At 54.9% G+C, this 47,285-nt stretch carries 46 protein-coding genes (1 of these 46 only partly in view); 23 read left to right on the top strand and 23 right to left on the bottom strand.

Annotated features, from left to right (window positions below; translation table 11 throughout):
- Positions 1 to 117: 117 nt before the first annotated feature.
- From ung to prfB, 3 genes are all read right to left on the bottom strand, one after another.
- Positions 118 to 831 (bottom strand): uracil-DNA glycosylase, encoded by a 714-nt coding sequence (gene ung, locus CLV44_RS12605; RefSeq protein WP_106592465.1) that lies wholly within the window; start codon positions 829 to 831, stop codon positions 118 to 120.
- Between the two features lie 69 nt (positions 832 to 900).
- Positions 901 to 2,403: a lysine--tRNA ligase gene (lysS, locus tag CLV44_RS12600; protein WP_106592464.1), complete on the bottom strand. Its 1,503-nt coding sequence runs from the start codon at positions 2,401 to 2,403 to the stop codon at positions 901 to 903.
- Positions 2,404 to 2,440: 37 nt separating this feature from the next.
- Positions 2,441 to 3,535 (bottom strand): peptide chain release factor 2, encoded by a 1,095-nt coding sequence (gene prfB, locus CLV44_RS12595; protein WP_106592463.1) that lies wholly within the window; start codon positions 3,533 to 3,535, stop codon positions 2,441 to 2,443.
- 154 nt (positions 3,536 to 3,689) lie between these two features.
- Between prfB and nhaD the strand changes: the two genes are divergently transcribed.
- Positions 3,690 to 5,138, top strand: a complete 1,449-nt coding sequence (gene nhaD / locus CLV44_RS12590) for a sodium:proton antiporter NhaD (protein ID WP_106592462.1) — start codon at positions 3,690 to 3,692, stop codon at positions 5,136 to 5,138.
- Position 5,139: 1 nt separating this feature from the next.
- Positions 5,140 to 5,817, top strand: a complete 678-nt coding sequence (locus CLV44_RS12585; protein ID WP_106592461.1) for a cytochrome b/b6 domain-containing protein — start codon at positions 5,140 to 5,142, stop codon at positions 5,815 to 5,817.
- A 78-nt stretch (positions 5,818 to 5,895) separates the two neighbouring features.
- On the opposite strand, the gene CLV44_RS12580 is transcribed toward CLV44_RS12585, so the two are convergent.
- Complete coding sequence (locus tag CLV44_RS12580) at positions 5,896 to 6,339, bottom strand: c-type cytochrome (protein WP_106592460.1); 444 nt, start codon at positions 6,337 to 6,339, stop codon at positions 5,896 to 5,898.
- 160 nt (positions 6,340 to 6,499) lie between these two features.
- Between CLV44_RS12580 and CLV44_RS12575 the strand changes: the two genes are divergently transcribed.
- Entirely contained in the window at positions 6,500 to 7,729 is a 1,230-nt protein-coding gene (locus CLV44_RS12575) for an MFS transporter (RefSeq protein ID WP_106592459.1), read from the top strand.
- On the opposite strand, the gene fldB is transcribed toward CLV44_RS12575, so the two are convergent.
- A complete protein-coding gene (fldB, locus tag CLV44_RS12570; RefSeq protein WP_106592477.1) occupies positions 7,702 to 8,217 on the bottom strand; it encodes a flavodoxin FldB in 516 nt (171 codons plus the stop codon). The two genes, CLV44_RS12575 and fldB, sit on opposite strands and share 28 nt — an antisense overlap.
- 71 nt (positions 8,218 to 8,288) lie before the next feature.
- Positions 8,289 to 8,618 carry a phasin family protein gene (locus CLV44_RS12565; RefSeq protein WP_106592458.1) on the bottom strand — a complete coding sequence of 110 codons (330 nt, stop codon included), beginning with the start codon at positions 8,616 to 8,618 and terminating at the stop codon, positions 8,289 to 8,291.
- A gap of 125 nt (positions 8,619 to 8,743) precedes the next feature.
- On the opposite strand from CLV44_RS12565, the gene gloA reads away from it, so the two are divergent.
- On the top strand, positions 8,744 to 9,142 hold the full coding sequence (gloA, locus tag CLV44_RS12560) for a lactoylglutathione lyase (protein WP_106592457.1): 399 nt from the start codon (positions 8,744 to 8,746) through the stop codon (positions 9,140 to 9,142).
- A 17-nt stretch (positions 9,143 to 9,159) separates the two neighbouring features.
- On the opposite strand, the gene CLV44_RS12555 is transcribed toward gloA, so the two are convergent.
- Positions 9,160 to 10,788 (bottom strand): methyl-accepting chemotaxis protein, encoded by a 1,629-nt coding sequence (locus tag CLV44_RS12555; protein ID WP_106592456.1) that lies wholly within the window; start codon positions 10,786 to 10,788, stop codon positions 9,160 to 9,162.
- A gap of 247 nt (positions 10,789 to 11,035) precedes the next feature.
- Here CLV44_RS12555 and CLV44_RS12550 point away from each other — a divergent pair, with 247 nt between their 5' ends.
- From CLV44_RS12550 to CLV44_RS12540, 3 genes are all read left to right on the top strand, one after another.
- Positions 11,036 to 11,842, top strand: a complete 807-nt coding sequence (locus CLV44_RS12550; protein ID WP_106592476.1) for a tetratricopeptide repeat protein — start codon at positions 11,036 to 11,038, stop codon at positions 11,840 to 11,842.
- A 135-nt stretch (positions 11,843 to 11,977) separates the two neighbouring features.
- A complete protein-coding gene (locus CLV44_RS12545; RefSeq protein WP_106592455.1) occupies positions 11,978 to 13,198 on the top strand; it encodes a YeeE/YedE family protein in 1,221 nt (406 codons plus the stop codon).
- A gap of 87 nt (positions 13,199 to 13,285) precedes the next feature.
- A complete protein-coding gene (locus tag CLV44_RS12540; RefSeq protein ID WP_106592454.1) occupies positions 13,286 to 13,771 on the top strand; it encodes an RDD family protein in 486 nt (161 codons plus the stop codon).
- Here CLV44_RS12540 and lptG read toward each other — a convergent pair.
- Together lptG and lptF are read right to left on the bottom strand one after the other, a co-directional pair.
- Complete coding sequence (gene lptG / locus CLV44_RS12535) at positions 13,768 to 14,829, bottom strand: LPS export ABC transporter permease LptG (RefSeq protein ID WP_106592453.1); 1,062 nt, start codon at positions 14,827 to 14,829, stop codon at positions 13,768 to 13,770. The two genes, CLV44_RS12540 and lptG, sit on opposite strands and share 4 nt — an antisense overlap.
- On the bottom strand, positions 14,829 to 15,941 hold the full coding sequence (gene lptF, locus CLV44_RS12530) for an LPS export ABC transporter permease LptF (RefSeq protein WP_106592452.1): 1,113 nt from the start codon (positions 15,939 to 15,941) through the stop codon (positions 14,829 to 14,831). Before lptF ends, lptG begins: the two co-directional genes overlap by 1 nt.
- A 179-nt stretch (positions 15,942 to 16,120) precedes the next feature.
- Here lptF and CLV44_RS12525 point away from each other — a divergent pair, with 179 nt between their 5' ends.
- The 6 genes from CLV44_RS12525 to CLV44_RS12500 all read left to right on the top strand — a co-directional run bounded on the left by CLV44_RS12525 (position 16,121) and on the right by CLV44_RS12500 (position 22,352).
- Entirely contained in the window at positions 16,121 to 17,647 is a 1,527-nt protein-coding gene (locus CLV44_RS12525) for a leucyl aminopeptidase (protein ID WP_106592451.1), read from the top strand.
- A 3-nt stretch (positions 17,648 to 17,650) separates the two neighbouring features.
- Complete coding sequence (locus tag CLV44_RS12520) at positions 17,651 to 18,082, top strand: DNA polymerase III subunit chi (protein WP_106592450.1); 432 nt, start codon at positions 17,651 to 17,653, stop codon at positions 18,080 to 18,082.
- 66 nt (positions 18,083 to 18,148) lie between these two features.
- Complete coding sequence (locus CLV44_RS12515; protein ID WP_106592449.1) at positions 18,149 to 19,282, top strand: efflux RND transporter periplasmic adaptor subunit; 1,134 nt, start codon at positions 18,149 to 18,151, stop codon at positions 19,280 to 19,282.
- On the top strand, positions 19,279 to 19,962 hold the full coding sequence (locus CLV44_RS12510) for an ABC transporter ATP-binding protein (RefSeq protein ID WP_106592448.1): 684 nt from the start codon (positions 19,279 to 19,281) through the stop codon (positions 19,960 to 19,962). The genes CLV44_RS12515 and CLV44_RS12510 overlap by 4 nt, the downstream gene beginning before the upstream one ends.
- Positions 19,949 to 21,169, top strand: a complete 1,221-nt coding sequence (locus CLV44_RS12505; RefSeq protein WP_106592447.1) for an ABC transporter permease — start codon at positions 19,949 to 19,951, stop codon at positions 21,167 to 21,169. Before CLV44_RS12510 ends, CLV44_RS12505 begins: the two co-directional genes overlap by 14 nt.
- Positions 21,156 to 22,352, top strand: a complete 1,197-nt coding sequence (locus CLV44_RS12500) for an ABC transporter permease (RefSeq protein ID WP_106592446.1) — start codon at positions 21,156 to 21,158, stop codon at positions 22,350 to 22,352. Before CLV44_RS12505 ends, CLV44_RS12500 begins: the two co-directional genes overlap by 14 nt.
- Before the next feature lie 43 nt (positions 22,353 to 22,395).
- Here the strand turns inward: CLV44_RS12500 and CLV44_RS12495 are convergent, their stop codons facing one another.
- Both CLV44_RS12495 and CLV44_RS12490 read right to left on the bottom strand, forming a co-directional pair.
- Positions 22,396 to 22,824: a hypothetical protein gene (locus CLV44_RS12495; protein WP_106592445.1), complete on the bottom strand. Its 429-nt coding sequence runs from the start codon at positions 22,822 to 22,824 to the stop codon at positions 22,396 to 22,398.
- 156 nt (positions 22,825 to 22,980) lie between these two features.
- A complete protein-coding gene (locus tag CLV44_RS12490) occupies positions 22,981 to 23,781 on the bottom strand; it encodes a sulfite exporter TauE/SafE family protein (protein ID WP_106592444.1) in 801 nt (266 codons plus the stop codon).
- Positions 23,782 to 24,145: 364 nt separating this feature from the next.
- On the opposite strand from CLV44_RS12490, the gene CLV44_RS12485 reads away from it, so the two are divergent.
- Both CLV44_RS12485 and CLV44_RS12480 read left to right on the top strand, forming a co-directional pair.
- A complete protein-coding gene (locus CLV44_RS12485) occupies positions 24,146 to 25,123 on the top strand; it encodes a DUF1852 domain-containing protein (RefSeq protein ID WP_106592443.1) in 978 nt (325 codons plus the stop codon).
- A gap of 28 nt (positions 25,124 to 25,151) precedes the next feature.
- The gene (locus tag CLV44_RS12480) at positions 25,152 to 26,180 is read left to right on the top strand and encodes a methionine synthase (protein ID WP_106592442.1); all 1,029 of its coding nucleotides are present in this window, start codon (positions 25,152 to 25,154) and stop codon (positions 26,178 to 26,180) included.
- A 179-nt stretch (positions 26,181 to 26,359) separates the two neighbouring features.
- Here the strand turns inward: CLV44_RS12480 and CLV44_RS12475 are convergent, their stop codons facing one another.
- The 4 genes from CLV44_RS12475 to CLV44_RS17430 all read right to left on the bottom strand — a co-directional run bounded on the left by CLV44_RS12475 (position 26,360) and on the right by CLV44_RS17430 (position 29,726).
- Positions 26,360 to 26,833: a hypothetical protein gene (locus CLV44_RS12475; protein WP_106592441.1), complete on the bottom strand. Its 474-nt coding sequence runs from the start codon at positions 26,831 to 26,833 to the stop codon at positions 26,360 to 26,362.
- 646 nt (positions 26,834 to 27,479) lie between these two features.
- Positions 27,480 to 27,923 carry a hypothetical protein gene (locus tag CLV44_RS12465; RefSeq protein WP_106592475.1) on the bottom strand — a complete coding sequence of 148 codons (444 nt, stop codon included), beginning with the start codon at positions 27,921 to 27,923 and terminating at the stop codon, positions 27,480 to 27,482.
- A 70-nt stretch (positions 27,924 to 27,993) separates the two neighbouring features.
- Entirely contained in the window at positions 27,994 to 29,052 is a 1,059-nt protein-coding gene (locus CLV44_RS17435) for an AIPR family protein (RefSeq protein WP_211298140.1), read from the bottom strand.
- A 143-nt stretch (positions 29,053 to 29,195) separates the two neighbouring features.
- Positions 29,196 to 29,726, bottom strand: coding sequence for a hypothetical protein (locus CLV44_RS17430; protein WP_211298139.1), 531 nt, complete (start codon positions 29,724 to 29,726; stop codon positions 29,196 to 29,198).
- A gap of 422 nt (positions 29,727 to 30,148) precedes the next feature.
- On the opposite strand from CLV44_RS17430, the gene CLV44_RS12455 reads away from it, so the two are divergent.
- Entirely contained in the window at positions 30,149 to 30,682 is a 534-nt protein-coding gene (locus CLV44_RS12455) for a DUF3750 domain-containing protein (RefSeq protein ID WP_211298138.1), read from the top strand.
- A gap of 59 nt (positions 30,683 to 30,741) precedes the next feature.
- On the opposite strand, the gene CLV44_RS12450 is transcribed toward CLV44_RS12455, so the two are convergent.
- Genes CLV44_RS12450 through CLV44_RS12430 form a run of 5 tightly spaced genes read right to left on the bottom strand, consistent with a single transcriptional unit; the run spans position 30,742 to position 35,108 of the window.
- Positions 30,742 to 31,608 carry a bifunctional methionine sulfoxide reductase B/A protein gene (locus tag CLV44_RS12450; RefSeq protein ID WP_106592439.1) on the bottom strand — a complete coding sequence of 289 codons (867 nt, stop codon included), beginning with the start codon at positions 31,606 to 31,608 and terminating at the stop codon, positions 30,742 to 30,744.
- Between the two features lie 46 nt (positions 31,609 to 31,654).
- Positions 31,655 to 32,278: an ABC-type transport auxiliary lipoprotein family protein gene (locus tag CLV44_RS12445; protein WP_106592438.1), complete on the bottom strand. Its 624-nt coding sequence runs from the start codon at positions 32,276 to 32,278 to the stop codon at positions 31,655 to 31,657.
- A gap of 10 nt (positions 32,279 to 32,288) precedes the next feature.
- Entirely contained in the window at positions 32,289 to 33,206 is a 918-nt protein-coding gene (locus CLV44_RS12440) for an MlaD family protein (RefSeq protein ID WP_170069341.1), read from the bottom strand.
- A 1-nt stretch (position 33,207) separates the two neighbouring features.
- The gene (locus CLV44_RS12435) at positions 33,208 to 33,987 is read right to left on the bottom strand and encodes an ABC transporter ATP-binding protein (RefSeq protein ID WP_245912687.1); all 780 of its coding nucleotides are present in this window, start codon (positions 33,985 to 33,987) and stop codon (positions 33,208 to 33,210) included.
- A complete protein-coding gene (locus tag CLV44_RS12430) occupies positions 33,984 to 35,108 on the bottom strand; it encodes an MlaE family ABC transporter permease (protein WP_106592472.1) in 1,125 nt (374 codons plus the stop codon). Before CLV44_RS12430 ends, CLV44_RS12435 begins: the two co-directional genes overlap by 4 nt.
- Before the next feature lie 221 nt (positions 35,109 to 35,329).
- On the opposite strand from CLV44_RS12430, the gene CLV44_RS12425 reads away from it, so the two are divergent.
- The 4 genes from CLV44_RS12425 to CLV44_RS12410 all read left to right on the top strand — a co-directional run bounded on the left by CLV44_RS12425 (position 35,330) and on the right by CLV44_RS12410 (position 42,160).
- Positions 35,330 to 35,755 carry a hypothetical protein gene (locus CLV44_RS12425; RefSeq protein WP_106592436.1) on the top strand — a complete coding sequence of 142 codons (426 nt, stop codon included), beginning with the start codon at positions 35,330 to 35,332 and terminating at the stop codon, positions 35,753 to 35,755.
- 66 nt (positions 35,756 to 35,821) lie between these two features.
- The gene (locus tag CLV44_RS12420) at positions 35,822 to 38,452 is read left to right on the top strand and encodes a DUF4132 domain-containing protein (RefSeq protein WP_106592435.1); all 2,631 of its coding nucleotides are present in this window, start codon (positions 35,822 to 35,824) and stop codon (positions 38,450 to 38,452) included.
- Positions 38,453 to 38,708: 256 nt separating this feature from the next.
- The gene (locus tag CLV44_RS12415; protein ID WP_106592434.1) at positions 38,709 to 41,591 is read left to right on the top strand and encodes a valine--tRNA ligase; all 2,883 of its coding nucleotides are present in this window, start codon (positions 38,709 to 38,711) and stop codon (positions 41,589 to 41,591) included.
- A gap of 134 nt (positions 41,592 to 41,725) precedes the next feature.
- Entirely contained in the window at positions 41,726 to 42,160 is a 435-nt protein-coding gene (locus CLV44_RS12410) for a host attachment protein (protein WP_106592433.1), read from the top strand.
- 38 nt (positions 42,161 to 42,198) lie between these two features.
- On the opposite strand, the gene CLV44_RS12405 is transcribed toward CLV44_RS12410, so the two are convergent.
- Entirely contained in the window at positions 42,199 to 42,582 is a 384-nt protein-coding gene (locus CLV44_RS12405; protein ID WP_106592432.1) for a group II truncated hemoglobin, read from the bottom strand.
- A gap of 208 nt (positions 42,583 to 42,790) precedes the next feature.
- On the opposite strand from CLV44_RS12405, the gene fabG reads away from it, so the two are divergent.
- A complete protein-coding gene (gene fabG, locus CLV44_RS12400; RefSeq protein ID WP_106592431.1) occupies positions 42,791 to 43,546 on the top strand; it encodes a 3-oxoacyl-ACP reductase FabG in 756 nt (251 codons plus the stop codon).
- A gap of 50 nt (positions 43,547 to 43,596) precedes the next feature.
- Here fabG and CLV44_RS12395 read toward each other — a convergent pair whose 3' ends face one another.
- Positions 43,597 to 43,911, bottom strand: a complete 315-nt coding sequence (locus tag CLV44_RS12395; RefSeq protein ID WP_106592430.1) for a DMT family transporter — start codon at positions 43,909 to 43,911, stop codon at positions 43,597 to 43,599.
- A gap of 73 nt (positions 43,912 to 43,984) precedes the next feature.
- On the opposite strand from CLV44_RS12395, the gene CLV44_RS12390 reads away from it, so the two are divergent.
- The gene (locus CLV44_RS12390; protein WP_106592429.1) at positions 43,985 to 44,479 is read left to right on the top strand and encodes a MarR family winged helix-turn-helix transcriptional regulator; all 495 of its coding nucleotides are present in this window, start codon (positions 43,985 to 43,987) and stop codon (positions 44,477 to 44,479) included.
- On the opposite strand, the gene CLV44_RS12385 is transcribed toward CLV44_RS12390, so the two are convergent.
- Positions 44,476 to 45,351 carry a LysR family transcriptional regulator gene (locus tag CLV44_RS12385; RefSeq protein WP_106592428.1) on the bottom strand — a complete coding sequence of 292 codons (876 nt, stop codon included), beginning with the start codon at positions 45,349 to 45,351 and terminating at the stop codon, positions 44,476 to 44,478. The two genes, CLV44_RS12390 and CLV44_RS12385, sit on opposite strands and share 4 nt — an antisense overlap.
- A gap of 177 nt (positions 45,352 to 45,528) precedes the next feature.
- On the opposite strand from CLV44_RS12385, the gene CLV44_RS12380 reads away from it, so the two are divergent.
- Positions 45,529 to 47,285, top strand: the 5' portion of a protein-coding gene (locus CLV44_RS12380) for a penicillin acylase family protein (RefSeq protein WP_106592427.1). It continues 748 nt past the right edge of the window; only the first 1,757 of its 2,505 coding nucleotides appear in the window; its start codon is at positions 45,529 to 45,531; the stop codon falls past the right edge of the window.

The raw sequence follows: 47,285 nt of genomic DNA, 5'->3' as shown, positions 1-47,285 counted from the left end.
GCTGAAATGGGGCGTTTTTCATAGCGGCCACCCTTAAAGCTTATGGCTAATACTTTAAGAATGGCAGATCTTCAACAGTTTACTCAGACATAGCCTTTTTTATGCCCTCGACATACCTCACGATGCGGACGGTACATTCGTCTCCATCTCTGGCACCGTAGGCAGCTGCCAGTCGATCGGCGTTCGCCCCTGCTCTGTCAGCCATTGATTGGCGTGGCTGAAGTGACGACACCCAAAGAAGCCCCGGTACGCCGCCAACGGTGACGGATGCGGTGCTTTCAAGACCAGATGCTTGTGCTGATCAATACCTGCGCCCTTCTTCTGCGCATGACTGCCCCAGAGCATGAATACCACATGGTCACACTGTTCATTGACCAGCTGAATTACTCGATCAGTGAACCTTTCCCAGCCCTGCCCCTGGTGCGCACCGGCATTGCCCTGCTCTACCGTCAATACCGTATTGAGCAACAGCACGCCCTGCCGAGCCCAGCTTTCCAGAAACCCATGAGCGACCGGCGTCACATCCAGATCCGTAGCCAGCTCCTTGTAGATATTGACCAGCGAAGGCGGGACCTTGACCCCGGGCTGCACTGAAAAGCAAAGGCCATGGGCTTGCCCCGGCTGATGGTAGGGGTCTTGACCAAGAATCACCACTTTGACCTGATCCAGCGGCGTCGCTTCCAGCGCATGAAACCAGTGGGACGAATGCGGATAGATCGTCTTGTGTGCCGCTTTTTCCGCCTGCAGGAACTGTTTCAGCGCCTGCATGTAAGGCTGATCGAACTCCGGCTGCAGCCCGGGCTGCCAGCTGGGTGCCTTGTCCAGTGCCATTGGCCTACTCCTGTTAACAAAAAGGCCACGCAATGTGGCCCTTGTGGATAACTTTCACGCGTGGGTCTATCAGCCTCGCGGACGCATCGCCGGGAACAGCAGTACGTCACGGATCGACGGTGAGTCAGTGAACAGCATCACCAGACGGTCGATACCGATACCTTCACCGGCAGTCGGCGGCAGGCCATATTCCAGCGCGTTGATGTAGTCGGCATCGTAATGCATCGCTTCATCATCACCGGCGTCTTTCTCTTCCACCTGTGCGCGGAAACGCTCAGCCTGATCTTCAGCATCGTTCAACTCGGAGAAGCCGTTGGCCAGTTCACGACCGGCAACAAAGAACTCGAAACGATCGGTGACGTGCGGGTTGTTGTCGCTGCGACGGGCCAGCGGGCTGACTTCCGTCGGGTATTCGGTGATGAAAGTCGGCTGCTGCAGGCGATGCTCAACCGTCTTCTCGAAGATTTCGATCTGCACTTTGCCCAGACCCCAACCATCTTTCACATCGATATCCATATGCTGGGCGATCTGGCGTGCAGCCGTCTCGTCAGCCAAGGCTTCGGCGGTGAGTTCCGGATTGTATTGCAGGATAGAGTCGAACACGCTGATGCGGGTGAACGGCTTGCCCATATCGTATTCGAAGGTTTCCAGCACTTCGCCTTCGTCATTGCGTACGGTGTTGACCACGGTAGTCGTGCCCAGTACATCCTGCGCCACGGTACGCAGCATGTCTTCAGTCAGGTCCATCAGATCGTTGTAATCAGCGTAAGCCTGATAGAACTCGATCATGGTGAACTCCGGGTTATGACGGGTGGAAAGCCCTTCATTACGGAAGTTGCGGTTGATCTCGAAGACGCGCTCGAAGCCACCGACTACCAGACGCTTCAGATACAGTTCCGGCGCGATACGCAGGTACATCTGCAGATCCAGTGCATTATGGTGAGTTTCGAACGGACGCGCGGTAGCACCACCGGGAATCGGGTGCAGCATCGGCGTTTCCGCCTCGATGAAACGACGCTCGATCAGGTACTTGCGGATACCGGCCACGATCTGCGAGCGCATCTCGAACACCTTGCGCGACTGCTCGTTGACGATCAGATCGACATAGCGCTGACGGTAGCGCATCTCCATGTCCTGCAAGCCCTTGAACTTGTCCGGCAGCGGACGCAGGCTCTTGGTCAGCAGTTGGAATTCTTCCATATCAACATAGAGGTCACCCTTGCCGGACTTGTGCAGCACACCGCTGACGCCGATGATGTCGCCCAGGTCGACCGACTTGGCAAACGGACGGGCCGGCTTGTTCACATACAGCTGAATACGGCCGCTCATGTCCTGCAGCACCATGAAAGCGCCGCGATTGAGCATCACACGACCGGCCACGGATACACGAATGGCAGAGGCTTCCAGTTCTTCCTTGCTCTTGTCGCCATGTGCCTGCTGCAGATCCTCAGCGTAGCTGTCACGGCGGAAAGTATTGGGGAAGGCGTTACCGCTTTCACGCAGGGCGGCGAGTTTTTCACGGCGCTCGGCGATCAGGCGGTTTTCATCTTGCTGCACAGTGTTGTCTGACATCGGGTGGCTACCTTAAAAACGGATCTGAGTAACGATATTAAAGGCCGGCTTTGAGGCTGGCTACGATAAACTGGTCGAGATCACCGTCGAGGACGCGATCACAATTGGAGGTCTGCACACCGGTCCGCAGATCCTTGATACGCTGGTCATCCAGCACGTAGGAACGGATCTGACTGCCCCAACCGATATCGGCCTTGGTGTCTTCCACTTCCTGTGCGGCCTCACGACGCTTCATCATCTCCATTTCGTACAGCTTGGCACGCAACTGCTTCATACAGGTATCACGGTTCTGATGCTGTGAACGTGCGGACTGGCTCTGGACGACGATACCGGACGGCTCGTGGGTAATACGCACGGCGGATTCGGTTCGGTTAACGTGCTGACCACCGGCACCGGAGGCGCGGTAAACATCGACACGCAGGTCGGACGGGTTGATCTCGATGTCGACATTGTCATCAATCTCGGGCGACACGAACACCGACGAAAACGAGGTATGACGGCGGCCACCTGAGTCGAACGGCGACTTGCGTACCAGACGGTGTACACCGGTTTCAGTGCGCAACCAGCCATATGCATACTCGCCTTCAAAACGAATGGTCGCCGATTTGATACCGGCGACTTCACCGCCGGAGACTTCAACCAGCTCAGTCTTGAAGCCCTTGCTCTCGCCCCAGCGCAGATACATGCGCAGCAGCATGTCGGCCCAGTCCTGCGCTTCGGTACCACCGGAGCCAGCCTGGACATCAAGGAAGGCGTTATTGGCGTCGGCATCGCCAGAGAACATGCGACGGAACTCCAGCTGCTCCAGCATCGCGCCCAAACGCTGAACATCGGCTTCCACTTCAGCTACCGTGTCTTCATCATCTTCTTCGACCGCCATATCCAGCAATTCGCCGGTATCGGCAATGCCGCTGGTCAGATCGTCGATGGTCTTGACCACGTTCTCCAGCCCGGCACGCTCACGGCCCAGCTGCTGTGCATTCTCCGGATCATTCCAAACATTAGGGTCTTCCAGCTCGCGCTCAACCTCTTCCAGGCGTTCGCGCTTGCCGTCGTAATCAAGGTAGGTGCGCAGCGCCTTGGTACGCTCGCTGAACTCTTTCAGACTGTTGAGGATCGGGTTGATTTCCATCGTGCTACTGGATACTCGCTGCTTGGAAAAAAGGGGGATATTCTAACTGATACTCGGCCTTGTTTGAATGATTGTGCAGCAGGAAGCGTGCTGACTCGACTTGTTCATGCCACTAGGCGAAAATGGGCGTCACGACTGACGACAGGCCTTTGCAATGAAATGGATTCCAGCCCTCGCTGTCGGTTTGCTGTGTTCCGGCACGGAAGCCGTCTGGGCCATGACCGATACCGCTACAACCCCGCTGAACCTGACTGCCAGCGTATATGGCTACCTCGCGCTGCTGATTTTCACTCTCAGCTATGTCTTCGTTGTCCTTGAAGAACGGCTGGCCCTGCGCAAATCCAAACCGGTGATTGTCGCGGCCGGTCTGATCTGGGTCGTGGTTGCCCTGGCCTACCAACAGCACGGCGATCAGCATACCGCCGGCATCGCCCTCAGGCACTATATTCTAGACTATGCCGAGCTGTTCCTGTTCCTGCTGGCGGCGATGACCTTCGTCAATATGATGGAGGAACGGCGCGTCTTCGCCGCGCTGCGCACCTGGCTGGTGTCACGGGACTACTCGCTGCGCACCATTTACTGGGTTACAGGTGGCCTGACATTCATCATTTCCCCTATTGCCGACAATCTTTCGACCGCGCTACTGATGGGCGCTGTCGTACTCGCCGTCGGTGAACACAACTACCGTTTCATTTCGGTCGGCTGTATCAATGTGGTAGTCGCCGCCAACGCCGGTGGCGCTTTCAGCCCCTTTGGTGACATTACTACCCTGATGGTCTGGCAGCAGGGTCTGGTCGAATTTGTCGATTTTTTCCGCCTGCTGCTGCCCTCACTGATCAACTGGCTGGTTCCGGCGCTGTTGATGAGTCTGACCGTGGAACACTGCCGTCCAGGTAGCGGGCAGCGTCATCAGCGTATGAAAACCGGCGGTGTCACGGTAATACTGATGTTTCTGGCCACCATTGCATTTTCTGTACTTGTCCACAGCCTGCTGCATCTGCCGCCGGTACTGGGCATGATGACCGGCCTGGGAGCACTCAAGATCTATGGCTATTATCTCAGCCTGCATGATCCGATTTTCCGTGAACATGGGCACATCACCCACCATCATGCGGAAAACACTGCACGTCACAACATTATGCATGGCGACCACACGGGAGTGGTCCGGCGCTTCGATATTTTCAAGGTCGTCGAACGCGAATCCTGGGATACGCTGATGTTTTTCTACGGAGTGGTACTCTGCGTTGGCGGCCTGGCCACATTGGGTTACCTCGCCAACCTGTCAACGTTACTGTATGGCAACCTCGGCCCCGACCTGGCCAATGCCTTGATCGGCATGCTTTCGGCACTGGTAGACAATATTCCGATCATGTTTGCCGTACTGGCCATGGACCCCGGCATGGACCTTGACCAGTGGCTGTTGGCCACTCTGGCCGTGGGTACCGGCGGTTCACTACTGTCGATCGGCTCCGCTGCCGGTGTTGCACTGATGGGCCAGGCGCAGGGAACCTATACCTTCATCAGCCATCTCAAGTGGAGCTGGGCGATCCTCCTGGGCTATATCGCCGGCCTTATCTGTCACCTTTGGTTAAGTGGAACCTGATATGACCCAACACTCTGTAAGCATTGAACCAACCCCCGTCTGGGATGTGTTTGTGCGCTTGTTTCACTGGTCGCTTGCTGCCAGCATCCTGTTTGCCTGGTGGAGTGGCGAACAGGGCGGCAACTGGATGCAGTGGCACATGTATGCCGGCTATACCGTTTTGGGGCTGGTACTGTTCCGCCTGCTCTGGGGCTTTGCCGGCAGCCATTATGCCCGTTTCAGCGAGTTTGTACGCTCACCGGTACATACTCTGCGTTACGGTGCCCAACTGGCCAAACAGAAAGAGCCGCACCATATCGGCCATAACCCGCTGGGCGGGTGGATGGTGCTGGCACTGCTGCTGCTCAGTGCCGCGCAGGCCGGTACAGGCTTGTTTGCCAACGACGAGATTTTCACCGAGGGGCCACTGGTTCATCTGGTCAGCTATGACCTCAGCGTGGAAATCACCCGCTGGCACAAACTGATTTTCGATGGCCTGCTGATCGCTATCGGCCTGCACCTGATCGGCGTGATCGTCCATCAGGTATTCAAGGGCGAAAAACTGGTGCAAGCGATGCTGCATGGACGCAAACCGGTAGCAGAACAGACACCGCACCGGCCTTTCGTTCCCTTTGTACGTGGAGTCGGTTTGGCCGGCCTGTCAGCCGCTGCCATCTGGAGCCTGCTCAACCTGCTCTAAGTACTTCAACAGCAGCAACGAAAAAGGGCGCTGACAGCGCCCTTTTCTCAATCATTCCCTGTACATATATGGAAATGATCAGTCCTTGAAGTTATCGTGGCAACCCTTGCAGGTTTTGCCCACTTCACCAAATGCCGGCTTGATCTGGTCCATATCACCGGACTTGGCTACTTCCGCTAGTACCGCCGTGTTCTCAATCAGCGTATTCATGCCGCCTTCAAACTTGTCCCATTCCTGCTCAATGGCTGGCAGGGCATCAGTCTCACCGGTGTAGCTGCCCGGAATAAAGCCTTCCATCGGCAGTTTACTCAGCTGCGCGACGATTTCGGCACGACGGCTGAAATCCTCTGCATCATAGTCCATCTTTCCCTTCACCATCGCACCCATGGTGCCGAAGTGCCATGCCATGGCGCTGAAGGCACCCTGACGATAGTTGATCGCATCTTCCGGTTCAACCGCGATCGCAGCCGTGCTGGCCGCTGTCAGAATACCCGCCAGTCCCAGTGCAGCAATTTTTTTCATGGTGTTTTCCCTTTCTTGATAAGTCAGACGTAAGACATATTAGAACATACTGAATCTAGGATTCAATCCCGGTTTCGAAATGCTCATAGCCTGTCCCAAACTGGTAAAATCCGGTCTAATGTAGGCTTTCACTCTGGCTCTGACAAGGAAGCAAAGTTCCATGCCATTGATCGTGCGCCTGCTAATACCCTTTGCGCTGGGCTACTGGCTCTCCTATGTCTTCCGTGTCATCAATGCGGTGGTGGCACCCGATATCATGCGCGAACTGTCATTGGACAGTTCGACTCTGGGGCTGATTTCCAGCGCCTACTTTCTGACATTTGCCGCATGCCAGATCCCGCTCGGAATCCTGCTCGACCGCTATCAAACCCGTACGGTAGCCGCATCGCTGTTACTGTTTGCAGCTATTGGCAGCCTGATATTCGCCTTGGCGGAGAGCAGCCTGATGCTTTGGGCAGGGCGCGGGCTGATTGGCATCGGCGTGTCCGCGTGCCTGATGGCCGCCTTCAAGTGTTACGCCAACTGGTTGAAGACCGAACAACTGCCGCTGATCAACGGCCTGCAACTGACCAGTGGCGGACTGGGGGCTCTGACCGCAACCGCGCCTGTCGAATGGCTGCTACAGTTCACTGATTGGCGCGGCCTGTTTCTGGCCCTGGCCGTGTTGAGCGTGCTGATTGCATTGCTGGTGTTCAGCATGGTCCCGCGCCGCCAAACGCCGCCACACATACACAGCGTCGGTACCCAGCTGCGCCAGACACTGACCGTGGTGCGCACGCCCGCCTTCTATCAACTGGCACCCGCCAGCATGCTGTCACAATCGGTGTTTATCGCCACCCAGTCACTTTGGGCGGGGTTGTGGCTGCAACAAGTCAATCACCTTTCCGGACAGGCTGCCGCCGACCTGCTGTTCATTTCGGCAGCCAGCATGGTAGCCGGCTTTTTGGGGCTCGGCCTGATTGCCGGCTGGCTAAATCGATTCGGGATCAGCACCCAGAGCGTCAGCTTCAGTGGCATGCTGTGCTTCCTGCTGTCATTGTTGTGGATTCAGTGGCACCCCGAACATGCCAGCCCCATTGCCTGGGCTGCATTCGGCTTCTTCGGCACCTCCGGTACACTGATGTTTGCCGGCCTGGCACAGCAGTTCCCGGTCAGCATCAGTGCTCGCGTCAGCACCAGCCTCAATCTGGGGATTTTTCTGGGGGCCTTTCTGGTGCAGTGGGGAATGGGGGTGATTATCGGCTTCTGGCCATCCGGCAGCAGCAACGACTATCCGCCTGAGGCTTACCGGCTCGCGCTGGGATGCGCGACCGCACTTCAGGCGGCCAGCCTGATCTGGTATCTGGGGTGTCGAATCCGTACTCAGGCGTCGAAGGCGGTGACCACTTGAGGCAGCCAGGTTTGCAAACGCTCTTCGGTTTCACCGTGCTGGCCATCTTCATCCAGTGCCAGCCCGACAAAATGGCGACCGTCTTCAGCCAATGCCCGTGAGGCTTCAAACTGATATCCCTCAACCGGCCACGTCACTACAACTTCGGCACCGCTCGTCTGCAGCTGCTGATACAGCAGCCCCATTGCATCCTGGAACCACTCACCATACCCCAGCTGGTCTCCCAGCCCGAACAACGCGACCCGCTTGCCGCCAAGATCCTGCGCCGCCAAGGCATCCCAGTGCTCATCCCAGTCTTCCTGCAACTCACCAAAATCCCAGGTCGGGATGCCCATGATTAAACAGCTGTACTGCGACATGGCAGCAACGCCCTCCACCGCAATGTCATGCAAACTGATACGCGCGGGCAGCATCGCCGCAATCTGATCAGCGATCTGCTCTGTGTTTCCGGTCGTGCTGGCATAAAACAAACCAATTTTGGCGGCCATGGATTCCTTCTCATCAAATAAACAAAAAGCAGCCACACGGGCTGCTTCGAGTACCTGCTTGAGGTGCAACTTTACTTCTTGGCGCTAAAGGCCTCAAGCGAACCTTGGGCCAGTTGTTGCATCGCCTTCTGTGCTTCGGTCAGCGCTTTCAAATTCTGCTCGTTAGCCGCCTTGAGCGTAGCTTCCAGCTCTTTGGCATAGGCCTGCTGCAGCTCGATCAAATCATTGGGGCTTTTGCACTTCTGCAATTCGCTGGACTGCTGCATCGTCGCATCCAGACAGGCTTTGGTGCATTCCATCTGCTGACGGGTCAGCTCCTCCAGCATTTTGGTCTGAATATTAACCAACTCGCGGAATGGAGCCATCGATTCATTGAACTGCTTGGTCATATCCTGAAACATGGGTGTGCCCCCTTGGCTATTGTTATTAATACTTCCAATTAATCATTGTAGACTGAAAGCCGCAAGCAGATTCTGCAAGAGCTGCGATGCACATCATGTTTTGACATTATTGACGAGGTATTTCCATGCGCATGTTGCACACCATGTACCGGGTATCAGACCTGGACAAATCCCTGGCGTTTTACACTGACGTGTTGGGTATGCGCCTGCTGCGGCGCAAGGATTATCCGGAAGGCAAGTTTACGCTCGCATTTGTCGGCTATGGCGACGAAGCCGAGAACACCGTACTGGAACTGACCCACAACTGGGAAACGGATGCCTACGAGCTGGGCACCGGCTACGGCCACATCGCCATTGAAGTTGACGATGTCTATGCCGCGTGTGATCAGATAAAAGCCCGTGGCGGCCTGGTCGTTCGTGAAGCCGGACCGATGAAAAACAGCAATTCCGGCACCATCCTCGCGTTCGTCAAGGACCCGGATGGCTACATGATCGAGCTGCTCAGCCCGCAGCGCAAGGACTGAGCAACACCGACGCCAGGCTAAACGCGGAAACGCGCTGCAACATCCTGCAGCTCTACCGCCAGCCGTGACAACTCATGGCTGGCACTTTCCGTCTGTGATGCACCGGCCGAAGATTCCTGGGCACTATCACTGATCGCTACCAGCGAACGGTTGATCTCCTCCGCCACGCTACTCTGCTCCTCTGACGCGCTGGCGATCTGGGCATTCAGGTCCGTGATCCGCCCTACTGCTGAAGAGATGCGGCGCAATACATCACCCGCCTCGCCCGCCTGCTCACCCGTTAAGGCTGCACGTTCCTGACTCACATTCATCGCCTCTACTGCATTGCGGGTGCCCTGCTGCAAACGCTCGATCACGGTTTGAATCTGCGCGGTTGACTGCTGCGTACGCTGCGCCAACGAACGTACTTCGTCGGCGACTACGGCAAAGCCACGTCCCTGATCACCGGCCCGTGCCGCTTCTATCGCCGCATTCAGCGCCAACAGGTTAGTCTGTTCGGCAATGCTGCGAATAACATCCACGACCGTACCGATACTGTCACTGTCCTGTTCGACAACGGCAATCTGCTCGGCAACACGTGCCACCTGCTGTACCAGCTCGGCTGTTGAAGCGGATGCACGTGCCACGACCTGATCCCCCGCTTGCGACTCATCCAGAGTCACGCGGGCTTCCTGATCGGCGTGTTCAGCACTGCTGGCCACTTCCTGCACCGTGGATACCATCTCATTCATGGCTGCAGCCACCTGTTCCACTTCGGCCCGCTGGGCATTGATCGTCTGGCTCGAATGGCTGCTGATGCTGCTCATCTCTTCGGCGGCAGCTGCCAGTTGCGAGGTGGCGCTGACAATGCGCCCCACCAAGTCCTGTACCTGCACCAGCATGTGGTTGAAGCTGGCCGCCATCTGGCCCAGCTCATTATCGCCGCTCACTTCTGCCCGCACCCGCAGGTCGGAACTGTTGGCCACCTGGTCCATAATACCCTGCAAATGCTCCAGCGGCTGACGGATGGAGCGGTAGTTGTACCAGCCAATCAGCGCCAGCAGTGCCACTACCAACACGGCCAGACCGATCTGCAGGCGCTGTTGCTGTATGTATTTCATCTGCATTTGCTGGCGCATCCGGTCCGCTTCTGTCAACTGCAACGTCACCAGGTTGGCGACCTGTTCACTGACCGGATCGATCACTGCATACAGGCTGCCATTGAAATCTGTCAGCTGACCACGGCTGATGCCGCGCATGCCTTGCAGTTTCATTTCCAGCTGGTTGATCGCGGCGTCCGCCGGGCGGAACAGCTGCTCAACCTTTTCGACTATTTGCTGTTCTTTCAGCGTCAGGTCAGTGTTGCGGTATGCACGCCAATAGGTGGCAACCTCACGTTCCGCCTGCAAGACATTCCGATAAGCGTCTTCGGCCGAAATCAGGCCATTATCGACTTTGTTGACGGTATCAATCACGTTCACTGCATACAGGTCTGCCACGTTTTTCAACTGTTCCAGCGGAACAATACGATCGCTATACAGGCTATCAACATTGAGATTGGCCTGTTTCAGCTCGGCTAGAGATGTCATCACAATCACCAACAGACCGATAATCGGTAAAATGGCGGCAATGATCAGCTTGGTGCGGATGGAGATATTTGCCAGCATACATGCATTCCTTGACGGCACAGGAGATCATTGCGACGGGTGCCGCGCTGCATACTTTTCCTGTACAATAGCATATTAGAATCGCCTTATTGACATAGGGCGTCGCTTGCGGGGGACATAATTTACATTATGACGGCAGCAGTCCCCTCGCGACAACCATTACTGTTCTGGCTTTAACACTTTTCGGCGGAAGCCGTCGTGAACGACTTCCTGAATGCATCAACATGATGACTAAGGCATGGCTTACATGAACAAATCTGCATTGCTTGCGGCCGCCGGGCTGCTGTTCACCCTGCACATTACTCCTGCCACAGCGGCCAGTATCGATACAGCCAAACGCGCTTTTGATGCCGGCGATTACAGCAAGGCACAGGCCGAACTGGAAACATTGGTCAAAAACCAGGATCCGGATGCGCTGAACCTGCAAGGCCAAATGTATGAAAACGGCTGGGGTGTCGAACAAGATGCTGAACAGGCACGACGCCTTTATGAGCAGGGCGCCCGTCAGGGTCACCTGGAAAGCGTCAACAGCCTGCGTGCGCTGAAGAACAAGGCATACAAAGTCGAATTCGACCGCCTGTTGCCACTGGCCGAGCAGAACGATGGCAGCGCGCAAAACCGCATCGGTGAAATGTACGAATTCGGCTACGGCGTTACCCGTAATAATGATGCGGCCATCGAGTGGTATCGCAAAGCCGCCGAACAGAATATCGTCGCAGCTTGGCATAACCTCGGCCGCTGCTACAACTTTGGCACCGGCGTCACTCAGGATTACGCAGAGGCAGAAAGCTGGTATCGCAAAGCTGCCGAGCAGGGTTATCAGGACTCGATGTTCTTCCTCGGCACACTTTATTCCAACGCCCATGGCCAGGACCAGAGTGTCGATACCGACATCGCTGCCTACGCCTGGATGCACAATGCCGCAGCGCTGGGCAACAGCACCGCCGCTACCATCGAAACCCGCCTGCTGCTGAAACTGAATGAGACCGAATTGCAGGAAGCCAAGACACTGGCCGAAAGCTACAAGGCGCAATACGTTACACCGTTCCAGTAACCCGCCTTTTATATACCGGAGTGTGCAAGCACTCCGGTATATAACCAAAAGACATAAACAAAACGATTATATTCTTAGAACTATTCTTTAGCTGACGCTAAACTGCTCATCTTTTAATCAGACACCGGTTGAACGATGACCTCCCTGCAACACGTTTCCACAATTTCAGCGCCACTGCCTGCGCCCAGCCGTCAACCTTTCGCACTGGCACTCTCAATCCTGCTGACCGCTGGCCTGACCGGCTATCTGTTCAATGCTCAGGACAGCCACGCCAGTCTGGTGCTGCTGCTCGGTGCCGCGTTGGGGATCACCCTGTACCACGCATCTTTCGGCTTTACGACGGCCTGGCGCACCTTTATCACCACCGGTCGTGGCAAGGCTATCCGCGCACAGATGCTGATGCTGGCAGTTGCTGTCTGCCTGTTTTTCCCCGCGCTGTCTGCCGGTGAACTGTTCGGCCAGCCGGTAAACGGTTTCGTCCGCCCGTTGAGTGTATCGGTACTGTTTGGCGCCTTCATCTTCGGCATCGGCATGCAGATCGGTAACGGCTGTGCCTCAGGCAATCTGTATCACGCCGGCGGTGGCCAGCTGCGCGCCATCCCGAGCATGATTGGCTTTGCCGCAGGTGCGCTCTGGGCCACCCGTGATTACGAATGGTGGACAACACAACCATCGCTGGCACCGGTAGGCCTGATCGACATGATGGGTGTTGTACCTGCCATCATATTGAATTTGCTGGTATTTGCCGCCATTGCCGGACTGACTCGCCACCTCGAGAAACGCCGTCACGGTGAACTGGAACGTGATGATAACGGCAGCGATCAACCCTGGTCTCGACGCCTGCTGTCCGGTCCCTGGCCCTTCATCTGGGGAGCGGTTGCCCTTGCCGTGCTCAACTTCGCTACTCTGGCGCTGATCGGTCGTCCCTGGGCCGTTGCATTGGGTTACCCACTTTGGGGTGCCAAGGCTGCGGAAGCGATGAACCTCGGGCTGGATGTCGATTTCTGGGGCTACTGGCTAATGCCCGGGCGTGACACCGCATTGATGGGCGGCATTCTGGAAGACAGCGCCAGCCTGATGAATATTGGCGTTATCCTCGGTGCATTGATGGCCGCAACCCTCGCCGGGCGCTTCTCTCTGAGCTGGAAAATGCCCGTATTGCAGTGGCTGGCGGCCATCATCGGCGGCCTGATGCTGGGGTACGGTGCCACCATCGCATTCGGCTGCAACATTGGTGCCTACTTTGGCGGTATCGCGTCCGGCAGTCTGCACGGCTGGCTCTGGCTGGTCGCGGCATTTGCCGGCAGCTTTGTCGGTACCTGGCTGCGCCCCCTGTTCGGTTTCTCCCGTACCTGAACAGCGCACACGGAGGCGGGTTTAGCCCGCCTCTGCTTCCGGTGCTACAATCCGGCCCATCATCAGCCGGATTCAGGAATCGATACCATGCACCGCCCGTTCAAACAGGAATTCGCCAACATCACTCCCGCCCCGTTCATCAAGCGCTTGATGGCGATGGTCTACGACACCCTATTGATTGCTGCCATGTGGATGGTGATTGCAGCCATCAGCGTGGCCCTGAACGATGGTGAAGCGATCAGTATCGCCAGCAGTTCACACATGAAAGTAGCCTTGTTCAACTCGGTCCTGTTCTGCGCCACCTTCCTGTTCTTCGGCTTTTTCTGGACCCGTAACGGTCAAACACTGGGGATGCTGGCGTGGCATTTGCGGGTACAAACACTGGCTGGGGGACGAATCAGCTGGGGTCAGGCGATGGTTCGTTTCATGCTGGCAATCCCGTCGCTGGGACTGTTCGGGGTGGGGTTCATCTGGATGTTGCTCACCAACGAGCGGCTGGCGCTGCATGACCGTTGGTCGGGCAGCTGCGTGGTACAGCTGCCCAAAGCCGAGAAAGCGCCTAAAAAGCCTTAACCGGCACGCCGCATCAGCCATACTCCAGCGCCGGTACACAGCAGTATCGGCGTCACTACCGCAACCAACGGCGGGAAGCCAAACACGGTACTGGCCGGACCCAGCAGATCCTGGGCAAACTTGAAAATGAGACCGAAAATCACCCCGGCTATCACTCGCTGGCCGACGGTCACGCTGCGCAGCGGACCGAAGATGAAGGATACGCCGATCAACACCAGCGCAAGGATCGCCAGCGGCTGCAGCAGTTTGCCCCAGAACGCCAACAGGTAAGTATCAGCACTCACCCCCTGTTCTTCAAGGTAGCGCGAGTAGGACCAGAGGCCGCTGATCGGCAGGTCCACAGGGTCCACTACAATCACCGAGAGCAGTTCCGGGGTCAAGCCGCTCTGCCAGCGCTCCTTCGGGTTGTGCTCAACCTGCGTACCCTGTTCGGTAAACCAGGTACTGCGCACCTGCTCCAACTGCCACTCGCCGGCTTGGTAACGGCCAATACGGGCATAGCTGGCCTGCTCCAGCTGGCGGTCTTCACCGAGACGGTAACGGGTCACACCGTGAATCACGCCACCACCTTCAACCGCATTGATATGGATGAACAGCGGGCCTTCACGGTGCCAGACGCCATAGCGCGAACTCATCGTACCGTCACCGGACTCTTCTAGCGCCCGGAAGCTCTGTGCTTTTTGTTCAGTAAAAGGTGCAACAAACTGCCCCATAAAAACGGTAATCAACGCCAACAGCATCACCGGCTTCAAGACAGAGACCAGAATACGAGCAGTACCAAAACCGGCAGCGCGCATCACTGTTAATTCACTATTACTGGCTAAAACCCCTAAGCCAATTAAACAACCAACCAGGCTGCTTAAAGGAATAAACTCATATATGCGCTTTGGCACTGTCATGAGTAGATAAATCAGCAGATCACCAAAGTCATACTGCTCCGTAAGGTCATCTAACTGGTCCAGCAATGCCGACACCAGATCCAGCCCGACCACCACTAACAAGACCGCCAGAATTGCGCCCATAACATGACGGGCGATATACCATTCAAGGCGCAGCATCAGGCACTCCTCCGGCGCAGTTTCGGCAACGACGGCACACGGTGCCACAGGCGTCCCCAGAAGCGTTCGGCCAGAATCAGGTTAGCCGCCAACACCAGGAACAATGCATGGATCACCCACAGCAGCCACACCGACTGCTCACCATCTTCCACTGCCGAACGGGTACTGGTCAGCAGCGACAGATACAGCAGGTAGACCACGATGGACGGAATCAGCTTGGCGAAACGCCCCTGACGCGGGTTGGTCCGGCTCATCGGCACCGCAATCAAGGTCACAATAAAAGCCAGTACCGGTAACGACAGTCGCCAGTGCAGGCGGGCCTGCTGCGCCTGATCATCACTGCTCAGCAGCTGCAATGTCGGCAGGGCATCCAGCTCGGTGACCTCACGGGCCAGCTCCGCCTCCGGCAGACTGATGCCATAGCCCGCATACTGGGTACGGCTATACGCGGCCTGCCCCGGTACACCGTCATAGCGATAGCCATCCTGCAGCACCAGGAAGCGGCCAGCATATTCCGGCACCATCTGGCGCTCGGCATAAGCCGCCGTCAGTACAATCGGTTCGCCGTTCTCGTTGCGCTGGGCGATGAATACCTCCAGCAGCTGATCACTGTCGGCATCATAGGATTCAGCGTACGTGACCTGACGCCCATTGGTCTGCGACTGGAAGCGCCCCGGCGTCAGCAGCTCCAACTCGCTGCGCGATTCCTGAATACGGAAAATTTCCTCCGACTTGGCTGCACCCAAAGGTGCCAGCCAGAGCGTCATCACCGCCACCAGCCCCGCAACCAGTGCGGCCGGTCCAAGCGCATACATCGCCAACCGTTTCTGGCTGATGCCGCACGCGCGCAGCACCACCATTTCACTGTCGAGATACAGGCGGCCAAACGCCAGCAGGATGCCCAGAAATAGGCCCAGCGGCAGCAGCAGTTCAAGAAAGCCGGGGATACGCCAAAGCAGTACCCAGAAGACGAAACCCGCTTCCAGTTTGCCGGTCGCGGCATCCGCGAGGTATTTGATCAAACGAGCGCTGGTAATGATCAGCAGCAGTACAGAGGTGACTGCCGCGGTAGAGATCAATGCCTCGCGGGCCAGATATCGGAAGATAATCAAAACAGATTCCCTTTCACCGCCATGGTTTCCAATCGGAGAAATGGTTTATAGTGCGCGTTACATCTAAAGCTATCAGTAGCGCAAAGTCGGGCAGCCCGGTACGGACAGGTTCCGTGCCCTGGGCCACAAGTCCGCGCATTATCGCGCAATCAGTCTGCAATGTCTTGTACGGAGTCGTCATGGATTTTGAGATTATCAACGGCAGTGTCGAAGCACTGGAAACCGAATGTATCGTGGTTGCCCTGGACGCCGAAGGCACACTCTGCCCGTCGGCAGCCGCCATCGATCAGGCATCCGGAGGCTACCTGACCGACCTGGTTGGCAGCGGCGACATTTCCGGCAAGGCAGGTGAGCAACTGCTGCTGTTCAAGGTACCCGGCATCAAAGCTCGCCGCGTACTGCTGGTGGGCCTGGGCACGGCCAAAGAGCGCAAAGACCATCACTACCGCAAACTGGTCAAAGGCATCACCGCTACCCTGAAAAAATCCGGCATCAGCGGTGTCATCTTCGCCTTCGACGGCTGCGCCAGCTACCGCGACGACGTCTACCGCGCGACTCGTCAGTTGGTCGAGTGGGTCTCCGCCGATTTCTATCAGTACGACGAAACCAAGAGCAAGAAAGCCAGCCCGGTCAAACTGGAAAACATCCAGATTCTGCTCAGTGAAGACGATACCGAACTGGGTGAAGGCGCACTGTTGGACGGTGTCGCCATCGCCAACGGCGTCAGCAGCGCACGTGAACTGGGTAACCTGCCCGGCAATATCTGCACCCCGGTTTATCTGGCCGAGCGCGCTGAAGCCCTGGGTGAAGAGTTCACCGATCTCGATATCAAGATCCTCGACGAAGACGCCATGGCCGAACTGGGCATGAACTGTCTGCTGTCGGTCGGCAAGGGCAGCGCCCAGCCGTCACGCCTGATCGTGATCGAATACAACGGTGGTGAAAGCGACGAGAAGCCGCATGTACTGGTCGGCAAGGGCATCACCTTTGATACCGGTGGCATCAGCCTCAAGCCGGGTGCCGGCATGGACGAAATGAAGTACGACATGTGCGGTGCCGCCAGCGTCTTCGGTGCCATGGAAGCCGTCGCCGAAATGCAGCTGCCGCTGAACGTGGTCGGCATCATTGCTGCCGCCGAGAACATGCCGGGCAGCCAGGCCACCAAACCGGGTGATGTCGTCACCACCATGTCCGGCCAGACGGTCGAAATCCTCAACACCGATGCCGAAGGCCGTCTGGTCCTGTGCGACGCACTGACCTACGCGGGCCGCTACGAGCCGGAATCCGTGATCGATATCGCCACCCTGACCGGTGCCTGCATCATCGCTCTGGGCCACCATGCCACCGGCATTCTGGCCAACGATGAAGACCTGGCCGGCGCGCTGCTGGATGCCGGTGTCTACTCGGCAGACCGTGGCTGGCCGTTGCCGCTGTGGGACGAGTTCCAGGAACAGCTGGACTCCAACTTCGCCGATATCGCCAACATTGGCGGACGTCCGGCCGGCACCATCACCGCGGCCTGCTTCCTGTCCCGCTTCACCAAGGAATACCGTTGGGCACATCTGGATATCGCGGGTGTCGCCTGGAACAGTAACGGCAAGGAAAAAGGCGCGACCGGTCGTTGCGTACCGCTGCTGAGCCAGTACCTGCTGGACCTGTCCGAGCAGGTTGAAGGCGACGAGCACAGCCACACACACGAGGGCTAAGGCTTGTCCCGCGCAGACTACTACATTCTGCCGGACAGCGATGCCGACAGCCGGGCGGCCTTTCTGTGCCGCTTGTGTGACAAGATCCTGGGGCTCGGCCTCAGGGTCTTCATCAGCACCGAGCATGAAAGTGCCGCCCGCCAACTGGACCAGCAGCTGTGGAGCGCAAAAGCGGACAGCTTTGTGCCCCATGTCATGCTGGGCCAGGCCCCGGAGTCACCGATCGAAATCGGCTGGGGCGACCAGCTGCCCGACCACCGCCAGGTGTTCGTCAACCTGTCCGCCCGCCTCCCCGATGCCGCTTTCGACTTCGAACGCATCGTTGAAATCGTCGTCCAGACCCCCGAGGTACTGGCGGCGACCCGCGACAATTACGCCCGCTGCCGCGACCGTGGCATCGAGCTGCACCGTACCGACATGCGCCAGCGCGGTTGACCCTGATCAGCCGCCCTTGGCATAAGCTCACCTATACTGCATCCGTTAAGCAAGGAGCGAGACCGGATGAAGAAGCTGTTGGTGAGCTGTACATTGCTGGGCCTGCTGGCCTTTGCCCTCTATTGGTTTAACCGCCCTGCACCGATTGATGTCCGCCTGACCGAGGTGCAACCGGGTCTGGTTGAACAGATCGCGGCCAACAGCCGTGCCGGAACCATCCGCGCCTGCCGCCGCTCGCGCCTGTCGATGCCACGGGGCGGACGGGTGGAACGCCTGCTGGTCAGCGAAGGTGAGCATGTGGAACAGGGCCAGCCGCTGCTGGAATTGTGGCATGCCGACCTCAGCGCCCGTGTCGAAGAAGTCGCTGCCACTCTCAAGGCCCGCACCATTCAAACCTCCGCCATATGCATGAACGCCGACTTGGCTCGGCGTGAAGCGCGCCGCACGGAATCACTGGCCCAGCAACAGCTGGCATCGGAAGAGTTGCTCGACCAGCGACGCACCGAAGCGCGTCGTACCGCCTTGGCTTGTGACGAGGCCCGCGCACTCACCGAGCAGGCGCAGGCGACGCTCAAACTGAATCAGGTACTGCTCGACGATACCGTACTCAAAGCCCCCTTTGCCGGCATTGTGGCCGAGATCAATGGCGAACTCGGCGAGTACGTCACCCCCTCTCCGCCCGGCGTTGCCACCCCACCGGCCGTGGACCTGATTGATGACCACTGCCTCTATGTACGTGCCCCGATCGACGAGGTTGAAGCCGCACGTCTCGCACTCGGACAACCCGTCCGCATCACCCTTGATGCCTTTCGTGGCCGCGACTTTGCCGGTGAACTCCAACGTATCGCCCCTTTCGTGTCCGAGCTGGAAAAGCAGGCCCGCACCGTGGATGTCGATGTACGTTTCATGCCACCACCCGCAGATGCCCATTTGCTGGTTGGCTACAGCGCCGACATCGAAGTGATCATCGAACAGCGCAACGACGTGCTGCGCATCCCCACCGAAACCCTGCTGCAGGGCAACCGCGTACTGCGCTATGACGACACCAGCGGCACCCTGAACGCGGTCGACGTGACCACCGGGCTCGGCAACTGGACCTGGACCGAGATTCGCAGCGGCCTCAAGGCCGGTGATCGCATTCTGCAGTCACTGGATGCGCCGGGCGCCGAAGCCGGTGCGGCCGTGGTACCGACACCGTGATCAGGCTGCAGCAGCTGTGCAAGTGCTATCAGCTCGGCGATGAGCCGGTACAGGCATTGGACCATGTCGACCTGGAGATCGGTGCCGGTGAATACCTCTCGGTGATGGGACCGTCCGGCTCGGGCAAATCCACCCTGCTCAACATGCTGGGGCTGCTCGACACACCCGACAGTGGCCGCTACTGGCTCGACGACATCGAGGTAAGCGCACTGGGGGAAGAGGCCCGCGCTGCCGAACGCAGCCGCCGTATCGGCTTCGTGTTTCAGGCCTACCATCTGATTGAACGGCTCAGTGCCCGCGAGAATATCGAGTTACCCCTGGTACTCACGGGCAACGCACCGGACGAGCGCCGGGCACGGGTCGACGAACTGCTGCAACGGCTGGGACTGGACCGCCACGCCGATCATCTGCCCAATCAGCTCTCCGGCGGCCAGCGCCAGCGTGTCGCCATCGCCCGCGCCGTAATCCGCAAACCCGCCCTGCTGCTGGCGGATGAACCCACCGGCAACCTGGACAGCCACTCGGGACAGGGCGTGATCGAACTGTTGGAAGAGCTCAACGGCGAAGGCATCACCCTGGTGATGGTGACCCACGACCCCGCCATGGGTAAGCGGGCACGGCGACGCCTGTGGATGCAGGACGGCAAGCTGATAAAGGATGAACAGGATGCGCACGCCTGATCTGTTCAGATTCAACCTGCGCCTGCTCACCGGGCAGTGGTTCCGCACCCTGATGACCCTGTTGGCCACCGCCGTAGGGGTGGCCGCCGTACTCCTGCTGACTGGCATGGGCGAAGGCGCACGCCGGTTTGTACTCGACGAGTTCAACCTGCTGGGCAATGATGTCCTGATCATCCTCCCCGGCCGCAAGGAAACCACCGGAGGGCTGCCACCGCTGACCGGCGAAGGCACCCGCGACCTGACTCTGGACGATGCCGAAGCCCTGCTCAGGTTACCGGGAGTCCGCACCGTCGCCCCGCTGGTGGTCGGTTTGACCGAGGTCGAAGCCAACGGGCGCAACCGTGAGTTGGTGGTCGTCGGCACCAGTATTGAACTCTTTCGCATGCGCCAACTGAACGCCGCTCAGGGACAACTGCTGCCGGTGTTGCCGTTGGAGCGCGCCGAACCGGTCTGCGTCATCGGTGCCGAGGTCCGGCGCAGCCTGTTTGCTCAACAGCCGGTACTGGGGCGCTGGCTCAGAACCGGTGACCGCCGCTGCCGGGTCATCGGCGTACTCGAAGACCGTGGCGTGTCCCTCGGTACCGACATGAGTGAAGCTGTCATCATTCCGGTCGCCAGCGCACAGCAACTGTTCAACACCCAGGGACTGTTCCGGCTGTTTGTTCAGGTGCAGCATCTGGATCTGATCGAACCGCTCAAACCGTCAATTCTGGACTTGATCCAGAGCCGCCATCAGGGCGAGCGCGATATCACCCTGATTACCCAGGACAGCCTGCTCGGGGTGTTCGACGACGTTCTCCAGCTGCTCACACTGGCCGTGGGAGCCATCGCCGCGATCAGTCTGGTGGTCGCCGGTATCCTGATCATGAACATCACCCTGATCAGCGTCAGCCAGCGCACCTCGGAGATCGGCCTGCTCAAGGCCCTGGGTGCCAGTGAGCGCCAGGTCCACCGCTTATTCCTCAGTGAAGCCCTGATGATGACCCTGATCGGTGCAACACTGGGCGTACTGACCGGTTACGCTCTGCTTTGGGGCGGGCACTGGCTTTGGCCGCAGTTTCCAGTATCGGTCCCCCTGTGGGCACTGCTCGGCGCGGTGTTACTCGCCATCGGCGTCGCCCTTGTATTCGCCTGGTTGCCCGCGCGCAAGGCCGCCCGCCTGCCACCGGTACTGGCACTGAAAGGAATGACCGATGCGCAGCACTGACTACCTCCGCCTGACTCTGACCAGCCTGAAATCCAGCCGCCTGCGTGCCAGCCTGACCATTCTCGGCATCGCCATCGGTATCTGCGCCGTGGTGCTGCTGACCACCCTGGGCGAGGGGCTGCGCCTGTATGTATTGGAAAACTTCTCCCAGTTCGGCAGCCGCATCATCGCCATCAATCCGGGCAAATCACAAACTGGCGGCACCGGTGGCCTGCTGGCCAGCACCCGCCCCTTACTGGTGGAAGATGCCTGGAGCCTGCGCCAGCTGCCCTATGCCGAATATGTGGTACCGGTAGTACAGGGCAGCGGAGCCATCGAGTTCGGCCGCCGTGTACGCTACACCGATATCATCGGCACCGGCGGTGATATGGCAGCGGCCTGGCGCTTCGACGTCGCCCGTGGTCGCTTTCTGGCCGACAGCCGAGGCGGTTATCCACAGCCCTGGGCAGTGTTGGGACACAAGGTCAAACAGGAACTGTTCGCCGAACAAAACGCACTCGGCCAGTTTATCCGCGTAGGCGGTGAACGCTACCGGGTGGTCGGTATCATGGCCGAGAAGGGGCAAATGCTGGGGTTTGATCTGGACGACATCGTCTACATCCCGGTGGAACGTGCCTTGAGCCTGTTCAACCGCAGCGGGTTGATGGAGATCGATGTCACTTACCGCGCCGGTACCACGGCAGAAGCGATGGCCGAGCGCGTACGCCAGCGGCTGATTGCACGCCACGGGGTAGAGGATTTTTCACTAATCACCCAGGATGAGATGATGCGCAGCCTGGATCGGATTCTGGCCATTCTGACCGTGGCGATCGGCGGATTGGGGGGCATTTCACTGGTGGTGGGCGCGATCGGCATCATTACCATCATGGTTACCACCGTACATGAACGCCGTGCGGAGATTGGGCTGCTGCGTGCCATCGGAGCCACCCAACGGCAGATAATGTGGCTGTTTCTGGGTGAAGCCGTGCTGCTTGCGCTGATTGGCGGTGTGGTCGGCATTCTGTTCAGCGGCCTGACCCTGGGCCTGCTGACGCTGGCCATGCCTACCCTGCCGATTCAATTGAGCAGTTTTTACCTGCTGCTGGCACTGCTGCTGTCGGCACTGGTGGGGTTAATATCCGGGGTACTGCCCGCCCGTCGCGCCGCCGGACTGAATCCGGTACTGGCGTTGCAGAGTGAGTAGATAACGTCGTTCTTCCCCCGATAAATCCGACAACATGCGCTTTTTAAGCATAGCTGACTTTGACAAGACCTAAGCGCTCCCTTGCTTTAAAAATATCTTTGCCTACAACAAAAACCCTGTAACGTGGGTCATTAGCAGTTTTATAGGCAGGAATATTATTTCTTATTGGTTTGATACCTATTGAAACAAGATTATTTTCTAATTCAACGGCTTCAGACTCATGTTTAAAGAAGCCAACTATATGCCAATGTTGCTGCTTGATTACATAGTTAAAGAAATACTCGCAAGCTACTTCTTCGTGTTTAGTAGTAAAGACGGGTTCAGAATCACAACCTCTATCAGAATAGAAAACCACCCATTTACTGCCTTTCTTATCCAAGCAGAAAGCGTCACTACCTCTTCCAAATACAGAAAAATTATTTGGGTTGCACCCTTCAGCTATTAATTTTTCTTGTAGCTCTGATGCTTTCATGATGATACTGCCTGATTCCCACGAATATCTGCCTGTCTGCAATGTGCGCAAGAGGCTAACTTACAGGTTGGCCTGGCCAAGAGTTGTCAGGCACACCAGCCCATACCAGTGTACCTGAAGCAGTGTCAGTTCAGGTTCATGCACCCAGGTGCAGGTTTAACCCAGATTGGAAAAAATGAAACGTCCAGCAACCACGACCAGAAATACGGCAAAGACCTTTTTCAGCATTGGCTGCGACAGCCGGTGAGCCAGCCGCGCCCCAATCGGGGCGGTGAGTGAGCTGGCCAGCACAATACCGGCAAAGGCCGGCAGGTAGACATATCCCAGACTCCATTGCGGCAAATCGGATTCACCCCAGCCTATCCAGATATTGGTCAACGCTCCCATAACGGCGATGGGTAAGCCGCAAGCCGCCGAGGTGGCTACCGCCTGCTGCATCACCACCCGGCGCCAGCTCAGATAAGGCACGCTAAGGGTACCGCCGCCGATACCAAAAATGGACGATGCCCAACCGATGAACCCACCTGCAACTCCCAGCTCAACGTTTGACGCAACCTGATCACCCGCGCCCGGCTTTAGGCTAAGTGCCATCTGGATAGCCACCATCAGGGCAAACACCCCCAATGCAATCTGTAGCACCTCGCCCGGCAGCTGCACAGCCGTATTCACGCCCAGCAAGGCACCCAGCAGAATGCCCAGTGCCAGTGGCTTGAACAGCTCCCAGCGCACAGCGCCATGCTTGTGGTGCGCCCGCACCGAACTGATTGAAGTCACCACGATGGTCGCCAGCGAGGTGGCCACCGCCATGTGGGTCAGCACTTCGGGCGATACGCCCTGAAGTTCGAAAGAAATAACCAATACCGGCACGATCAACAACCCGCCACCGATGCCGAAGAGACCCGCCACGACGCCCGCAAACGCGCCCAATACTACATAGAGAAGCAGAGTTGTTAGCATGTTCTATCCATCCACATTGGAAAGCGGATCATCTTAGAGCTTCAATCTGAGAAATCAAACCTGAAGTTCCTGGCCAGTGCTGACTGTGCAGTTCCCTGTCAGCTTCAGCACAACTCATGAGCCATATTCATATATCAATAAGATTAAATCAATATTATTCATACTGTGGTTCAGGTAAAAATACACTCTCTGCTCTTAACGCAAGGCAACATTACAGTTGTTTTATAACCAGGCCATTAAATAAAAATATAAAGAGACTGTAAGGACTACTGACTGGGAAGCTAAGAATATGAAATAACTTATCCCGGTAAGGGCATGGAATACATTTAAGCTTAATCTCAAATATTATAATGCAAGGTTAACGATGAACACAGAGTTTGAATTTACCATTAAGAGCATTTGTTTCGATAAGAACTATCAACCATCGGACAATACGCGTATCACGACCAATTTTGCAAACTTGGCCCGAGGAAGCAGACGCCAAGACAATCTTATTGACACACTGGAAATGATCCATAATCGTTTCAATACCTTAGCACATTGGGATAACCCCAATGGAGATCGTTATTCTATCCACCTTGAAATAATTTCCGTTAATATTGATGTTGAAAGTAATGGCTGTACCTTTCCAACCATTGAAATATTGAAAACAAATATTTTTGATCACAAAACCAACAAAAATATTGAAGGAATTGTCGGTAATAATTTTTCTTCTTATGTGCGCGATTATGACTTTAGCGTACTGCTATTAAATCATAATAAGGATAAAACCGAGTTTAGCGTCCCCGATAATTTTGGTGATCTACATGGGAAAATATTCAAGTGCTTCGTAAAATCGAATCATTATAAGGATAATTTCACCAAGCTTCCTGTTATTTGCCTGAGCGTATCGGATAATAAAGTCTATCGCCGGACTGAAAACCAGCATCCTGTACTAGGCTTCGAATACCAGCCAAACAAATCCTCGTTGACTGAAAATTATTTCAGGAAAATGGGGTTGCAGGTTCGCTATTTCATGCCTCCTGGCAGTTCTGCGCCTTTGGCCTTTTATTTCTTCGGTGATTTGCTGAACGATTACACGAATCTTGAACTTGCCAGTACCATTAGTACGATGGAGACATTTCAAAAAATTTACCGGCCTGAGATATATAACGCTAATACTGTAGCAGGCGAGCATTATCAACCAAGTTTGAATCATCAAGACTATTCCCTAACTCCCGTTGATTATGATCGAGAAGAGCGCAACCATTTAGCGGCTAAACAGGGTGAATTTGCTGAAGAAAACTTCATCAAGCCATATCGAAAGCTGCTTGATCAATGGTCTGCCAATTACACATTTTAATCACCCCAGAGATACAAGATTACTCATCATGAAAAAATTATTGCCCACATCAACTGCAGGTAGTCTACCTAAACCCTCCTGGCTTGCAGAACCTGAGACACTATGGTCACCCTGGAAGTTGCAAGATGAAGCACTGATTGAGGGCAAACAAGATGCGTTACGTGTGTCATTGCAAGAGCAACAGCTAGCAGGTATTGATATTGTTAGCGATGGTGAGCAAACGCGCCAACACTTTGTCACGACCTTTATTGAGCACCTCAACGGTGTTGATTTTGAAAACCGTAAAACGGTTAGAATTCGTAATCGTTATGATGCGAATGTACCGACAGTCACTGGTGATGTAAGTCGCCAAAATTCGGTATTTGTTGAAGATGCCAAGTTTTTACGTCAACAAACCAAACAACCCATTAAATGGGCTCTTCCTGGCCCTATGACGATGATCGACACGCTTTATGATGATCATTATAGAAGTCGTGAGAAGTTGGCATGGGAATTCGCCAAAATACTCAATCAAGAAGCTAAGGAATTGGAAGCAGCGGGTGTTGATATCATTCAATTTGATGAACCTGCATTTAACGTGTTTTTTGATGAAGTCAATGATTGGGGTATTGCCACGTTAGAACGTGCAATAGAAGGGCTTAAGTGTGAAACGGCTGTGCACATCTGCTATGGCTATGGTATTAAAGCCAATACAGATTGGAAGAAAACATTAGGTACCGAGTGGCGCCAATATGAAGAAATTTTTCCCAAGCTGCAAAAGTCCAATATCGATATTATATCACTGGAGTGTCATAACTCCCGTGTTCCTATCGAGCTGCTTGGACTCCTTCGAGGCAAAAAAGTAATGGTGGGTGCTATTGATGTGGCAACCAATACCATCGAAACCCCTGAAGAAGTCGCCGACACTCTGCGAAAAGCGCTCCAATTTGTCGATGCCGACAAGCTTTATCCTTGTACCAACTGTGGCATGACCCCTTTACCTCGTGCAGTCGCAAGAGCCAAACTACATGCCTTGAGTGCGGGCACAGACATAGTCCGAAAAGAACTTTCGGTCTAATAATCAATGATGAACTGATGGGTGATCGGGTTACTTTTTGGTTTGATTCGACATCAACTATCAAACCGGTAACCCACTAACCCAACACCGCAAAACCCAATTGAAGTGATCGTGGGTAACTTGGATCGCTAGCGCGGAACACACCGGCGCACTTTAATGCGTCCGAGTAACGTAAATTGTTATACATTTTCTCGGACAAACCGCTCAACGCTGAGGTGCCGTCCCTTGCTTTGGTAGTGCCCATCTAAGGCATAGGCCATCTTTTCTAGCGGAGCGTTGTCATACCCAAAATCTTGAATTTCTCGAATGTAGCGCTCGATGAATCCTTGAGGGCCGAGCTCTCGCCATTGCAGCACATGAACCAATTCATGGAAGTGAAGCCTAAGCTCGTTTGCGACCTCTTTCTTTACGTAATACGTATCGTTGTAGGTGATACCTCCAACGTTCATGTCGATGAAATCGCCTAGACCTGCTTCCCGGAGCTCTGGAAAATCAGGCTTCGGAATTTCGTCGGTAACAACGAAAAACGCTGTTTTGAGAAAGTCAGGCGAGTAAAAACCATTGAAATGTTCTGCAAGGACAGAGCAAGGCCGACGCACTTCTTTATGCAAGGAGTTCACCTGATGTATCCATTCTCCGATCTCTTCGATCATTACTCCTCCTATTTATAACGCCAGCAATAAACGGCGACCCGAAAGGGGCGTCCGGTGGAAACCGCAGGCCTGAACGAATTTGATTGCCTTGTTGAGCAAGTACTAGGCATCAGGACGACGGCGTCGAATTTGATCGGCGTAACTATGCATCCCCAACCTCTCAAGTTCTTGGACAAACACATTCCAAGGTGGAATAGGCAAATAGCAAGGTGTCGGTCCTGTCGACAAACCGCCACCCGAACCAGTAGACAAGCCGCCGCCGGGGCCGGTTGACAATCCGCCTCCTGGGCCAGTTGAAAGGCCGCCTCCGGGACCCGTAGATAATCCACCACTTGGACCAGTTGAGAGCCCCCCGCCTGGGCCAGTAGATAAGCCCCCACCAGGACCTGTTGACATTCCGCCGCCGGGACCGATGGAAGCTCCGCCACCAGGGCCCGTTGACAGCCCTCCTCCAGGGCCTGTCGACTGCCCACCATTTGGACCTGTACTTAAATTCCGAGGCCATCCCTTTTCAGCCATGATCACCTCATGTTCAAACTTTGCTTAACGCCCGATTAAGCCGCCGGAACGGAGTTGTTTATTTTGTGCGAGCGTAGCGGTAAAGCACAAAACGAGCAACGCAGTAGAGGTCGGTTTGAGCCGTTTGTTAAGCTTTGATAAATTCAATGTTCGTTTCAAATTTAAAAATCTCGTTTTTTGCTACACCTTCATTTTCGAATTCGATAAAAACTTCTCCAACCACACTAAAGCTAGCATCATAATTTTTAGATATAACTAGTCTTTTAACATCGCACCAATTATGAGCAGAACCAACATATACAGAACCTTCTGCATCAGGATATGACGCGTGTTTTAAATTCAAGCCATCTAAATCATCTGGATATGAAAGATCCAACTTATACCAATCCAAAAAAATCTCAGTTTCCACTGACTGCTTTTCATAATCTAAGCTCGAATCAAAAGCAGCTAAAGGAATGCTTATCCGATGAAACAACGTTTTTTCTAAACCAATATTTTCATTTTCAAACCAGTATGCTTCCACACTCCCCTTAAGTGCTTTAGTTTTACTCTGTAATTGAATATTGTCCATAACTCTCCGAGAAAAAGCAGCGGTGCGAAGCATCCGCTGCCTTTGTTTGTTAGGAGTTTTTTCACATATTTTAATGCAGTAATTCTTCTGCTTTAGCACGAAGGTCCGCTGTGAATTTTCCGCGTTTTAAGGCATCGTCGCTGGGATGACCAACTGCTTCGATTATTTCTTGGCAACGCTCAAAATTCTTCACATAACTGCGATCGTCAGAAAGCAATGATTCTATAATCGCGTCTGTATATTTTGACGCTTTTCCAGAATTTGGATATATATCCTCAACTTTTCCACGAGCTACCCACTTAAATAGATATATAATATGCCATCTAAGCTTATTGTACCCAGGTGCTCCAATTTTCCTTCCGTTAATTAGAGTGTTGTATTTATACATTGCGAGGGCCGAGCAATAGTAAAGAGATTCATGATCATCCTCTCGGAAAAGTTTAATATCTGGTGATGAAAAAATAGTTTTCACATACCTAGCTGCATTATGAGGCTGATTGAGAAACATAGCCGCAAAAGCCCTTGATGATTCCCGAATATCAAAAACCCTAGTGGATTGATGACCATGATCTCGGTACTCATTTTCACGACGTTCAAAATAAACGCGACCATCCTGTAACGCATCTTTATTTTTAGCTTCAAAATATTTCTGAACGAGCTTCGCTTTTTTGTGAAGACCGTAAAAGGCCTCTTTCGAAACTTGGGACTGGCTGTTGGTCGCAGAAATAATATCTGTAGAAACATCGCTGTTCGGCGATTCGATAAACTTAACTATCACATTTACGGTGTCGTCTAATTCTTCTTGGCATAAAAACAAAGCATTACTTGTTTGACAGCCATTGATTATCTGATAGTTGGTTAAATCGATTTCTTTTGAGTTTGGAGTAAGAGTTAACTCCGGAGCAACTATGGTTATCCCGTTGTTTAAAACAGAAAATATTTTCTTTTTATTTTCACTGCGAAGTGTTTCCTCTATTCCTGAGTTAACATCATTATCCGATCCTAGAAACGCTCTTACGTTTTCTTCAAATATACTATTGTTTAAAAGGCCATCCTCTCCGGTTAGTAATTGGTTAATAAACTCTTTTGCATTAACAACAGCAATATATGATTGTGGAATTTCGGGCATGGGTGGCATTCCGAAGTAATCAACAACCTTTAGCTTGGCTTCATTTTTTTCTGATATATCTGTCCAGTAGGATAATAGTTCGCTACGGCCTAGAGGGTGAACATCTACTCCAGAGAATAAATCCGTTTCTTCGACACTCCTCTTTACAATTTTAAATGCAGCTTCGATTTCATCTTCGGCCTTGTAAGTTCCGCTGGTGCAGTAATAGACAGAAGCGTGAGGCCTTCTATTTCGGATTTTTTCAAGTTATTCAAAACAACTTTGAAAATATTCAATGAATCTGTATTTAGCTTCCCGTTCGGAAGATGCGGTTCGAGACTGAGAAAGTCAGTTAATCCCATGGAAAAATTTGCAATTTCTTCCTTCTTAAAACTTTCGCCACTTTTAGCTTGGACAAAAACGATTTCTACAACTAGGTTAGATTTATGCGTCGAAAAAATTTGCTCCGCATCATCTGAGGTGACGATAAGCTCTCCATCAACAATTATTGCAATGCCATCAATTGCTGCATCATCAGCATCAGTTGTAATGTCTTTTGGGTTAAATCGACCCAAATACTTCTTTGATATCGAGCAAAAATTACAAAAAAATTCAAATTTTTTGCTGTCGGAATACTCTTCTAGCTCATAATCTGAAATCAATTCATCAACGTTTTTCTGGAGAATTATGTGCATAAGTCCTTATCCATATCCCTATAAAATAATTGCAAAAGATGTGTTTTTGACCAACTTGCCTAACATTATGATATTGCACATGCGCATTTAATCGCACCGTAAAAAATGCAACACTCATGTAAGCAACTGAAGAGAAAGGATTATTTAGACATCACAGCTATTCTCTTCCGATGAAAAAAAGCGTGCGCGTTATTCTGCTTTGCCGTGCGCAGTATCACGCAACGGCCATTCCATAATGCCTTGATATTGTACCAATCTCCCATGCGTTACCAGCAGAAAATGAGCATAATCCGGTAACAAAACGAGCATATATATCAACCGGCACCTAATACACTGTATAAAAGCACATAAAGCTGGTGCACTTTATCCACAAGTTCGAGGTGACAGCTGATGTGCGTATCTGTGATAAGGAGGACCCATCCATGATGAAACCGAAACACCTGCTGCTGCTCATGCTGCTGCCGCTGCTAACGGCCTGTGCCAACAATGATTGGAGAACAGCCAGTCGGGCCAGTGCTGGCATCGCTCCTGATCCGCAGACGACACCGGAGCCGGTGATACAGGTTTATGCCGCTGATGCCTGGGGCTGGCGAGGTATCTTCGCTGTGCATACCTGGATTGCGCTTAAACCACACAATGCTGACCAATACACTGTGTACGAAGTCATTGGCTGGCGTGAAGGAAGTGGCCTGCCGGTGCTACGCATCGAACAGGACACTCCTGATCGCCTCTGGTTCGGCGCCGAGCCTGAACTCATTCTGGACCGCCGTGGTGAAGGCGTGGATGAACTGATCAGCCAGATAGCGTCTGCCGCCGAGGATTACCCCTGGAAGCACGAATACCGTATTTTCCCAGGTCCCAACAGCAATACATTCCCAGCCTGGATCGCACAAAAAGTGCCAGGCCTGCAATTGAAACTGCCGTTCAGAGCCATAGGTTCAGGTTGGGCTGACTGAGGTCGAGTCAGGGGCTGCTGCTGTCGCAGATCAGCCCCCAATCTCAGAAGGCACTATTGTTAGAAACGTTTCTGGTAGCGGTGGCAATAGGGTGTCTTGCCGGTACGCACGTAATAGTCCTGATGAAACTCTTCAGCGCGCCAGAACGGGACCATCGGCAATACCTGTGTGACCACGTCGTAACCCTTGTTTTCCAGCTCGGCGATCAGCTGCTCGCTGATGCCACGCTCCGTGTCATCATGCACGAAGATGGCAGAACCGTACTGCGGCCCGATATCCGGTCCCTGACCATTGTCCTGCGTGGGGTCGTGGATTTCGAAGAACAGTTTGGCCAGCGTTTCAAAGCTGATGATGGCCGGGTCATACAACACTTCAACGGTTTCCAGATGGCCCGTGTGCTTGCCGCAGACCTGTTCATAACTCGGGTTATCCACATGGCCACCCATGTAACCGGACACCACCGACACCACACCCGGCTGCTGTTGCAGCAGGTGTTCTACGCCCCAGAAACAGCCACCGGCGAAGTAGGCAGTTTTCAAATTGCCGCCCTGCTGCTGCGCCAACGCTTCGGCACTGACAAAATCCATGGAGATGGAGTTGACGCAATGGCGCGTATTCTTGCGTGTCAGCATCTCGCCTTCGAATACATGCCCCAGATGGCCATCGCAGTTGGCACAGAGAATTTCGGTACGGCGGCCATCCGCATCCACTTCACGGCGAACAGCGCCTTCGATTTCGTCATCAAAACTGGGCCAGCCACAGTGCGACGGGAACTTGTCTTCCGAACGGTACAGCGGCGCACCACACTGCTTGCAGGTATAGACGCCGGTCTCGAAGAAGTCATCGTATTGTCCGGTAAACGGACGCTCGGTTCCCTTCTGCAGAATGACGTACTGCTCTTCCGGGGTTAGCTTCTTGTAACTCATCACTGCACCTTTAATCCTGATTATCTGGGTTGGCTGGAGTGCCCGTTCAACGCGCGGCCTCAACCGCCTGCGTACCCGCCGCCAACAGCCAGTCCCGCACTTCTTCGGCAGACTGTGCCATCAGCGCAGAGAACGCTTCAACCACCGCCGATACCTCTGCACTGTCCGCGGGACGGCTCAGTTCCAGTGCGCGTTCGGCAATGATGGCGCGGCTGCTGGCATCCACCAATTGCAGATACCCACGGATCACTACCACCGGCTGCCCCTCCGGGTACTCGGTCTGAAACCGGTCCAGCCGACTGACCAGTTCGTAACGTGCGGCGACCCGTATTTCATCACTGCTGATGCGGGCAAAACGGCTGTCGCGTTGCAGGGCATCGACCAGATGGTCGCGCCACAGGTTGGGTATCGGCGCACTCCAGCGTGCATTCTTGTATACGCTGACGGGACGTCCCTGGGGCACCACCAGCATATGATTGCCGTTAAGCAGATCCTGCGCCTGTGGGCGTAGTACACGCAGGTCGCTCAATTGCACGGCCGTGTCCGTCGTGACCGGCGCAGGTGCCGGCGTCCAGCTCTGTACCGGATCAGACGCGGGCAGCAAGCTGCAGGCAGTTGTAGTCAGGGCCAGCAGCGACAACAGGACCAGTCGTTGTATCGGTTGCAACATCGTCTACCTCTCAGGGGGTGAATTCATGGGCCGGTGGCTTGCCGATCAGGTAACCGGCTGGATCTTCTTCCAACCGTGACAGTATACGGTTCAACGTGCCCAGGCTGCGCTGCAGTTCCTGCATCACCGGGCCGATCTCGGCCATGCCCTGCAGGCCGCTGTCCAGCGCACCCGTGTTGCGGTTCAGCAATTGCTCCAGCTGCTGACCGCTCTGCGCCAGTGCCTGCATCGCCTTCTGGCCATCGGCCAGCATCGGTTCGCCACGCTCGGCCAGCAAAGTACGCGCTTCCCGCATCACCGCCTGCGCCTCTCCAGCGACAGCGGTCAGTGCATTCAGGGTTTCACCCACACCGGCACGGGACTCCACCAGCTCGTCGGATACCTGTTCAAGATTGTGGATAATCTGGCTGATACGGCCGATGTTCTCCGGCGACAGCAACTGGGTGCCTTGCGCCACCAGCTCGTTCACACCGGTCAGCAGGGCTTCGCCGTTACCCAGCAGCGCCCCGATCGGCGACGGTTCGGCCACCAGCAACGGCGGCTCGTCCCCGTTGCGCGCCAGCGGCGGTGCCTGCGGGTTGTCGGTACTGAGCAGAATATTGGCGGCACCGGTAATGTTGGCAATGGCCAGACGGGCACGGGTACCCTGATTGATCGGCGTGGCAGCACTCACGTCCATATCCGCCAGCACACGACGCGGATCGGCCGGGTCCAGTTGCAACTGACGCACCTCACCCACTCGCAGGCCGTTGTACTGCACCAGACTGCCGACGGTCAGACCGGTCACTGCTTCTTCGAATACCACCCGATAACTTTTGGTTTCCTGCTGCTGCCCCGACTTAACCAGCCAGACGCCAAAGCCCAGCGCCAACAGCAGCCCCAACAGGGTAAACAACCCGATGATTACATGATGTGCACGTGTTTCCATATCAACTCCCATTGACCGCACGGTAGGCGGCGCGGCCACGTGGGCCGTTGAAATAGTTCTGAATCCAGGGATTGTCGTAATCCGCGACCCGTTCCGGCGTATCCGCCACCAGCACCCGCTTCTGCGATAGCACCGCGATGCGGTCACAGGCGGTCCACAGCGAGTCAAGATCGTGGGTGACCATAAACACGGTCAGCCCCAGGGCATTGCGCAGGGTCAGCAACAGCTGGTCGAAATCCGCAGCGCCGATGGGGTCAAGGCCCGCCGTCGGCTCATCCAGAAAGACCACATCCGGGTCCAGCGCCAGCGCACGGGCCAGCGAGGCACGTTTGACCATGCCGCCGGACAAGGATGCCGGATACAGATCACCGGCATGTGCCGCCAATCCCGACAGCGCCAGCTTCACTTCGGCCAGTTCCTCGGCGTCCTTGCGCGACAGCCCGGCATGCTCAATCAGCGGTAGCGCCACGTTTTCGCGCACGGTCAGGGAGCTGAACAGCGCCCCACCCTGAAACAGCACACCCATGCGCTGCTCCAGCCGGGAACGTTCAGCAGCCGGCAGCGTCAGCAGGTTCTGGCCAAACAGCCGTACCTCGCCTTCACTGGGCCTGATCAAACCAACAATGGAGCGCAGCAGCACCGATTTGCCGGTACCCGAGCCACCCACTACGCCGAGAATTTCACCTCGATACAGGTCCAGGTCGAGATTTTCATGTACCGAGTTGCGGCCGAAACGGTTACACAGGCCACGAACTTCAATCAATGTCTGTCGTTCGCTCACCAGCCCATCTCCATGCAAAACAGTGCGGCGACCGCATCCAGCAGAATCACCATGAAGATCGACTGTACCACGCTGGAGGTGGTATGACGGCCCACCGACTCGGCACTGCCGCTGACCTTGAAGCCTTCCATACAGCCGATCACCGCCACCACGAAGGCAAAGATCGGGGCCTTGGCCAGGCCGACTATATAATGCTTCAGCGGTACGTCCGCCAGAATGCCCAGATACTGCCCCAACGGGATATCCAGCGCCACCAGCGACACCAGTGCGCCACCCGCCAAGCCGGACATCACCGCCACGAAGGTCAACAGCGGCAAGGTGATCAGCAGCGCCAACACCCTCGGGATCACCAATAGCTCAATCGGGTTCAAACCCAAGGTGCGCAGGGCATCCAGCTCTTCGTTGGCTTTCATCGAACCGATCTGTGCGGTGAAAGCACTGGCGGTACGACCGGCCAGCAGGATCGCGGCCAGCAGCACACCGAATTCACGCAGGAAGGAATACGCCACCAGATTCACGGTGTAGATCTCGGCACCAAACTCACCCAGTACCGTCGCCCCGAGAAAGGCGACCACCGCACCGACCAGAAAGGTGAGCAGGGCCACGATAGGCACGGCGTTAAGACCGGTTTGATGCACCTGGTTGACCCAGGCGGTCATGCGCCAGCGTCCGGGGCGGAACAGAATGCCCATAAGGCTCTGCAGCACCAGACCGATAAAGCCGCTGAGCTGCCAAAAATGGCGCGCCAGCTGTTCGGTTTGCTGACCCAGCAGCGTCAGCGCCTGCACCAGCGGCGATACCGTTTCTGCCACCGGCGCTGGCTCACGGCGCAAGGCCTTGACCAACGTCTCCAGCAAAGCCCTGCGCTCAGGCTGCAGCGCGGAGTCGGCAGCGATGGCCTGCTCCAACCGATCAACGCCCAGCCACTGCGCCAACAGAGTTGCACCCGCCGTATCCAGCCCTTCAATCCCGCCAAGGCTGATCGCGCCTGAAGGTACGGGCGTAGCCGCAAGTAACTGCTTTAGCATGCCGTGTTGCGCCAGTGTCCAATGGCCACTGAGCCGCAATTGCTCTCCAGCTCTGTCCAGAGCCGGTGGAGTCGAATCCACCTGTAGTGTCATACCATCATCCATTGCTTATATGACACCATTGTCGCTGCCCCCTGCTGTAGCTGCAACCTAATACACCGGCTAACACAAACACAAAAATCCTGTGTTAATGTCCTCAACAACACAATTTCAGAAAATTACTCCCCCGTATCTGAACAGCATTACAAGCTGTTAAAATTGGTCCGCGAGTCGCACTTATTGTTTGAATCCAGCTTATCAGGGAGATATCAAAAATGCTGGCAACTCATGTGTTGCATATTCGAGACGAGAACGCTTTTGGCACCGTCGCCAATGAGCTGAAAATCAATTTTGACCGGATTCGAATTTCGGTGAGTGATATTATCACTGAACGCGTGACTCAAGAGGTGGTGCAGTACAACCACAAAGCGACTGAGTACGGTACTCATGATACCCGGCACTATCTGGTACAGCCTACGGATCTGGAAAAGCAGCTAAACAATGCCACTCAGGCTAAAAGTTCAGGCCGAAAATTGGTAGATCTGGAAAAGCAGATCGATGTGGCACTCAAGGCCTTTCAAAGTAATGGTTTTTTTATTTTGATCGATGATATTCAGGTAGAAGAACTGACACAAGAAATTGATATTAAAGCTGATACTCTAGTTTCTTTTATCAAACTAACACCATTGGTGGGTGGATAAAAAGGATTGAGGCTCCGAGTGTAAAAATTGACACCAGAGTTCTCTCATAATAAGGAACATGATCAAATGAATGCCATTGTTGAACGATTCAAGTGTTTTACTTATCAGCTCCCCGTTAAAATTATCGATCCAGAAAGTCCTGAATTCCGGCAGATAGAAGAATCTTTGCTCCGTATTGAAGAGCATATTATGGCAGACATAACCTACATTTACTCTTCTACTCGGCTACCCTTTAAAGAATGCCCTGACTATGAGCGCATTAAAAAAGCACCCTCTGATGAAAAGTTGGCGTTTATATGTTACATAATCAGCAAGGCTAACAGTTACAAACCGCCGCATGAGTATCACTTCAGTTCCCAGGAGCTCAAGCGCTATTACGTGCTCATACATCTGCTTGATTCTTTGATGCGAACTAGAATAGATTTTCCATCGGGTTTCTCTTTCAATTATTTTTTCCATTACCTCTATCACTTTGATGACGTGGCAAAAGAAAAATTCAGTATAACTGATCGCCCGTTTGTTGCTTTGGTGATGCTGATCGAAAAACACATTAAGCGCTGTGGTCTTGATGCCAAAGAGGCACAGGATCTTATGATGATTATTCAACATGAAGATATTCGTCGTGAGATTGGAGGGAGTGATGCACACTCTCAGGGCGAGGCTGTAGGTAAGGCGGCGAAAAAGCTTCAGCGTTTAATCATGGATAGCGAAGGCAATGATAGTGCCGAAATACTACCTTATGAATTTGGCTCTGGCGTGGCGGGCCGTATTTTTGCAGATGAACTGGACACGTTACCGGAAGAACAGCGTAACCTCTGGTATCTGTACTTTCATCATATTGCGACTGCCAGCGGAGGTAAGCCTGCACAGAAATTTCTTACCTCCGCCAACACGCTGATTGATAATATCAGTATCACCGAGTTTAAACGCCGTACTAACACATGGCTGTCAGCGCTTGCCCAGCTCAAGGTCGAAGAGAAAAACACTGTATTTAAGCTAGCGAACGGTAAGGACTACAGCTACAGAACCTACGAATTTATTGAGAGCCATAGCTTTAATTTGCTGAAAGGCATGCTGTGGAGTCTGAGTCGATTCCACGATAACCAAACGCTGAAAAATATCGCGTTACTGACCGAAAAATGCTTCCAGAAAGTTCCTGAACAGGGTCCAGCTGCCGCCAGTGTCGGTAATGCCGGGATCTATACCCTGGCGCAATCTAAAGGGCTGGAAGGTATCAGCCATCTTTCACGTCTGAAGTTGCGTATTCGTCAAAACAATACACAAAAATTGATCCAGAAATATATCGAGGAGCAAGCCGCAAAACAAGGTATTACCCCAGCCCAGATCGAAGAGATCGCCGCCCCGGATTTTGCGCTGGTCAATGGCGAGCGCACCGAGATGTTTGACGATTACCGCTTGGTGCTGCGTCATACTGGCGTGGGTGCGGCCGAGCTACAGTGGTATAAGCCGGATGATAACCCGCAAAAGTCAGTCCCCGCTTTTGTTAAAAACAGCGCTAAACACAGTGCCAAACTGAAGAAACTGCGCGACCTGGTCAAGCAGGTCAAGCAGGCATCAACTTCTCAGCGGGACCGGATCGATCGGCTGTATCTGGAGCAGATGAGCTGGACACCGGAAAGCTTCTCCAAACACTATCTCAATCATGGCCTGGTTAGCCTGATCGCCCGTAAACTGATCTGGAATCTGGATGGCCAGCCCGCGCTATATAATAACGACCAGTGGCAAGACGTGCATGGTAAGCCGGTGGCATTGGATACGGTCGAGACCATCACTTTCTGGCACCCATTGGATTCAAACGCCGATCAGGTACTGGCGTGGCGTGATCGTCTGGATCAGCTGGAAATACGTCAACCGATCAAACAGGCATATCGTGAGATCTATATCCTGACCGATGCCGAGATCAACACCCGGGTTTACTCTAACCGGATGGCAGCACACATTCTGAAACAGCACCAGTTTAACTCCTTGGCGGCTTTGCGTGGCTGGAAATACTCCTTATTAGGTGCATACGACGACGGCCGTGATGGCGAGATCGCCCGCAAACAACTACCGGCCTATAACATGCAAGCGCAGTTCTGGATTAACGAGATTCTGGATGACAACGACAGCTTTAATGATGTCGGTATCTGGTATTACGTTGCCACCGATCAGCTGCGTTTTGTGGATGCTAATGATGAACCGATTGCCATGGTCGATATTCCGCCACTGGTTTTGTCGGAGGTGATGCGGGATCTGGACCTGTTTGTGGGTGTTGCCAGTGTCGGTAACGATCCTGAATGGCAGGATGGCGGCCCGGATGCTCGTCCGGCGTATCGCGACTACTGGCACAGTTACTCCTTTGGTGACCTGACAGAAGTGGCGAAGACCCGTAAAACGGTACTGGAGCGTCTGCTGCCACGGCTTAAGATTCGCGATAAAGCCGTTATCGAGGGCAAGTTCCTGTTCGTGACCGGCACGCGTCATACCTACAAAATCCATATCGGCAGTGGCAATATTCTGATCGCTCCAAACGATCGCTATCTGTGTATCGTTCCGGGTCGTGGTAAGGATAAAAAAGTTGAACAAGTTTTCCTGCCATTTGAAGGGGATCATGGCCTGTCCATCGTTCTTTCCAAGGCCTTTATGCTGGCCGAGGACAACAAGATCACCGACGAAACCATTCTGAGTCAGCTTTGATCGGGCAGACAATTAATACACCGGGCACTTGCGATATCCTGGCGCCCTGAAGAAGCGGCCCCTGCGGCCGCTTTTGAGCACACGCCTCAGACGAAAAGCACACGCCTGCTCAACGTGCTGCAACCCTGTAATCACCCTCTTTCAGCCTGTATAATGGCGGGTTTCGACCGAGCTGCCGACGCCCCGTGCCCACCCGCACGCCGAGAGCGCTTCCGGCAATCATCCGAGCGGCCAACGATCAGAGACACAGACCCCAATGGACAAGACCTACCAGCCACACGAGATCGAGAAATCCTGGTACCAGACCTGGGAAGAGAAGGGTTACTTCGCCCCCTCCGGTGAAGGCGATGCCTACAGCATCATGATTCCGCCGCCCAACGTCACCGGCAGCCTGCACATGGGCCATGCGTTCCAGCACACCATCATGGATGCGCTGACCCGCTACCGCCGCATGCAGGGCCGCAATACACTGTGGCAAGTGGGTACCGACCACGCCGGTATCGCCACCCAGATGGTGGTGGAGCGCAAGCTGGCCGCTGAGCAGGAACTGACCCGCCACGATCTGGGCCGTGACGCCTTCATCGAAAAAATCTGGGAATGGAAGGAAGAGTCCGGCGATACCATCACCCGTCAGATGCGTCGCCTGGGCAACTCGGTGGACTGGCCGACCGAACGTTTCACCATGGATTCCGGTTTCTACCACGCGGTGCAGGAAGTGTTTATCCGCCTGTACGACGACAAGCTGATCTACCGTGGCAAGCGTCTGGTCAACTGGGACCCGAAACTGCACACCGCGATCTCTGATCTGGAAGTCGAGAACCGCGAAGTCAAAGGCAAGATGTGGTACCTGCGCTACCCGCTGGCCGACGGCATGAAAACTGCCGCCGGTGAAGATCACATCGTGGTCGGCACCACCCGCCCGGAAACCCTGCTAGGTGATACCGGTGTGGCGGTCAATGCTGAGGACGAGCGTTACCAGAACCTGATCGGTAAATTTGTCGAGCTGCCGCTGGTCGGCCGTCGTATTCCGATCGTGGCCGACGAACACGCCGATATGGAAAAAGGCACCGGTTGCGTGAAGATTACCCCGGCGCACGATTTCAACGATAACGAAGTCGGCAAACGCTGCGGCCTGCCGATGATCAACGTGCTGACCCTCGACGGCCACATCCGCAAGGAAGCCCAGGTGTTCAACACCGACGGCAGCGACAATCGCGAAATCGACCCAAGCCTGCCGGAAGCCTATCAGGGACTGGAACGCTTTGCTGCGCGCAAGGCGGTGGTGGCCGATATGGAAGCCGCTGGTCTGCTGGTGAAGATCGAAGAAAACAACATGACCATCCCCTACGGCGACCGTGGCGGTGTGGTGATCGAGCCGATGCTGACCGACCAGTGGTTCTGCGATGCCAAGACCCTGGCCAAGCCTGCCATTGAAGCGGTCGAGAACGGCGACATCAAGTTCGTGCCCAAGCAATACGAGAACATGTACTTCGCCTGGATGCGTGACATTCAGGACTGGTGTATCTCCCGTCAGCTGTGGTGGGGTCACCGCATCCCGGCGTTCTACGACAACGAAGGCAACGTCTACGTCGCCGCCGACAAGGACGCTGCACGCGAGAAATACAATCTGGACCTGGAGCTGGAACTGCGTCAGGACGACGACGTACTCGATACCTGGTTCAGCTCTGCACTCTGGACCTTCGGTACGCTGGGCTGGCCAGAACAGACCGAGCGTCTGAAAACCTTCCACCCGACCGACACCCTGGTCACCGGCTTCGACATCATCTTCTTCTGGGTGGCGCGCATGATCATGATGACCATGCACTTCATGAAAGACAAAGACGGCAAACCGCAGGTCCCGTTCAAGAACGTTTACGTGACCGGCCTGATCCGCGACGACAGCGGCGACAAGATGTCCAAATCCAAGGGCAACGTACTCGACCCGCTGGACATGATCGACGGCATCAGCCTGCCCGATCTGATGGAGAAACGTACCGGCAACATGATGCAGCCGCAGCTGGCCGAAAAGATCGGCAAGCGCACCGAGAAGCAGTTCCCGGAAGGCATCGCACCGCACGGTACCGACGCCCTGCGCTTCACCCTGACAGCGCTGGCCTCTACCGGCCGCGACATCAACTGGGACATGAAGCGTCTGGAAGGCTACCGCAACTTCTGCAACAAGATCTGGAACGCTGCCCGCTACGTGCTCAGCAACACCGAAGGTCAGGACTGCGCCCAGAACAACGAAGAAGTGCTGCTGACCCTGGCCGATCGCTGGATCATCAGCAGCCTGCAGCGCACCGAAGAGACCGTGATCAAGCACCTGGACGAGTACCGCTTCGACCTGGCCGCACAGACTCTGTACGACTTCATCTGGAACCAGTACTGCGACTGGTACCTGGAGCTGTCCAAGCCGGTGCTGTGGGACGAGTCCGAAGGCGAGAATGACGAAGAGAAGGAGCGCCTGGCCGCCCTGCGTCGCGGTACCCGTGGCACGCTGGTACGCGTACTGGAAGCGATCCTGCGTCTGGCTCACCCGATCATGCCGTTCATCACCGAAGAGATCTGGCAGCAGATCAAAGGCCTGGCCGGCAAGGACGGCGACACCATCATGCTGCAGAGCTACCCGAAACCGGTTGCCGAGCTGATTGATGAAGCCGCCGAAGCCGACATCGAATGGCTGAAAGAGGTCATCGTCAGCGTGCGCAACATCCGTGGCGAAATGAACATCGGCCCGGGCAAAGAGCTGGAAGTACTGCTGCACAACGGCAGTGACGAAGACTTCCGCCGCGTACAGGAAAACTACGTTGCCCTGACCAAACTGGCCAAGCTGAGCGCCGTCAAATGGCTGGAAGCGGACGAAGAAGCACCGATGTCCGTGACCAAACTGGTCGGCAAGATGGAAGTGCTGGTACCGATGGCTGGCTTGATCGACAAGGACGCCGAACTGACGCGCCTGCAGAAAGAGCTGGATCGCCTGACCGGCGAGATCAAGCGTGTTGAAGGCAAGCTCTCCAACGAGAAGTTCGTTGCCAATGCACCGGAAGCCGTGGTGATCAAGGAACGCGAAAAGATCGCCGACGCCGAAGCCGCATTTGCCAAGCTGCAGGAACAGTACGCCAAGATCGAGGCGCTCTGATCCCCTCGAGGCCGACACCCGTCGGCCTCGTTTCTCCCCTCACGCTGTCTTATCCCCAAATTTGAACAATACTGAAGGTATGCAGACGCCTGCTGGCACCTGCTCCATCTGAATCAAATGACGGGGGAACTGATATGGCCACTTGGATTGTCGTTGCCGATGCCGCGAAAGCGCGCATCTTCCAGCAGGACAGCGCCAAAGACCCGGCGGAAGAAGTCCACACACTGGTACACTCGGAAGCACGTACACGCAGTGCCGCGTTGACCAGTGACAGCCCCGGCGCCCAGTCAAATGGAGGCTCCGGCACCCACGGCATGACAGAAAAGGTGTCACCCCGTGAAGCAGAAGACCAACGTTTCGCCCGTGACGTGATCCATCAGGTTCGCCATGCGCTGAATGAAAACAGGATCCGCCAGTTCTACATGGCCGCTCCGCCCCACTTTCTCGGTCTACTGCGCGGTGCCATGGATGAGCGCGTGTCCAAGGCCCTCGCCGGTGACCTCGACAAAAATCTATCAAGAGCCTCTGCCGACGAAGCCTGCGCGGCCTTTAAGCCCAGGCTGAGCTAACACCGCACTGACGAATGGGAGGCAATCGAACCTCCCATTCAGTCGCGGTTGCGTACCATGTCGGCCACGGCAAACAGCGGCTGCTTCAGCATCTGCTTGAGCGCATCATCCGCGCCGATCTGCTCCAGTGCCTTATCCATGCACAGCAACCACTGATCCCGTTCAGCAGAACCAATCGCATAAGGCTTGTGCGGTGTGGTCATGCACATCGATCCGTACTTTTCGGCATAGGTCTGGGGCCCGCCCATCCAGCTGATCAGGTACTCGGCCAAGCGTTCCTTCATCGGCTCCAGATCCTTGCCATGCATGGCCCGAAGATCGGCCACTTGCGCAGCGCTGTCCATATAATCGTAAAACGCTGCAGTAAGCGCCCGAATGCCCTCTTCGCCCAGTGCTTCAAACGGCGTGTTGTATCCACTCATCAGTATATCCTCAAGCTGTTGTTGTTATTGCCCGACAACATAAAACAGACGTCTCTGTCAGAAAAGCACTGGGCGGCATAACGGCGGCACTTTTCGCCACGCAAGGCACTTGTCTGACCCAACTCAGCCAATACACATTTGTACTTGACGCAGACAGCGCCAATCGTTTCCATGCAGTGAGGTAGTACTCATGACAAGGAGATAGGCAATGTTTGAACTGACAGGACAGACCGCACTGGTCACCGGGGGTGCCAAGGGGATTGGTAAAGGTATCGCAACCGCGCTGGCCAAAGCCGGTGCCCGGGTGGTGATCGCCGATATCGATGCGGCACAGGGCGAAATAATCGCCCGTGAGTTACACGGACATTTCGTGCACTGTGATGTCACGTCTCAGGCCGATTGCAAAGCAGCAGTCGCTGCGGCGGTCAAACTCGGTGGCACACTGGAGATCCTGTGTTCCAACACCGGCATCTTCCCGCAGGCACGCCTGGACAGCATGACCGAAGCGGACTGGGACCAGATGCACTCGGTCAATCTCAAGGGCATGTTCTTTATGGTACAGGCAGCGCTGGAGCCGATGCGCCAGCAACACTATGGCCGTGTTGTCATCACCTCATCCATTACCGGGCCGGTTACCGGCTTCCCGGGCTGGAGCCACTATGGTGCCTCCAAGGCAGGTCAACTCGGGTTCATGCGCAGTGCCGCGCTGGAGGTTGCGAATCTGGGTATCACCCTCAACGCGGTCATGCCAGGTAATATCCTGACTGAAGGGCTCGCAGACCAAGGTGAAACCTACCTCAATCAGATGCGTGCGGCCATCCCGACCCACACTCTGGGCGAGCCGGAAGATATTGGCCATGCCGCCTGCTTCCTTGCCTCACCGGAAGCCCGTTTCATAACCGGCCAGCAGATTATTGTCGACGGTGGACAGATTCTGCCTGAGTCAGCCGACGCGATCGAATAACTTCACCCGACCGGGCGGTGACAGCAATAGCGTCACCGCCCGGTCTATCATCAGGACACCAGCTTCAGCCCCACCAACGAGCACAACAACATACCGAGGAAGAACAGTCGCAAGCCGCTGGCCGGATCACCGAACCAGATAATCCCCACCAGCACCGTGCCGATGGCCCCGATACCGGTCCAGGTCGCATACGCGGTCCCCAGCGGAATGCTGGACATCGCCTTGGTCAGCAGCAGGAAACTTGCCGTGCCAAGCACCACAAAGGTCACCGAAGGCCACAGTTTGCTCAGCCCTTCCGACTGTTTCAACGCCACCGCAAAGCCCACCTCAAACAGGCCGGCCAACATCAAATAGATCCACGCCATGATATTTATCTTCCCAGCAAGATAATTTGGCGTGATAGTATCTTCCGAGAAAGACAAATACAAGAGGTCGATGATGAGCCGTTCCCGTGTCAGTTTTACCCAGCTGTTTGATCAAAACCGAGAGTATTGGCCCGAAACCACCGCTGGTGTCAGCCTTATCGCCCCGGCGATCTACCGCCTGCACGAGCATCTGAGCCAGCTCGCCAATGCCCTGTTCACGGCGTACGGCCTGCAAAGCGCAGAATTCGAGGCATTATGTGCTCTGCGTACCAGCCCGCCACCGCACCAGATGACGCCAACCGAGCTGTATCGCAAACTGCTGGTCAGCTCCGGCGGCATGACCAAGATACTGGTTCGGCTGGAAGACAAGGGCCTGATCGAGCGTCCGATCAATCCGGAAGATGCGCGCAGTAAACGGGTAGCGCTGACAGCTTCGGGCAAGGCATTGATTGAGGAGGTCACCGACAAGCTGTTGCAGCAGGAAGCCAAACTGCTGGCCCGGATCGAGCAGCCCGACGCGTTACAACAAAGCCTGATGCAGTGGTTGCAACAGATTGAGCACAGTTAGAGCTGCATTCCCTCCAACAAGTGTCTTAAGGCGGGATTTTCATTCGCACGCTGCCACACCGCATTAACGGCAACCTCATCGTTAAAGTCGATCAAGGGTCGCCAACGAATACCTTCCCGTTGCATGGATGCATTACCGACGGGAAACAGGCTCAAAAATTCACCGGCCGCCACCAGCCCCATCACACTGGCCACATCATCAGCTTCCAGCTCGACTCGGATATCCAGCCCTTGCTGGCTACAGCTGTCCAAGAAATGATCATATACGCTAACCCATTTATCACGTTTTCCCAAAACAAAACCAAACGGCTCCAGATCAGCCAAATGTATTACATCCACCTCAGCCAGTGGGTGACCAACAGCCATAATCAGTAACAAAGGTTCGCGATAGCAGGGTTGGCAGCGCAATTCACTGTTACGAGTACCACCACAGAAAAAACCGATATCCAACTCTCCTTCCATAAGGGCCGCTTCCTGTGCCGTAATCGGCAGCAGGTTAAGGTCGATATGGACACCGGGGAATTGCGCTTTGAAACGGGTCACGAGGCCTGGCAAAAACGTTTCTACCGCTATCCCTCCATATCCCAACTTCAGACTCCCAGCGACACCCAATCCGATTTCTCGTCCTACCCGCATAGCATTTTTCTGCTGACGCAGTAGCTGCTCGGATTCATCTAGGAAAGCTTGTCCGGCTACCGTCAGTAATACCGAACGCGTAGTTCGTACAAACAGTCGGGTCCCCACATTATCTTCGACTCGGCTAATGATTCGGCTCAGGGTCGCCGACGATATATTCAGCCGATCAGCTGTCTCCTGAAAATGCAGTCTATGTGCCAGCTCTACAAAAGCTTCGAAATCGCGCAGGTTCAGCATTGTTTCACCTGATACAAGAATTCATGAAATATTCATCATTAATTATCACAAAGTGCATTGTTAAGGTGGGGGCGTTACTCAGAGTGACACGCGCATATAACAACAAAAAACTACCGAGGCGCAATCATGCTGTACTACGCAGAAAAACCCTCTGCGCCTCGGACAAGAGGTGCACAGATGTACAAGAAGCTAAAGCGTACTGCTTTATCCACCGCTATCCTGGCGGCACTGCCCATGATCGTTGAAGCGGGCGAAGTCACCATCAAGCGTGATACCTGGGGTGTCCCTCATGTCTATGCCGAGACCACCCACGACTTGTTCTATGGCTACGGCTATTCCGTCGCTCAGGACCGTCTGTACCAGATGGAAATCGCTAAACGTTCCACACAGGGCCGCATGGCTGAAGTACTGGGGGCGGGCTATGTCGAGTACGACAAAAAGATTCGCACCAATTACGATCCCACCTCCATTCAGCGTCAGATTGATGCCCTGAATACCGATGACCGCGCCATCCTGGATGGCTACGCCGCCGGTATGAACGCCTGGATTGAACAGACACTGGACAAACGCAACAGCCTGCTGCCCAAGCAGTTCCACGACAATGACTTCCTCCCGGAAGCATGGACAGCTTTTGATGTGGCGATGATTTTTGTCGGTTCTATGGGTAACCGCTTTGGCGATTACAATACCGAAATCCAGAATCAACAACTGCTTGATGCGTTAATCAAAGAACACGGTGAAACCGACGGCTGGGCCATATTCAACCAGCTCAACCCGCTCAACGACCCCAGTGCGCCAACCACTATTCCAAAGGGTGATTGGGAAGGAACCTTCGACGCCCGCCATGTCGAATTGGTTTCACGCCCACCAGTATCCGCCAAAACCGAACGGGATATCGCTCGGCTGGCTGTCGGTCAGGATGGCGGTGTGCTGAACCTGTCTCTGGCCGATGCTCATCGCTATAACGCCAAGCAGTTCCACGACTACGGGCTTACTGGCGTTGCCGGTTATCCTCAAACCTCAAACATGATTGTTGTAGGTAAGAAAAAAGCCGAAGGCGCTAACAGCATTCTGCTCAACGGCCCACAATTCGGCTGGTATAACCCCGCCTATACCTATTCTATCGGCCTCCACGGTGCAGGCTTCGACTTGGTCGGTAACACCCCCTTCGCCTACCCAGGCATCCTTTTTGGCAACAACAACGACATTGCCTGGGGTAGCACGTGGGGCGCTGGCGATGTGGTGGATATCTACCGTGAAACATTGAACCCGGATAACCCGAACGAATATCTGTTCGAGGGCCAATACCGCCCCATGGAACGGCGCACAGAAACAATCAAGATAAAGGGCGCTGCATCTGTACAAATAGATATCCACAAAACCAGTCATGGTTTACTGGTCAGCCGGGATAACGAGCAGAACCTTGCCTACGCCAAGAAGCGAGCCTGGCAGGGACGGGAAGTTGAAACATTAATGGCCTGGACACGTCAGGGCCAAGCCGACAACCATAAAGACTGGCTGCAGCAAGCCTCACGCAGCGCCTTCAATATCAATTTCTATTATGCCGACCAGCAAGGCAACATCGGTTACGCCTTTACCGGGAAGTATCCAGAACGAAAACCAAACCATGACAACCGACTGCCAGCCTCTGGCGAGGGTGGTCAAGAATGGCTAGGCATCAAACCTTTCGCACGTAACCCGCAGGTGTACAACCCCAGCTCTGGCTACATAGCCAACTGGAACAACAAGCCAGCAGACGACTTTATTGCTCCAGACATGTTCTGGTATTCATGGAGCGAAGCCGACCGTGTCGACACCATGAAAGCAATCATGGATGCACAAGAAAAATTCACAGCCGAGGACGTCAAGCAAATGATGGAGGATGTCTCCTATGCCGACGTCAACGCCCGCTATTTCGTGCCTTTCCTTGATGC

Source organism: Marinobacterium halophilum, from assembly GCF_003014615.1.
GTDB lineage: Bacteria > Pseudomonadota > Gammaproteobacteria > Pseudomonadales > Balneatricaceae > Marinobacterium > Marinobacterium halophilum.
Note: the sequence above shows the minus strand (reverse complement) of the source record. Positions and strands in the feature narration are given on the sequence as shown.

Excerpts from the sequence above, each read along its gene's own strand:
- CLV44_RS12505 (WP_106592447.1), top strand. The coding sequence starts at position 19,949 with ATGCGCACGCCTGATCTGTTCAGATTCAACCTGCGCCTGCTCACCGGG.
- CLV44_RS12475 (WP_106592441.1), bottom strand. The coding sequence starts at position 26,833 with ATGATCGAAGAGATCGGAGAATGGATACATCAGGTGAACTCCTTGCAT.
- lptG (WP_106592453.1), bottom strand. The coding sequence starts at position 14,829 with ATGCTGCGCCTTGAATGGTATATCGCCCGTCATGTTATGGGCGCAATT.
- CLV44_RS12395 (WP_106592430.1), bottom strand. The coding sequence starts at position 43,911 with ATGGCGTGGATCTATTTGATGTTGGCCGGCCTGTTTGAGGTGGGCTTT.
- CLV44_RS12525 (WP_106592451.1), top strand. The coding sequence starts at position 16,121 with ATGGATTTTGAGATTATCAACGGCAGTGTCGAAGCACTGGAAACCGAA.
- fabG (WP_106592431.1), top strand. The coding sequence starts at position 42,791 with ATGTTTGAACTGACAGGACAGACCGCACTGGTCACCGGGGGTGCCAAG.
- CLV44_RS12500 (WP_106592446.1), top strand. The coding sequence starts at position 21,156 with ATGCGCAGCACTGACTACCTCCGCCTGACTCTGACCAGCCTGAAATCC.
- CLV44_RS12485 (WP_106592443.1), top strand. The coding sequence starts at position 24,146 with ATGAACACAGAGTTTGAATTTACCATTAAGAGCATTTGTTTCGATAAG.
- CLV44_RS12415 (WP_106592434.1), top strand. The coding sequence starts at position 38,709 with ATGGACAAGACCTACCAGCCACACGAGATCGAGAAATCCTGGTACCAG.
- CLV44_RS12410 (WP_106592433.1), top strand. The coding sequence starts at position 41,726 with ATGGCCACTTGGATTGTCGTTGCCGATGCCGCGAAAGCGCGCATCTTC.
- CLV44_RS12495 (WP_106592445.1), bottom strand. The coding sequence starts at position 22,824 with ATGAAAGCATCAGAGCTACAAGAAAAATTAATAGCTGAAGGGTGCAAC.
- CLV44_RS12455 (WP_211298138.1), top strand. The coding sequence starts at position 30,149 with ATGATGAAACCGAAACACCTGCTGCTGCTCATGCTGCTGCCGCTGCTA.
- CLV44_RS12585 (WP_106592461.1), top strand. The coding sequence starts at position 5,140 with ATGACCCAACACTCTGTAAGCATTGAACCAACCCCCGTCTGGGATGTG.
- CLV44_RS17430 (WP_211298139.1), bottom strand. The coding sequence starts at position 29,726 with ATGCACATAATTCTCCAGAAAAACGTTGATGAATTGATTTCAGATTAT.
- CLV44_RS17435 (WP_211298140.1), bottom strand. The coding sequence starts at position 29,052 with ATGCCCGAAATTCCACAATCATATATTGCTGTTGTTAATGCAAAAGAG.
- prfB (WP_106592463.1), bottom strand. The coding sequence starts at position 3,535 with ATGGAAATCAACCCGATCCTCAACAGTCTGAAAGAGTTCAGCGAGCGT.
- CLV44_RS12450 (WP_106592439.1), bottom strand. The coding sequence starts at position 31,608 with ATGAGTTACAAGAAGCTAACCCCGGAAGAGCAGTACGTCATTCTGCAG.
- CLV44_RS12430 (WP_106592472.1), bottom strand. The coding sequence starts at position 35,108 with ATGACACTACAGGTGGATTCGACTCCACCGGCTCTGGACAGAGCTGGA.
- gloA (WP_106592457.1), top strand. The coding sequence starts at position 8,744 with ATGCGCATGTTGCACACCATGTACCGGGTATCAGACCTGGACAAATCC.
- CLV44_RS12540 (WP_106592454.1), top strand. The coding sequence starts at position 13,286 with ATGCACCGCCCGTTCAAACAGGAATTCGCCAACATCACTCCCGCCCCG.
- fldB (WP_106592477.1), bottom strand. The coding sequence starts at position 8,217 with ATGGCCGCCAAAATTGGTTTGTTTTATGCCAGCACGACCGGAAACACA.
- CLV44_RS12480 (WP_106592442.1), top strand. The coding sequence starts at position 25,152 with ATGAAAAAATTATTGCCCACATCAACTGCAGGTAGTCTACCTAAACCC.
- CLV44_RS12385 (WP_106592428.1), bottom strand. The coding sequence starts at position 45,351 with ATGCTGAACCTGCGCGATTTCGAAGCTTTTGTAGAGCTGGCACATAGA.
- CLV44_RS12545 (WP_106592455.1), top strand. The coding sequence starts at position 11,978 with ATGACCTCCCTGCAACACGTTTCCACAATTTCAGCGCCACTGCCTGCG.
- CLV44_RS12580 (WP_106592460.1), bottom strand. The coding sequence starts at position 6,339 with ATGAAAAAAATTGCTGCACTGGGACTGGCGGGTATTCTGACAGCGGCC.
- CLV44_RS12555 (WP_106592456.1), bottom strand. The coding sequence starts at position 10,788 with ATGCTGGCAAATATCTCCATCCGCACCAAGCTGATCATTGCCGCCATT.
- CLV44_RS12515 (WP_106592449.1), top strand. The coding sequence starts at position 18,149 with ATGAAGAAGCTGTTGGTGAGCTGTACATTGCTGGGCCTGCTGGCCTTT.
- ung (WP_106592465.1), bottom strand. The coding sequence starts at position 831 with ATGGCACTGGACAAGGCACCCAGCTGGCAGCCCGGGCTGCAGCCGGAG.
- CLV44_RS12420 (WP_106592435.1), top strand. The coding sequence starts at position 35,822 with ATGAATGCCATTGTTGAACGATTCAAGTGTTTTACTTATCAGCTCCCC.
- CLV44_RS12390 (WP_106592429.1), top strand. The coding sequence starts at position 43,985 with ATGAGCCGTTCCCGTGTCAGTTTTACCCAGCTGTTTGATCAAAACCGA.
- CLV44_RS12490 (WP_106592444.1), bottom strand. The coding sequence starts at position 23,781 with ATGCTAACAACTCTGCTTCTCTATGTAGTATTGGGCGCGTTTGCGGGC.
- lysS (WP_106592464.1), bottom strand. The coding sequence starts at position 2,403 with ATGTCAGACAACACTGTGCAGCAAGATGAAAACCGCCTGATCGCCGAG.
- CLV44_RS12405 (WP_106592432.1), bottom strand. The coding sequence starts at position 42,582 with ATGAGTGGATACAACACGCCGTTTGAAGCACTGGGCGAAGAGGGCATT.
- CLV44_RS12440 (WP_170069341.1), bottom strand. The coding sequence starts at position 33,206 with ATGGAAACACGTGCACATCATGTAATCATCGGGTTGTTTACCCTGTTG.
- CLV44_RS12465 (WP_106592475.1), bottom strand. The coding sequence starts at position 27,923 with ATGGACAATATTCAATTACAGAGTAAAACTAAAGCACTTAAGGGGAGT.
- CLV44_RS12445 (WP_106592438.1), bottom strand. The coding sequence starts at position 32,278 with ATGTTGCAACCGATACAACGACTGGTCCTGTTGTCGCTGCTGGCCCTG.
- CLV44_RS12575 (WP_106592459.1), top strand. The coding sequence starts at position 6,500 with ATGCCATTGATCGTGCGCCTGCTAATACCCTTTGCGCTGGGCTACTGG.
- nhaD (WP_106592462.1), top strand. The coding sequence starts at position 3,690 with ATGAAATGGATTCCAGCCCTCGCTGTCGGTTTGCTGTGTTCCGGCACG.
- CLV44_RS12425 (WP_106592436.1), top strand. The coding sequence starts at position 35,330 with ATGCTGGCAACTCATGTGTTGCATATTCGAGACGAGAACGCTTTTGGC.
- CLV44_RS12565 (WP_106592458.1), bottom strand. The coding sequence starts at position 8,618 with ATGTTTCAGGATATGACCAAGCAGTTCAATGAATCGATGGCTCCATTC.
- CLV44_RS12550 (WP_106592476.1), top strand. The coding sequence starts at position 11,036 with ATGAACAAATCTGCATTGCTTGCGGCCGCCGGGCTGCTGTTCACCCTG.